The organism is Nocardia sp. alder85J, assembly GCF_020176955.2.
In the GTDB taxonomy this organism is placed as follows: Bacteria; Actinomycetota; Actinomycetes; order Mycobacteriales; family Mycobacteriaceae; genus Nocardia.
Map to the genome: position 1 here is coordinate 112,906 of NZ_JAIUCZ020000013.1, position 56,067 is coordinate 168,972.

At 62.6% G+C, this 56,067-nt stretch carries 63 protein-coding genes, 1 tRNA gene and 3 pseudogenes (1 of these 67 only partly in view); 36 read left to right on the top strand and 31 right to left on the bottom strand.

Annotated features, from left to right (window positions below):
• Both LBW94_RS37200 and LBW94_RS44570 read left to right on the top strand, forming a co-directional pair.
• Positions 1-39, top strand: partial view of a (2,3-dihydroxybenzoyl)adenylate synthase gene (locus tag LBW94_RS37200; RefSeq protein WP_225060403.1) — the 3' portion only. Its footprint begins 1,593 nt before the window's first position; 39 of the gene's 1,632 nt are visible here — the last part of the coding sequence; its start codon lies beyond the left edge, outside the window; it ends in the stop codon at positions 37-39.
• 222 nt (positions 40-261) lie between these two features.
• Positions 262-453 (top strand): annotated as a pseudogene (locus LBW94_RS44570) (hypothetical protein); the annotation flags it as partial.
• Positions 454-490: 37 nt separating this feature from the next.
• Here LBW94_RS44570 and LBW94_RS37205 read toward each other — a convergent pair.
• From LBW94_RS37205 to LBW94_RS37215, 3 genes are read right to left on the bottom strand one after another with little or no spacing between them, the layout of a single operon-like run.
• Positions 491-817, bottom strand: coding sequence for a DUF1048 domain-containing protein (locus LBW94_RS37205; protein WP_225060402.1), 327 nt, complete (start codon positions 815-817; stop codon positions 491-493).
• A 1-nt stretch (position 818) separates the two neighbouring features.
• A complete protein-coding gene (locus LBW94_RS37210) occupies positions 819-1,175 on the bottom strand; it encodes a DUF1048 domain-containing protein (protein WP_225060401.1) in 357 nt (118 codons plus the stop codon).
• On the bottom strand, positions 1,172-1,516 hold the full coding sequence (locus tag LBW94_RS37215; RefSeq protein WP_255634826.1) for a PadR family transcriptional regulator: 345 nt from the start codon (positions 1,514-1,516) through the stop codon (positions 1,172-1,174). Before LBW94_RS37215 ends, LBW94_RS37210 begins: the two co-directional genes overlap by 4 nt.
• A gap of 252 nt (positions 1,517-1,768) precedes the next feature.
• Here LBW94_RS37215 and LBW94_RS37220 point away from each other — a divergent pair, with 252 nt between their 5' ends.
• Positions 1,769-3,325 (top strand): amino acid permease, encoded by a 1,557-nt coding sequence (locus tag LBW94_RS37220; protein WP_225060400.1) that lies wholly within the window; start codon positions 1,769-1,771, stop codon positions 3,323-3,325.
• Between the two features lie 5 nt (positions 3,326-3,330).
• Here LBW94_RS37220 and LBW94_RS37225 read toward each other — a convergent pair whose 3' ends face one another.
• Both LBW94_RS37225 and LBW94_RS37230 read right to left on the bottom strand, forming a co-directional pair.
• Complete coding sequence (locus LBW94_RS37225) at positions 3,331-3,705, bottom strand: DUF742 domain-containing protein (protein WP_225060399.1); 375 nt, start codon at positions 3,703-3,705, stop codon at positions 3,331-3,333.
• Positions 3,702-4,118 carry a roadblock/LC7 domain-containing protein gene (locus LBW94_RS37230; RefSeq protein ID WP_225060398.1) on the bottom strand — a complete coding sequence of 139 codons (417 nt, stop codon included), beginning with the start codon at positions 4,116-4,118 and terminating at the stop codon, positions 3,702-3,704. The genes LBW94_RS37225 and LBW94_RS37230 overlap by 4 nt, the downstream gene beginning before the upstream one ends.
• A 498-nt stretch (positions 4,119-4,616) precedes the next feature.
• Here LBW94_RS37230 and LBW94_RS37235 point away from each other — a divergent pair, with 498 nt between their 5' ends.
• From LBW94_RS37235 to LBW94_RS37255, 5 genes and pseudogenes are all read left to right on the top strand, one after another.
• Positions 4,617-5,075, top strand: a complete 459-nt coding sequence (locus LBW94_RS37235) for a hypothetical protein (RefSeq protein WP_266273118.1) — start codon at positions 4,617-4,619, stop codon at positions 5,073-5,075.
• A gap of 159 nt (positions 5,076-5,234) precedes the next feature.
• Positions 5,235-6,479, top strand: a complete 1,245-nt coding sequence (locus LBW94_RS37240) for an IS110 family transposase (protein WP_225062799.1) — start codon at positions 5,235-5,237, stop codon at positions 6,477-6,479.
• Between the two features lie 98 nt (positions 6,480-6,577).
• Positions 6,578-7,624, top strand: a pseudogene (locus LBW94_RS37245) (transposase); the annotation flags it as partial.
• A 16-nt stretch (positions 7,625-7,640) separates the two neighbouring features.
• Complete coding sequence (locus LBW94_RS37250) at positions 7,641-8,174, top strand: transposase (RefSeq protein WP_225062666.1); 534 nt, start codon at positions 7,641-7,643, stop codon at positions 8,172-8,174.
• On the top strand, positions 8,116-8,505 hold the full coding sequence (locus LBW94_RS37255) for a hypothetical protein (RefSeq protein WP_225062665.1): 390 nt from the start codon (positions 8,116-8,118) through the stop codon (positions 8,503-8,505). The genes LBW94_RS37250 and LBW94_RS37255 overlap by 59 nt, the downstream gene beginning before the upstream one ends.
• A 558-nt stretch (positions 8,506-9,063) precedes the next feature.
• Here the strand turns inward: LBW94_RS37255 and LBW94_RS37260 are convergent.
• From LBW94_RS37260 to LBW94_RS37270, 3 genes and pseudogenes are all read right to left on the bottom strand, one after another.
• Positions 9,064-9,288: a hypothetical protein gene (locus tag LBW94_RS37260; protein ID WP_225062664.1), complete on the bottom strand. Its 225-nt coding sequence runs from the start codon at positions 9,286-9,288 to the stop codon at positions 9,064-9,066.
• A 163-nt stretch (positions 9,289-9,451) separates the two neighbouring features.
• Entirely contained in the window at positions 9,452-9,790 is a 339-nt protein-coding gene (locus LBW94_RS37265) for a hypothetical protein (protein ID WP_225062663.1), read from the bottom strand.
• Between the two features lie 870 nt (positions 9,791-10,660).
• Positions 10,661-11,200 (bottom strand): annotated as a pseudogene (locus LBW94_RS37270) (Tn3 family transposase); the annotation flags it as partial.
• On the opposite strand from LBW94_RS37270, the gene LBW94_RS37275 reads away from it, so the two are divergent.
• The 5 genes from LBW94_RS37275 to LBW94_RS37295 all read left to right on the top strand — a co-directional run bounded on the left by LBW94_RS37275 (position 11,201) and on the right by LBW94_RS37295 (position 14,566).
• Positions 11,201-11,734 carry a PadR family transcriptional regulator gene (locus LBW94_RS37275; protein ID WP_225062661.1) on the top strand — a complete coding sequence of 178 codons (534 nt, stop codon included), beginning with the start codon at positions 11,201-11,203 and terminating at the stop codon, positions 11,732-11,734.
• A 1-nt stretch (position 11,735) separates the two neighbouring features.
• Positions 11,736-12,602, top strand: coding sequence for an SDR family oxidoreductase (locus tag LBW94_RS37280; RefSeq protein ID WP_225062660.1), 867 nt, complete (start codon positions 11,736-11,738; stop codon positions 12,600-12,602).
• A gap of 21 nt (positions 12,603-12,623) precedes the next feature.
• Positions 12,624-13,028, top strand: coding sequence for an SgcJ/EcaC family oxidoreductase (locus LBW94_RS37285; RefSeq protein WP_225062659.1), 405 nt, complete (start codon positions 12,624-12,626; stop codon positions 13,026-13,028).
• 104 nt (positions 13,029-13,132) lie between these two features.
• Positions 13,133-13,516 (top strand): SgcJ/EcaC family oxidoreductase, encoded by a 384-nt coding sequence (locus tag LBW94_RS37290; RefSeq protein WP_225062658.1) that lies wholly within the window; start codon positions 13,133-13,135, stop codon positions 13,514-13,516.
• A 168-nt stretch (positions 13,517-13,684) separates the two neighbouring features.
• Positions 13,685-14,566 carry an SDR family oxidoreductase gene (locus tag LBW94_RS37295; protein WP_225062657.1) on the top strand — a complete coding sequence of 294 codons (882 nt, stop codon included), beginning with the start codon at positions 13,685-13,687 and terminating at the stop codon, positions 14,564-14,566.
• A 779-nt stretch (positions 14,567-15,345) separates the two neighbouring features.
• Here LBW94_RS37295 and LBW94_RS37300 read toward each other — a convergent pair.
• The 3 genes from LBW94_RS37300 to LBW94_RS37310 form a co-directional block, all read right to left on the bottom strand.
• Positions 15,346-16,881 (bottom strand): hypothetical protein, encoded by a 1,536-nt coding sequence (locus tag LBW94_RS37300; RefSeq protein WP_225062656.1) that lies wholly within the window; start codon positions 16,879-16,881, stop codon positions 15,346-15,348.
• 261 nt (positions 16,882-17,142) lie between these two features.
• On the bottom strand, positions 17,143-18,159 hold the full coding sequence (locus tag LBW94_RS37305) for a tyrosine-type recombinase/integrase (RefSeq protein ID WP_225062655.1): 1,017 nt from the start codon (positions 18,157-18,159) through the stop codon (positions 17,143-17,145).
• Positions 18,156-18,521, bottom strand: coding sequence for an AbrB/MazE/SpoVT family DNA-binding domain-containing protein (locus LBW94_RS37310; RefSeq protein WP_225062654.1), 366 nt, complete (start codon positions 18,519-18,521; stop codon positions 18,156-18,158). The genes LBW94_RS37305 and LBW94_RS37310 overlap by 4 nt, the downstream gene beginning before the upstream one ends.
• Positions 18,522-18,884: 363 nt before the next feature.
• Between LBW94_RS37310 and LBW94_RS37315 the strand changes: the two genes are divergently transcribed.
• The gene (locus LBW94_RS37315; protein WP_225062653.1) at positions 18,885-19,139 is read left to right on the top strand and encodes a hypothetical protein; all 255 of its coding nucleotides are present in this window, start codon (positions 18,885-18,887) and stop codon (positions 19,137-19,139) included.
• A 57-nt stretch (positions 19,140-19,196) separates the two neighbouring features.
• Here LBW94_RS37315 and LBW94_RS37320 read toward each other — a convergent pair whose 3' ends face one another.
• Entirely contained in the window at positions 19,197-19,937 is a 741-nt protein-coding gene (locus LBW94_RS37320) for a HEPN domain-containing protein (RefSeq protein WP_225062652.1), read from the bottom strand.
• Between the two features lie 506 nt (positions 19,938-20,443).
• Between LBW94_RS37320 and LBW94_RS37325 the strand changes: the two genes are divergently transcribed.
• Positions 20,444-21,628 carry an ISAs1 family transposase gene (locus LBW94_RS37325; protein ID WP_266271868.1) on the top strand — a complete coding sequence of 395 codons (1,185 nt, stop codon included), beginning with the start codon at positions 20,444-20,446 and terminating at the stop codon, positions 21,626-21,628.
• Here the strand turns inward: LBW94_RS37325 and LBW94_RS37330 are convergent.
• The 7 genes from LBW94_RS37330 to LBW94_RS37360 all read right to left on the bottom strand — a co-directional run bounded on the left by LBW94_RS37330 (position 21,592) and on the right by LBW94_RS37360 (position 27,492).
• Positions 21,592-22,077, bottom strand: a complete 486-nt coding sequence (locus LBW94_RS37330) for a hypothetical protein (protein WP_225058602.1) — start codon at positions 22,075-22,077, stop codon at positions 21,592-21,594. The genes LBW94_RS37325 and LBW94_RS37330 overlap by 37 nt on opposite strands.
• Positions 22,078-22,251: 174 nt before the next feature.
• Positions 22,252-24,063 carry a hypothetical protein gene (locus LBW94_RS37335; protein WP_225058601.1) on the bottom strand — a complete coding sequence of 604 codons (1,812 nt, stop codon included), beginning with the start codon at positions 24,061-24,063 and terminating at the stop codon, positions 22,252-22,254.
• Positions 24,064-24,442: 379 nt separating this feature from the next.
• Positions 24,443-24,739 (bottom strand): hypothetical protein, encoded by a 297-nt coding sequence (locus LBW94_RS37340; RefSeq protein ID WP_225058600.1) that lies wholly within the window; start codon positions 24,737-24,739, stop codon positions 24,443-24,445.
• Positions 24,740-24,807: 68 nt separating this feature from the next.
• Positions 24,808-25,155, bottom strand: coding sequence for a hypothetical protein (locus LBW94_RS37345; RefSeq protein WP_225058599.1), 348 nt, complete (start codon positions 25,153-25,155; stop codon positions 24,808-24,810).
• Between the two features lie 560 nt (positions 25,156-25,715).
• Positions 25,716-25,880 (bottom strand): hypothetical protein, encoded by a 165-nt coding sequence (locus tag LBW94_RS37350; protein WP_225058598.1) that lies wholly within the window; start codon positions 25,878-25,880, stop codon positions 25,716-25,718.
• Positions 25,881-25,997: 117 nt separating this feature from the next.
• A complete protein-coding gene (locus LBW94_RS37355; RefSeq protein WP_225058597.1) occupies positions 25,998-26,981 on the bottom strand; it encodes an antirestriction protein ArdA in 984 nt (327 codons plus the stop codon).
• Between the two features lie 109 nt (positions 26,982-27,090).
• On the bottom strand, positions 27,091-27,492 hold the full coding sequence (locus LBW94_RS37360) for a hypothetical protein (protein ID WP_225058596.1): 402 nt from the start codon (positions 27,490-27,492) through the stop codon (positions 27,091-27,093).
• 415 nt (positions 27,493-27,907) lie between these two features.
• On the opposite strand from LBW94_RS37360, the gene LBW94_RS37365 reads away from it, so the two are divergent.
• A complete protein-coding gene (locus LBW94_RS37365; protein WP_225058595.1) occupies positions 27,908-28,138 on the top strand; it encodes a DUF2188 domain-containing protein in 231 nt (76 codons plus the stop codon).
• Positions 28,139-28,163: 25 nt separating this feature from the next.
• On the opposite strand, the gene LBW94_RS37370 is transcribed toward LBW94_RS37365, so the two are convergent.
• Entirely contained in the window at positions 28,164-29,084 is a 921-nt protein-coding gene (locus LBW94_RS37370; RefSeq protein ID WP_225058594.1) for a phosphotransferase family protein, read from the bottom strand.
• A gap of 2 nt (positions 29,085-29,086) precedes the next feature.
• Entirely contained in the window at positions 29,087-30,460 is a 1,374-nt protein-coding gene (locus LBW94_RS37375; protein WP_225058593.1) for a helix-turn-helix domain-containing protein, read from the bottom strand.
• A 645-nt stretch (positions 30,461-31,105) separates the two neighbouring features.
• Here LBW94_RS37375 and LBW94_RS37380 point away from each other — a divergent pair.
• The 4 genes from LBW94_RS37380 to LBW94_RS37395 all read left to right on the top strand — a co-directional run bounded on the left by LBW94_RS37380 (position 31,106) and on the right by LBW94_RS37395 (position 32,502).
• The gene (locus LBW94_RS37380; RefSeq protein ID WP_225058592.1) at positions 31,106-31,315 is read left to right on the top strand and encodes a hypothetical protein; all 210 of its coding nucleotides are present in this window, start codon (positions 31,106-31,108) and stop codon (positions 31,313-31,315) included.
• A gap of 86 nt (positions 31,316-31,401) precedes the next feature.
• Complete coding sequence (locus LBW94_RS37385; RefSeq protein ID WP_225058591.1) at positions 31,402-31,980, top strand: hypothetical protein; 579 nt, start codon at positions 31,402-31,404, stop codon at positions 31,978-31,980.
• Positions 31,977-32,177 (top strand): hypothetical protein, encoded by a 201-nt coding sequence (locus LBW94_RS37390; protein ID WP_225058590.1) that lies wholly within the window; start codon positions 31,977-31,979, stop codon positions 32,175-32,177. The genes LBW94_RS37385 and LBW94_RS37390 overlap by 4 nt, the downstream gene beginning before the upstream one ends.
• A gap of 1 nt (position 32,178) precedes the next feature.
• Positions 32,179-32,502, top strand: a complete 324-nt coding sequence (locus tag LBW94_RS37395; RefSeq protein ID WP_225058589.1) for a hypothetical protein — start codon at positions 32,179-32,181, stop codon at positions 32,500-32,502.
• A gap of 33 nt (positions 32,503-32,535) precedes the next feature.
• On the opposite strand, the gene LBW94_RS37400 is transcribed toward LBW94_RS37395, so the two are convergent.
• The 9 genes from LBW94_RS37400 to LBW94_RS37440 all read right to left on the bottom strand — a co-directional run bounded on the left by LBW94_RS37400 (position 32,536) and on the right by LBW94_RS37440 (position 43,221).
• The gene (locus tag LBW94_RS37400; protein WP_225058588.1) at positions 32,536-33,480 is read right to left on the bottom strand and encodes a DNA-3-methyladenine glycosylase family protein; all 945 of its coding nucleotides are present in this window, start codon (positions 33,478-33,480) and stop codon (positions 32,536-32,538) included.
• Positions 33,477-34,499, bottom strand: coding sequence for a helix-turn-helix transcriptional regulator (locus LBW94_RS37405; protein WP_266273053.1), 1,023 nt, complete (start codon positions 34,497-34,499; stop codon positions 33,477-33,479). Before LBW94_RS37405 ends, LBW94_RS37400 begins: the two co-directional genes overlap by 4 nt.
• Before the next feature lie 26 nt (positions 34,500-34,525).
• Positions 34,526-35,248 (bottom strand): SDR family NAD(P)-dependent oxidoreductase, encoded by a 723-nt coding sequence (locus LBW94_RS37410; RefSeq protein ID WP_225058586.1) that lies wholly within the window; start codon positions 35,246-35,248, stop codon positions 34,526-34,528.
• The gene (locus tag LBW94_RS37415; RefSeq protein ID WP_225058585.1) at positions 35,245-35,646 is read right to left on the bottom strand and encodes a hypothetical protein; all 402 of its coding nucleotides are present in this window, start codon (positions 35,644-35,646) and stop codon (positions 35,245-35,247) included. The genes LBW94_RS37410 and LBW94_RS37415 overlap by 4 nt, the downstream gene beginning before the upstream one ends.
• Positions 35,647-35,655: 9 nt before the next feature.
• Positions 35,656-36,663: an amino acid--tRNA ligase-related protein gene (locus LBW94_RS37420; protein ID WP_225058584.1), complete on the bottom strand. Its 1,008-nt coding sequence runs from the start codon at positions 36,661-36,663 to the stop codon at positions 35,656-35,658.
• Positions 36,664-36,698: 35 nt separating this feature from the next.
• A complete protein-coding gene (locus tag LBW94_RS37425; protein WP_225058583.1) occupies positions 36,699-37,634 on the bottom strand; it encodes a S66 peptidase family protein in 936 nt (311 codons plus the stop codon).
• A gap of 62 nt (positions 37,635-37,696) precedes the next feature.
• Positions 37,697-39,067 (bottom strand): B12-binding domain-containing radical SAM protein, encoded by a 1,371-nt coding sequence (locus LBW94_RS37430; protein ID WP_225058582.1) that lies wholly within the window; start codon positions 39,065-39,067, stop codon positions 37,697-37,699.
• Positions 39,064-40,110 carry a radical SAM protein gene (locus tag LBW94_RS37435; protein WP_225058581.1) on the bottom strand — a complete coding sequence of 349 codons (1,047 nt, stop codon included), beginning with the start codon at positions 40,108-40,110 and terminating at the stop codon, positions 39,064-39,066. The genes LBW94_RS37430 and LBW94_RS37435 overlap by 4 nt, the downstream gene beginning before the upstream one ends.
• A 129-nt stretch (positions 40,111-40,239) precedes the next feature.
• On the bottom strand, positions 40,240-43,221 hold the full coding sequence (locus LBW94_RS37440; RefSeq protein WP_225058580.1) for an ATP-binding protein: 2,982 nt from the start codon (positions 43,219-43,221) through the stop codon (positions 40,240-40,242).
• Between the two features lie 169 nt (positions 43,222-43,390).
• Between LBW94_RS37440 and LBW94_RS37445 the strand changes: the two genes are divergently transcribed.
• The 16 genes from LBW94_RS37445 to LBW94_RS44580 all read left to right on the top strand — a co-directional run bounded on the left by LBW94_RS37445 (position 43,391) and on the right by LBW94_RS44580 (position 55,966).
• Entirely contained in the window at positions 43,391-43,987 is a 597-nt protein-coding gene (locus LBW94_RS37445) for a hypothetical protein (RefSeq protein ID WP_225058579.1), read from the top strand.
• A gap of 395 nt (positions 43,988-44,382) precedes the next feature.
• Entirely contained in the window at positions 44,383-44,661 is a 279-nt protein-coding gene (locus LBW94_RS37450) for a hypothetical protein (RefSeq protein WP_225058578.1), read from the top strand.
• An 88-nt stretch (positions 44,662-44,749) separates the two neighbouring features.
• Positions 44,750-45,010, top strand: coding sequence for a hypothetical protein (locus LBW94_RS37455; protein WP_225058577.1), 261 nt, complete (start codon positions 44,750-44,752; stop codon positions 45,008-45,010).
• Between the two features lie 156 nt (positions 45,011-45,166).
• Positions 45,167-45,958 (top strand): hypothetical protein, encoded by a 792-nt coding sequence (locus LBW94_RS37460; RefSeq protein WP_266273059.1) that lies wholly within the window; start codon positions 45,167-45,169, stop codon positions 45,956-45,958.
• Complete coding sequence (locus tag LBW94_RS37465; protein WP_225058575.1) at positions 45,955-47,067, top strand: hypothetical protein; 1,113 nt, start codon at positions 45,955-45,957, stop codon at positions 47,065-47,067. The genes LBW94_RS37460 and LBW94_RS37465 overlap by 4 nt, the downstream gene beginning before the upstream one ends.
• Complete coding sequence (locus LBW94_RS37470; RefSeq protein ID WP_225058574.1) at positions 47,064-47,804, top strand: hypothetical protein; 741 nt, start codon at positions 47,064-47,066, stop codon at positions 47,802-47,804. Before LBW94_RS37465 ends, LBW94_RS37470 begins: the two co-directional genes overlap by 4 nt.
• A gap of 41 nt (positions 47,805-47,845) precedes the next feature.
• The gene (locus tag LBW94_RS37475; protein ID WP_225058573.1) at positions 47,846-48,100 is read left to right on the top strand and encodes a hypothetical protein; all 255 of its coding nucleotides are present in this window, start codon (positions 47,846-47,848) and stop codon (positions 48,098-48,100) included.
• 272 nt (positions 48,101-48,372) lie between these two features.
• Positions 48,373-48,963 carry an MT-A70 family methyltransferase gene (locus tag LBW94_RS37480; RefSeq protein ID WP_225058572.1) on the top strand — a complete coding sequence of 197 codons (591 nt, stop codon included), beginning with the start codon at positions 48,373-48,375 and terminating at the stop codon, positions 48,961-48,963.
• Positions 48,960-49,160 (top strand): hypothetical protein, encoded by a 201-nt coding sequence (locus tag LBW94_RS37485; protein ID WP_225058571.1) that lies wholly within the window; start codon positions 48,960-48,962, stop codon positions 49,158-49,160. Before LBW94_RS37480 ends, LBW94_RS37485 begins: the two co-directional genes overlap by 4 nt.
• A 166-nt stretch (positions 49,161-49,326) precedes the next feature.
• Complete coding sequence (locus LBW94_RS37490; protein WP_225058570.1) at positions 49,327-49,530, top strand: hypothetical protein; 204 nt, start codon at positions 49,327-49,329, stop codon at positions 49,528-49,530.
• Complete coding sequence (locus tag LBW94_RS37495; RefSeq protein ID WP_225058569.1) at positions 49,527-51,713, top strand: type IV secretory system conjugative DNA transfer family protein; 2,187 nt, start codon at positions 49,527-49,529, stop codon at positions 51,711-51,713. The genes LBW94_RS37490 and LBW94_RS37495 overlap by 4 nt, the downstream gene beginning before the upstream one ends.
• A gap of 184 nt (positions 51,714-51,897) precedes the next feature.
• The gene (locus tag LBW94_RS37500) at positions 51,898-52,773 is read left to right on the top strand and encodes a replication-relaxation family protein (protein ID WP_225058568.1); all 876 of its coding nucleotides are present in this window, start codon (positions 51,898-51,900) and stop codon (positions 52,771-52,773) included.
• Between the two features lie 20 nt (positions 52,774-52,793).
• On the top strand, positions 52,794-53,261 hold the full coding sequence (locus LBW94_RS37505) for a hypothetical protein (RefSeq protein WP_225058567.1): 468 nt from the start codon (positions 52,794-52,796) through the stop codon (positions 53,259-53,261).
• A gap of 127 nt (positions 53,262-53,388) precedes the next feature.
• Positions 53,389-53,628 (top strand): hypothetical protein, encoded by a 240-nt coding sequence (locus LBW94_RS37510; protein ID WP_225058566.1) that lies wholly within the window; start codon positions 53,389-53,391, stop codon positions 53,626-53,628.
• On the top strand, positions 53,625-54,080 hold the full coding sequence (locus tag LBW94_RS44575; protein WP_225058565.1) for a recombinase family protein: 456 nt from the start codon (positions 53,625-53,627) through the stop codon (positions 54,078-54,080). The genes LBW94_RS37510 and LBW94_RS44575 overlap by 4 nt, the downstream gene beginning before the upstream one ends.
• A 167-nt stretch (positions 54,081-54,247) precedes the next feature.
• The gene (locus LBW94_RS44580) at positions 54,248-55,966 is read left to right on the top strand and encodes a recombinase family protein (protein WP_416277037.1); all 1,719 of its coding nucleotides are present in this window, start codon (positions 54,248-54,250) and stop codon (positions 55,964-55,966) included.
• On the opposite strand, the gene LBW94_RS37525 is transcribed toward LBW94_RS44580, so the two are convergent.
• A tRNA-Lys gene (locus tag LBW94_RS37525) sits at positions 55,929-56,004 on the bottom strand. The genes LBW94_RS44580 and LBW94_RS37525 overlap by 38 nt on opposite strands.
• Positions 56,005-56,067 lie beyond the last annotated feature (63 nt).

Consider the following 56,067-nt stretch of genomic DNA (forward strand, 5'->3'; position numbering starts at 1 on the left):
AAGAAGGCACTGCGCGCCACCTTCACCGACGCCGAGTAGCACGGTCTTCGGGGTCGTTCGGGCTGTGCCGCGCCGGTCCGGCCCGCTGGATTTGCCTTTGGTGCACACCGGATTCGGTGATGCGGGCCGTGTCGCCGAGGTACGGGGGTTCGAGTGGCGCTGGAGCCGGGGACTGTCCTCGCCGGGTACACGATTCGCCGTGTGCTCGGTGCCGAGCGGTATGGGGGCGGTCTATCTGGCCGCCATCCTCATACCGTCTCGGTGACCGCCGTACATTTCGACGACAACGGTGACCGGCCGGCCACGGCCGACAGCAGTGGCACGATCCGGTGGTGGACCGCACCGGCCGGACGGCCCGACGGCGATCCGCTGCTCGGCCACACCGGCCCCGTCTTCTCGATGGCGTTGAGCCCGAACGCTTTTCTCCTGGCCACCGCGAGCGCGGACCACACCGTCCGGCTGTGGCACGGGTACGCCCGACCGGCAGAGGTCAGCGGTCGGCGCTACCGGTCCCTGTCCTCAGGGACGCCTGATAGACGTCCGCGTAGGTGCGCGAGCCCGCGAGCAGGTCGTCACAGAATGCGGCGACGTCGGTGCCGAGCAGCTCCACCACCGTCTTGCCCTCTGCGACACCCTCTTCGAAGAAGTCGACGATCCCCGACAACAGCCGCCCGTCGGGCAGGTCGATCGGCCCGACCTTGAAGTAGTACTTCTGAATCTCCTTGTAGACGATCTGGTAGTCCGGCGGCAGCGCCTTGACCCGAGCCATGAACGCCCGCCACTGCTTCTTGCCCTCGATGATGTCGTGGATACCCATGTCAGCCTCCGAGCCTGCTCAATTTCCGAGCCACATTCCTGTTCAACTGCGCCCGCCACCGATCGCGATAATCCCTGGCCCCCGCACCACCGGCCAGCGCCGTACAGAACCCCGCGATGTCGTCACCGAGCACCTCCTGGACGCTGTGCCCGTCCATCGCCGCCGTTTCCAGCAGCCCCAGAGCGCCGTCGAGGATCGGCATCAACTCCCGGCCCGTGAAACCCGAGTAGGGGAGCAGATGAGCCGTCACCTGTTCCCACGCCACCCGATACTCGGCAGGCAGTGCCCCGGCCCGGACCTCGAGCCCTTTCCATTCCCTGGTCAGATCGCCACCGGTGACCGTCTCCCAGAATTTCATCTCCCGCCCTCCTTGAGCGTATCGATCCGCGAGGAGAGGTACTCCCATCTCGCCCAGAACCGCTCGAGCTCCTGACGTCCGGAGTTGTTGAGCGCGTAGAACTTCCGCGGTGGCCCCAGCCCCGACGGCCGCTTCGCCACCTCGACGAACCCGTTCTTCTCCAGCCGCAGCAGGATGGCGTAGACCGTTCCCTCGACGACTCCGGCGAACCCGAGCTCGTTCAACTGCCGCGTGATGGCGTACCCGTAGGTCTCCTCACTGCCGATGATCTGGAGCACACAGCCCTCGAGCGTGCCCTTCAGCATCTCCGTCAGGTCGTCCACCCCGTCGCCTCCGATCATCCAAGTACTCTGTGTTGCAGAGTACTGCTATACGATAACACAGAGTAGGGATCGGGCACCCGAGCCGGCCTCGGCAACGCGATGCGGTGTACGTGGCCGGGCGTCTTCTCACTGCGGTTTTCCGAGCCGAAACACGCTCTTACGCGAACCTAACCGCTGAGGTCACCCGCCGAAACACGCCGGCTCGATGCTCGATCCGACGCGGACCGGGGGACTCCCCGGACCGCTGGAATTGCGAGAGCGGAGTCCAGGGTGAGTCTCGAGGCCGAAGCGAAAATTTCGGAGGAAGACTCCGACGAAGCGGTGCTGGCCGCGCTCGGATACAAGCAGGAATTGACCCGGTCCTGGTCAGGATTCTCCAATTTCGCGATCTCGTTCTCGATGATCTCGATCCTGTCGGGGTGTTTCACCAGCTTCGGGCTGGGCTGGAACAACGGCGGACCCGCGGCTATCGCGTGGGGCTGGCCGTTGGTCTCCCTGCTGATCCTGGTGATCGGGTTCTGTATGTCGGAGCTGGTATCGGCGTTTCCGACCTCCGGTGGAATCTACTGGTGGGCCAGTAAACTCGGCGGCCCGCGGGCCGGGTACTACACCGGCTGGCTGAACATGATCGGCCTGCTCGCGGTCACCGCGTCGGTCGCCTACGGCTGCGCGTCGTTCTTCGACACCGTGGTGGGCACCTTCAGCCAGAGCTGGGCCAGCGGCTACAGCCTGACTCGCGTCTTCATCGAATTCATCGTGATCCTGGCACTGGCCGCGACCGTGAACATCTTCTCCTCGCACCTGCTGGCCATCCTCAACAACATCTCGGTGTGGTGGCACGTGATCGGCGCCGCGGCGGTCGTGGTGATCCTGTTCGCCCTGCCCGACCACCACGCGAGCCTCGGCGCGGTGTTCACCCACACCGTGAACAACACCGGATTCTTCGGCGGCTCCACCAGCGGCGCCGGCTTCCTGCTGTTCGTGCTGCCGATCTCGGTGATTCTGACCCAGTACACGATCACCGGCTACGACGCCTCCGCACACCTGTCCGAGGAGACCAAGTCGGCCTCCCACGCGGCGGCCAAGGGCATCTGGCGGTCCATCCTGTACTCGGGCATCGGCGGCTGGATCCTGCTGCTGGCCTTCCTGTTCGCGGTGCAGGACGAGAGCGGGCTGACCAAGGCCAACGGCGCCATCCCGGCTCTGCTGGGGCAGGCCTTGAGCCCCCACTGGACCGGCGCGGTGTTGATCATTTCCACTGCGGGCCAGTTCTTCTGCGTCTTCGCCTGCATGACCTCGACCTCGCGCATGATGTACGCGTTCAGCCGGGACCGGGCCATTCCCGCCGCCGGCACCCTGTCCACACTGAGCGCCAAACACGTGCCGGTGGCGACGGTCCTCACCACCGCGGTGATCAGCGTCGTCCTGACGCTGCCCGCGCTGGTCAAGGTGGACGTCAACGGCTCGCCGACTCCGGTCGCCTTCTACGCCGTCGTGTCCATCGGCGTGGTCGGCCTCTACCTGTCCTTCGCGATCCCGATCTTCCTGCGCTGGAAAGCCGGCGACTCGTTCCCCGCCGGCAAGTGGACCCTGGGCTCGAAATACAAGTGGATGGCGCCGGTGGCAGTGATCGAAATCCTCGTCACCGCGGTGATCGCCATGTTCCCGACCGCGGAAGCCGGCGCACCCTGGTCCCCGGACTTCGCCTGGAAATTCGTGAACTACACCCCACTCGTCGTACTCGGCGCCCTGATCCTGCTGTGGGCCGCCTGGCATCTGTCGGTCAAGAAGTGGTTCACCGGGCCGAAGAACACCATCGACGCCTGACCGAGCTACAACCTTCGGATTCCGTTCAACACGGCACGCAGAACCGTCAGATCGCGAGTGTCCGCCTCGGCGCGGACAGGCGCGCGGAAACGCAGGTGCCCATCACCGATCAGATCACCCACGAGAATCTTGGTCACCGTCAACGGCAACCGCAGCACCGCCGATACCTCGGCCACCGACTGCGGCACTCGGCACAGCCGCAGAATCGCCGGATATTCCGGCTCCGGCCGCCGTAACGGCGTCGACGGCGACCCTCTCACCACCACGGTCAGCATGTCCAGCTCCTGTCCCGCCCGGTGCGTGCGGCCACCGGTGACCGTATACGGGCGGACCAGCGGGCCGGCCTCGTCGTCGAACCACGGCTGACCGAAACGTGTCATGACACGCGGGGCTCCGCGTGTCCGGCCCGCGTTCCGGTGCCCAGATGCGGCCCCACCCGAGCCCCCGTCAGATTCATCTCGTACGCCACCATGCCGACATTCGCGGTCGCAGCGGCCGACAGCGCGATACAGGCGTTCTTCCCCGCCGAGGTCACGAACAGCACCGCCCGGTCCAACTCGATCACCGCCTGCCGGACCCCGCCCCCGTCGAACCTGTTGCCCGCACTACGCGCCAGCCCGTACAACGTGGACGACATCGCCGCGAAATGCTCGGCATCCTCCCGGCTCAGCGACGTACACCGGCCCAGTACCAGTCCATCAGCGGAATGCACCACCGCGAACCGCACGCCCGCCAACCGGGCGACGAGATCGTCGAGCAGCCAGTTCAGATCACCTGAGTTGGAAGAGGTCACTTTTCGACTCACCTGTTCTCCGGGCCGAACGACCGCCGTCGAGTCCCGTCCTCGCTTGGAATACGCGGCCAGTGTAACTCGGTTACTTCACGTGTCGGGCCGACTGCGCAAGGGATCTGCGGGCCTTGACGAAACAGCTTCCCGGCAGATGACGAACGCGACCGCATCCGAGAGGAGGCTGTGCCCCCAGCTTTTCGGCCACTTCCCGCTGGATCTTGTGCGGGCCATCGCGCCGCCGCAGGTTCACAGCTACTTCATGCGGACCGAATATCGTTGTTTACCAAAGAAATTCGTCGTATTGATCGATCCCACTCCGCCGCCACAACCACGATGGCATCACGTCACAGTGGCCGACCGGCCGCGTCGTTCCCCTGCGTGTCAGGCTGAGTTGAGTCCATTGGTTCACAACAAATCGGCCTGACGCGGGCGGAGATAGGCATCGACTTCTTCATGACCACCAGAATGAGGACCTCCACGTCCGGGGGCCACAATGGGCGGATGGATTTCCCGGGGCCACGAGCCGACGAGCCCAAGCGGCGCCGCGCGTTCAGCGCGGCCGACAAGCTCGCTCATCTTCAGGCCTATGAGGCCGCGGTCGAGCACGGCGGCGGCGGCGGGTATCTGCGCCGTGAGGGCCTGTACTCGTCATTGATCAGCGAATGGCGCAAGCAACGCGACGCCGGGGTGCTGGCGGGCAAGAAACCGGGCGAGAAGATCGGCAAACTCACCGCTGAGCAAGCCGAGATCGCGCGGCTCACCCGGGAGAACGAGCGGCTGAACAAGCGGTTGGCGACCACCGAGACCGCGCTCGATATTATGGGAAAGGACCGAGGGCGGCTTCGCGGCCCTGCGTGGACGCTGAAATCGTCTGCGGTTCTTACGTTCCGGCGTGGTTGCGTGGCGGATGCTGTAGGGGTGCGTGTCACGGCCGACCCCGGTCGCTTTGCGGTGCTGTGAGCCCGTTGGGAAAGGTGGTGGTGGAGACAGGGCGGTTCTCGCCCTTCGCGGGATCCGTGGATTGTTGCCCCGAGCACGTGTAGGAAATTCCTGTAGTTTTCCGTCTCCCCGTGATGCGCACCCTGACAACGGATTTCGTTCGAACCGGAGGTGGTCACGGTGGAGGTCGTGCATGCGCGGTGCGCGGGGATCGACATCTCGAAGAAGGACGCGAAGGTGTGCGTGCGGGTCCAGGGCGCGGGCCGGTGGGCGACGAAGACGACGGTGACGACCTGGGGCTCGATGAGCAGCCAGATCCTCGCGCTGCGAGAGCATCTGATCGCCGAGCAGGTGACCTGTGTGGTGATGGAGTCGACAGGCGACTACTGGAAGCCGTTCTACTATCTGCTCGAAGACGGGCTGAACGTGATGCTGGTCAACCCGGGCGAAGCCCGCAACCGGCCCGGCCGCAAGACCGACGTCAGTGACTCGGCCTGGCTGGCCGACCTCGGCGCGCACGGACTGCTGCGGGCCTCGCTGGTGCCACCACCGCCGATCCGGCAGTTGCGTGATCTGACCCGTGCCCGCACCGTCCTGCTGCGCGACCGTGCCCGGCAGGTGCAGCGGATCGAGAAGATCCTCGAGGATGCAGGGATCAAGCTGTCGGCGGTGGTGTCCGACATCATGGGAGTGTCGGGCCGGGCGATGCTCGACGCGCTGATCGCCGGAAGCGACGATCCCGCCACGATCGCCGGTCTCGCGCGGGGCCGGATGCGGTCGAAGGTTCCGGCCTTGGCCGAGGCACTGACCGGCCGGTTCACCGCCCATCACGGATATCTGATCCGGATGTATCTGAACCTCGTCGATGCCGCGACGGCGGCGATCACCGATCTCGACGCCCGGATCACCGGGGCGCTGGGCCCGGTGTTGACCGCGGCCCGGACGCTGCTCGAGTCCATCCCCGGGTTCTCGACCACGGTGGCGGAGGTGTTTCTGGCCGAGACCGGCGGCGACATGAGCGTGTTCGCCACCGGTGGGCATCTGGCGTCGTGGACCGGGGTGTGCCCGGGAGCCAACGAGTCCGCCGGCCGGATCAAGTCCACCAAGACCCGGCCCGGCAACCGGTATCTCAAGGCCGCGCTGGGCATCGCCGCGATCTCGGTATCCCGGTCCAAGAACACCTATTTCGCGGCCAAGTATCGGCGCGTCAGCACCCGGCGCGGACCGATGAAGGCCATCGTCGCCGTCGAACGCGCCATGGTCGTCGCCGCTCACAGCATGCTCACCCACGGCGATTTCTATCGCGATCCTGGCCCGAACTACTTCACCGCCCGCAAGCCCGGACCGGCGAAAGCCCGCGCGGTCGCCCAGCTCGAAGCCCTCGGCTACACGGTGTCGCTGCAACCACGTGCGGACACCGCCTGAACCACCCGGACAAAGCCGCTGGTCACCAGCTGTGGTCACCTTCGATTTCGTAGGAAAGCGCACGCTCTCTTGGAAAGTCTTTCCGAGAGAGCGGATTCCGACGACAAGCGCAAGAAGCGTTGACCACCGCGTACATGAAGTTGACCGACGCCAAGGTGGGCACCCGGGCAGCGGCGTCGTTGACCGGGCTGGTGCGTTCGACCGCGATCCGCCGCGACAAGGCCGCCACCGCACCCACGCCCCCGGTGCCGATGGGGCAGGCGCCGGAGCCGGTGAACAAGCTCACTGCGTGTGAGCGTCGCCGAATCCTGGACACTCTCAACAGTTCCCGGTTCGTCGACTCGGCGCCCTTGCAGATATATGCCCAGCTGCTCGACGAGGGCACCTACCTGTGTCCGGTGTCCACGATGTATCGGGTGCTGCGCGAAAACCGGCAGGTCAGCGAACGACGGCGCGTGGCGCGGCACCCGGCGAAGGTGTGTCCCGAGCTCGTCGCGACCGCACCTCGGCAGGTGTATTCGTGGGACATCACCAAGCTCGCCGGCCCGATCAAGGGCCAATACTTCGACGCCTGCGTGATGATCGACATCTACTCTCGCTATATCGCCGGCGTCCACGTGCACACCCACGAATCTGGACTCCTGGCAACGGAATTGATGCTCGAGATCCTCGGTGTCCACGGCATCCCGCAGGTCGTGCACGCGGACCGGGGCACCTCGATGACCTCCAAAACCGTGGCCACGTTACTGGCCGACCTCGAGGTCACCCGCTCGCATTCACGACCACGAGTGTCCAATGACAACCCGTTTTCCGAAGCGCTGTTCAAAACCCTGAAATACGGGCCGGAATTCCCTGAACGCTTCAGATCACTCACCGAGGCAAGACAATTCATGGACTCCTTCACCGGGTGGTACAACCACGAACATCGTCACACCGGCATCGGCTTGCACACACCCGCCGACGTCCACTACGGGCTCGCCACCGGCAAAGCCGAGGACCGGCGCGGCGTCCTCGACGCCGCCCGCGCACGGCACCCCCACCGGTTCGGCACTACGACGCCACCGAAGATCCTCGCGCTACCCGACACCGTCTGGATCAACCGACCCGCCGACGACACCCAGCAGACCGATACCACAGCCGCATAGCACACCCACTGGTCTCATTCAACTTGAAAAATTCCGCCGAGCCGACCTCCGAGCAAAGGACTCCGGAACGGCCGGTCGTGTGGAGAATTCCCAGATCGGGGTGTTCCTCGCCTACGCCGGGCGTTCGGGCCGGGCCTTGATCGACAGGGAGCTCTATCTGCCCGAGTCGTGGATCGGTGATCCTGATCGCTGCACCGAAGCTGGCATTCCTGAAAGTTGTTGCCGCTCAGGTCTTCTGACGAAGCCCAGGCTCGCAGAGATGATGATCGCCCGCACCCTGGACGCTGGAGTGGCCGCCGGGTGGGTGGCCGCGGATGCCGCCTACGGCCGCGACGGCCGGTTCCGGGCATTCTGCGAGACCCGCCGCTTGTCCGATGTTCTCGAGGTGCCCGTCCGGCACACCGTGGCCGATCTCGACGGCCGCCGCCGCGTCGACACCCTCGTTGCCCGGGCACCCGCACACGCATGGCACCGAGTCTCGGCAGGACCGGGTGAACGCGGCGAACGCGCATACCGACTGGGCGTGGGCCACCCTCCCCACCGTCGGTGACGTCCCCGCCGGATACAGCAGAACCCTGCTCGCCCGCCGATCCCTCGACAACCCCGCCGATATCGCTTACTACCTGTGCTTTCACCCCGCCACGATCGCGCGGGACCAGGTCGTCGCCGTCGCCGGCGCCAGCTGGGCGGTCGAGGAATGCTTCCAGGCCGCCAAAGACCAATGCGGCCTCGACCACTACCAAGTCCGGAAATGGTATCCCTGGTACCGGCACATCACCTTGGCCATGCTCGCCCACGCCTTCCTCGCCGTCACCGACCCAAAAGCCCACGCGGGCTGGGCCGGATCACAGTCGCCGACATCCGCCGTCTCCTGGCGATAGTGCTCCACCCCACCCGCACCCGCACCCACGCACTCGCCGCCTGCCACTGGCGCCGACGCCACCGAGCCCACGCCCGCAACCTCCGCCGCCAACCAGAACGATTATGAGACAACGAAATACAACTGTCGTGCTGGCTAGCCGCGACCCCGCCGCAGCCCCGGCAACGTCCTCGACAGCTTGGAGCGGCCGTCACGTCGCGAGCGATCTGCTCCACGGTGATGGCCGAAGGGAACAGACAGAAGCCCCACGCGGGCCCGCCGCGCCGGCCGATGGCCGCGGGCCGGGCCAAACATGTCGAGAAATGCCCGCTACCGGTACTTCGAGTGTTCGGAATTCCGTTTTCTGAACGCCGTGATGAGGTTCGTCCCGGCGGCGCGGTTATGCAGAACGGCCCCGCGCGGTGCGCGCGGGTGCGTCGGTCAGGTGCAGCGCGTACAAGAGATCGTGGTCGGGGGGCGGCTGGTGGGCGGCCACTTGGATGCCGGCGATCCAGGTGTCGGCGAAGCGGTGGCAGACGGGCAGCCGGATTCCTGCCCGCGCCGTCGCTGACTCCGGCGCCTACCCGTTGACGTTGGTTGGATAATCCGGTCGCTGGATCTTCGAGCCGACAGCGAAGTCGCGGATCGGCCGGGCGTGCTGGTTGCGCCACCGGATGTAGTCACCGATCGCCGCGTCCTGCGCAGTGCGGGTGCGGTGGTCGGTGCCGTTGAGGGCGACGTACCGTAGCGCGGCGAACTCGCACTCGATACGGTTCGACCACGACGAATACGTCGGTAGGAACACCAAACTCGCCCTCGTCGCCTATGCACCGTTCGCGCACTTCGCGACGCTTGTGGACCGAGTAGTTGTCCAGGATCGAGTAGAGGCGTTCACCTGGTCGGCGTGCCCGCAACGATTGCAGGAACGCCAGGAACTCGATCGCCCGCTTGCGATCTGTGACCCGGTGCTACAGCTGACCGGTCCGCAGGTCCAGGCACCGAACATATGCCGAATCCTGCCGTACCGATTGTAGTTGGCGCGCAACCGTTTCGGCCGACCGGCCTGCTGCCGGCCGCGGCCTGGCGCGAGGCATCGGATTCAGCGGCCCGAACTCGTCGACACAGACCACGCGCCCGCGAGCCGGCGGGTGGTCGTAGCGATCCAGGACCCGGGTCATCTTCTCCACGAACTTCAGGTCGTTGCCGGCCTTCCAGGTCTTCGTGGCCTGCCACGACACCCCGCCGGCGGCCAGAATCCGGCGTAGCGTCTCCCGGCTGATATCCGCGATCCCGTTGCCCCGCAACACTTCTACCAGTTTCGACAGGCTCCACGCCGAGAACGGCCAGCCCAGGTCCAGGGGACAGCACCGAGCGATCCGACAGATCCGGTCACGCGTCGCTCGACGGTCTTCGCCGGCCTGCCCCCGCTCCATTTTGGGCCCACAGCGTCCATGCCTTCTCGTTGAAGTCGTAGATCACTTGCCGCACATATGATTCCGACACCTGTATCAGCCTCGCGATCAACGGCACCGGCTGCTTGCTACGCCGCGCAGCCTGCGCGAGCTTGCGGCCTGTCAGTATAAAATTGACGGAGATGCTTGACACTCAGATCCCTTGAGCCGTAATGAGATTCGGGTGAGTGAGCCTGTCATCGACCGCGAGGTGCGTCGGCGGGTGCGGGGTTCGGCGCCCTTGGACTTCATCCGGGCGCAGCGGCCCGCCAGGTCGAGGTCCTGGATGTTGAGCTGAAGCAGTTCCTCTGTGCGAGCGCAGGTTTCATACAGCATCCGCCACAGGGTCTTTTCCCCGAGACGGATGTCGCGGCGGGAGATGAGCCGGTCGATCGCGGTCCGCGAGCGCACCGGTGTCTCGGAGTCCGGCGGAGTCGATCGCGCGGCCGAAGTCGGGACCTGCGGGGCATCCCAGTCTTGCTCGCGACACCAGAACAGCCATTTCGCGACCGCGGCGCGCGTTCCCGGTGTTGACCGCCGCTCGGCCTCACAGGGATTCGAGGGCTGTGCCGATCTCGATGTCGGAGACCGAGCCCGGGGCCCGGCTGGGCCGGGCAGTTCGTCGGGACCGCGGCCGTCGACCTGGTCGACGGTCTTGACGACCGCGATGCCGTAGGCGCGCGGCGGTATGGATCCAGGTCACGGTCGCCGCCATTGCCCACCTCCTCGCCGATAGTCCGGATCCGACAGGTAGCGGGCGGCGTAGACGGTGCGCCGCAGGGACCCGTACTCCTCGAGGGCGGTGGCGAGGGTGTTCCGCCGCCCGGCGGCGGACAGCTTGCCGACCAGCAGCGAGGCGGTGGCGTGCCCAAACTTCAGCGAACCCGCCATCCGCAGTAGATCGTCGCAATGCTCGGCGATCAGCTCGAGGTTGGCCCGCCGCGTCATCAGCGGTCCGGCATGCGGGAACCGGGCCTCGGTCTCGCGGCGGGGTCCGGGCCGGTAGAGGGTGATCCGGCCCAGGTCCCGGATCCGGGGCGAGGGTTGCATACCGAGCAGGTCGAACAGCCCGAAGTTGACCAAGGTCACGCCGTGGGTATCTGTCGCGTGTTCGGTGATCGGCAGATCCGTTGCGTTGCCGAGAATTTCATCCAGCACGTAGTGCGCTTCCCGTTTCGTCGCGACGATGATCTTCGTGCCGTAGGTGGCGTGCATCTTGACATACGAGACTACTAACGCGAGAGTAGTCTCATGAGTGTCAGTAGATTGTTCGTCCTGAGCACGCTTGCGGAGCGTGGGCCGATGCACGGGCATCAGATGCGCTTACAGGTCGCCGAGGACCGAGCGGAGAGCTGGACCGATATCAAGCCCGGAGCGATGTATGGGGTTTTGACTCGCCTGGTACGTGAGGGCCTGGTCGAGGAGATGCGTACCGAACGGCAGGGCAACTACCCCGAGCGCACGATCTACCGGATCACCCCCGAGGGCCGGCGCGCACTGGAGACCCTGCACGATCAGATGCTCCGGACCGTGGTGGTGGCCACCGATCCGTTCGACCTCGCGTTGGCGCACAGCGGCACGGTGCCCGAGGACATCCTCCAGGAAATCACCCGTGCGCGGCTGCTCGAACTCAATGCTTCGCTGGCCACTGCCGAAAGCCGGTTGGCCGGTGCGCGGCCTTGGTTGAGCACGGCCGAGAAATTGGTGGCCGAGCATCAGATCGCGCGGCTGCGCACCGAAATCGCCTGGCACGAGCAATTGCGCGACAACGTCGCGAAGATCGCACACGAAGGAGCCTGACATGTCGGTATTGGTTACCGGTGCCACCGGGACTGTCGGCCGATTGGTCGTCGCGCGGCTGGCCCGGTCCGGGCTCGCGGTCAAGGCCGTGGCCCGCCGTCCCGGCCGTGTCGAATTCCCCAGCGGTGTCACCCCGGTTGCGGCCGATCTCGACGACCGGGGTGCGGTGCGTGCCGCGCTCGCCGAGGTGGATCGGGTGTTCCTGCTGACGACCGGTCCGCAGGGGCCGCGGCAGGACCGCATCGTTGCCGAGGCAGCCGCACTGGCCGGCGTCGATTATGTGGTCAAGCTGTCGGTCCTGGGCATCAGTGAAGGCGCGGACGATCCGATCACCCGGTGGCATCGGAAAGGTGAGGAGGCCGTGGAGGAGTCGGGACTCGCGCACTCGTTCCTGCGCGCCGGGGGCTTCATGAGCAACACCCTCGCCTGGGCATCGGCGATCGCCGGATACGGCACGGTGGAAACACCTTTCGCCGATCTGCCGTTCGCGGCGATCGCACCGGAGGACATCGCGGACGTCGCCGCGGCCCTGCTGACCGGACGGCCGAGCGGTGGCACGAACTATGCGCTGGCCGGGCCGGAAACGATCACCCCGCGCGAGCAGGCCGCCGTGCTGGCCGGCCTGCTCGACACCGCTGTTCGCGTGGTCGACCTCGACCCAGGCCGGGCTCAGGAACGGATGGTCGGCTACGGCATGCCACCGGAAACCGCTGCCGCCGTCCTCGCAACCCTCGCAGGTCCCGCGCACGGGTACGGCCGGACCCCGACGACAGACGTGGAATCGGTGACCGGGAAGCCTGCCACCACGTTCCGCGAATGGGCGGCAGCGCACATCGCCGAATTCCACGACCCTGCCCCGGCCTGGTAGCCGAGATCAAGGAGTAATCCGATGACCACCCTCGTGCCGTCCGACGACGAAACCCGGATCCGCGCCCTGTATCAGCGCATGCTCGACAGCTGGCAGGATGCCGCCGCCTACGCCGAATGCTTCGCTCCCGACGCCGAGTACATCATCGCCGATGGCATGCTCGAACGCGGCCGGCAGGAAATTATCGACGGCCACAAGTTCATCTTCTCCACATGGGCTCGCAACAGTCGGCTCGAAGGACGGATCGACCGAATCCGGTTCCTGACACCAGCCGTCGCGATTCTCACCGCGTATGGCCGGATCGCCTACCTCGACCACCGCTTGAGCGATGAGAATGAGCCCACCATCTACACCCTGACCGCGCAGAAAGCCGACGACGACTGGATCTTCGTCGCCTACCAGAACACTCCGATCGGTGGCCGTTGATGCGCCGCACCTTGCTCGCATTCGCGGTCCTCGTCCCGCTCGGTCTGACCGGATGCGCCGATCACGCGACATCCGCCCCGAGCGATCCGGGCACACACGCGGCCGTGACAGTCGGAGACGAGTCGGCGATCAGGACCCTGTACCGGAGTCTGCTCGACAGTTGGCCCGATCCCGACGCCTACGCCGCCCACTTCGCAGCGGACGTCGATTACATCATCGCCGACGGCACCATCGAACACGGGCGCGGCGACATCATCGACTGTCATCACACGATTTTCGGTACCTGGGCGCGCAACAGCACGCTGGCCGGCGACATCGACAACATTCGTTTCCTGACACCGGACGTGGCGATCATCACCGCCCACGGTCACATCGTGCTACCCGACAATCCCCGTCCGCCCCGCAATACCGTCTACACCCTCACCACCCACAAAACGGACCGGACCTGGTCCATCGTCGCCTACCAGAACACCCCCGTCGACGGCTGACCGGCCATCGAACGGCTCCATCGGTGAACCGCGACGTCATCGTGCGATATCCCACGCCCGGCGCCGGCGTCGCCCCGGAGTACGGGCATTGCCATACAAAGGAGAGTTCGATATGAAGTTACAGCGGACGATCGCCGGCATCCACGGCGTTGTGCCCGGAGACGGCCGATGACCATTCTCGTACTGGGTGCCACCGGGACCGTCGGCACCCATGTCGTCCGGAAGTTGTTGTCGCGCAACGAGACCGTACGTGTCCTCAGTCGTCGCGAAACGGCACGGCAGTCCTTCCCGAATACGGTGGAATTCGCCATGGGTGACCTGCTGGACCCAGCCACGGCGGCAAAGGCATTCGACGGCGTACATGCGGTATTCCTGCTGAATGCGGTGAGCCCGACCGAATCCCACGAAGCACTCGCTGCACTCAACCACGCCCGCGACGCGGGCGTGAGCCGAATCGTGTATCTGTCGGTCCACAAGGTCGACAACGCACCGACCATCCCACACTGGGGTGCCAAGATCGGCGTCGAGGCAGCGCTGGCAAGCTCGCGAATTCCGTTCACGGTCCTCCGGGCGAACCATTTCTTCCAGAACGACCTCTGGGCCGAGCAAGCGATGCGTACCCACGGTATCTACAACCAGCCGATCGGCGGTATCGGACTGTCCCGCGTCGATGCGCACGATATCGCCGAGGCAGCGGCGATCACCCTCACCACTCCCGGACATGAGGGCAAGTTCTACGACCTCGTCGGTCCCGAAGTCCTCACCGGCGACTCGACCGCCGCGATCTGGAGCCGGGCATTCGGTCGGCCGGTCCGCTACGCAGGCGATGACCTCATCGCATGGCAGCGCGCCAACGCCGGCCACCTCCCACCATGGATGGTTTTCGACCTGGTCAAGATGCACGAATACTTCCAACACGACGGTCTCGTCGCCTCCCCCGAAGCCATCGCCACACTCACCCGGCTACTCGGCCGCCCGCCCCGCTCACTGGCACAGTTCGCCGCCGAAACCACACACGCACGGCAAGCCCGACCCCACTCTGCGGGTTGAATCCCCCGGTACGCCGGAGACTTTGGACCACCGGGGGATTCGGTTCGTCTTCGACTACCCGCCACCGGAGATTCATCGCCGGCGGCGACCTGTTCACTCGTGGTGGATGGGCGGGCATCGGGGCCGGCGATCAGTAATCTTTGTGCCCGATAGCATCTCCGACCTACCAGGGTGCGCGCCGCCACTGAACCGTCGATGTCCGTCCGGGACCAGGGGCCGCCTGTAGCGTCCGACGCCTGGTACGCCGCCGCCCATCCGCCATGGGAGGAGCGAATCATCAGGCAAGGCTGCGGCGAAAGTCATTGATATCGCGTGAAGTACCACAGGCGGCGATCAGCTGTGCCGACGACAGGCTGATCGGCTCGTCGTGTGGGGGCACTGTGACGGCGATATCCTGGCCGTGTGCGCGAGGACGGTCGCGCGCATCGCAGCAGCCACCGCGTTCGCGTTGGGAAACCAGATGTACGAATCAGCCGGGGGCGGGCATGATCAATAACGTCGTGCAGATATTGCGGGATGCGCTCCACGCCACCAGAAGCGCGATGGAAAACGGCGTCAACGCTATCGAGCGAGAATACCGTGACAAATCCGGGGCGCTTCGCGACGCGTCCGAAAATTTCGTATCGGACGACCTGCGCGGTGCAGCGGATATCCGCAACCCCAGTTTTTCTCAGCCCGACCACGAGGCGACCGGCCCTATACCCCGGATTCCGTATCCGTCGGAAGTCACACCCGAACGAGCTGGCCTCGGGAGCCAAGTAGACGAGTTGACTGCTCTTTCACCGACATTGAGTGCCGACGTACGTGAGATCCTGAATGATGGCTGGACGATCCGTTACGACAACATCGGTGGTGGCGCCTATTCGAATCGCCAGAACAGAGAAATCATCTTCGATGAAGGCATGCGGGACGGTGATCCGGGCCCGGTGGTCAGAGCATTGGCTCACGAGGTAGGCCACGCTCGTCGGGCAGCGTATCAGCCGAGGCCGGTGCGATACGAGGGCCAGTCGCGTGAAATGTGGGTGCGGGAGAGCGTTTTCGAGCACTTGCGAGACGAGGGCGAAGCAGCGCTCGTGGAAGCACAGGTCACGCGCGAGATCGCCGAGGCAGGTGGTCCGCGGCTTCGGGTTTCCGGCAGATACGGAGCCCGGTACGAGGACATCTACGAACGGCACATGCGAGGGGAACTGACCCGAGACGACGCCCGCTACCAATGTGCGAAGTGGTATGCGGATGAATCGAGAAGCGGTAAGGGACAGAACTACCGATCCTACTACGAGGAGATCTACAACAGAGATTTCACAGAAATGGGCTTGGGTGCCTTGGAACGCAAGTACCGAAACGGTTCCGAAGATACATCCTGATTCAGGACCTCGCGACCTGCGCCCGGTCGCAATAAGGGCGGACAGTGACCGAGCTGCGGCTGACATTTCGGTGGATTGTTCGTGTCCACCGGATAGCCACGGATTCGGTATCTCCATATCGACGAGTGCCGCGGTGCTGTGCAGCATGGCGATGTGGTCGAGGAGTACTGCACGGCGGTCGCGTCCATCGGTCGGGATCAGGCCGCCGTCCGCGGTGGCGCGGCGCATCGCGCGTCGTAGCCGGGCTTGTGCTCGGCGGATCTTGCGGGTGCTCGGATGGTCGGTGGCACGGAGCACTCGTGCGTCGTCGACGGCCAGCGCGACCGCGATCAGGCTGCGCTGGGCCGCGTCGTCGGAGGCGGTGCGTACCGGGTCGGGGTCGGCGAGCCGGAGCCGGACCAGTAGCCGTTGCGGGGCCAGGCGCCAGTTGATGCGCGGGGTGTCACCGGTGCGCAGGCGGCGCTCCAGGGCCATGCTGCGTTCCCAGCCCCACGCAGCGACCAGGGGTGCGGTGAGCCGGATGAGCAAGGTGCCCAGATTGTCGGCCTCGGTCGCCGACAGGATCCCACTCAGCGAGGTCAGCACCCACATCGCGATCCCGTCGGCGCCAGCAGGGCCGGTGACGCGTTGTGCCGTGCGCGCACGTATGGCGCTGGTGACGGTCATCGTCTCCAAGAATCCGAAGAACATCACGCGCAGCACAGGTGCCAGGTGCAGCGTGTCCTGCATGAAGATCCACATGCCCTGCGCGCTGACCGCGGTGGCGATCGCCGCGGCCAGCAGCGTGCCCGCTTTCTCGCCAGAGCACCATTTCCGGCGTGCCGCAGTGCGGATGAGCCGGTAGACGGCCAGCGCGATGGCGAGCGTGACGAACGCCGCCATGCCGAGGTGGATCGGGTGCCGGTTCGCCACGGCCAGCATGTGCTGAATGTCGTTTCCGGTCGCGGTCATCGCACGCTCCCAGTCCGGTGCGCCTTGCGACGGATGGTCGCCGCATGTACTTCCGCGACGATAATCGTTGCTGCCCAATTGATTTCGCGAAGAGTTCGTGAACTCGACCGCATCGGAATGGCTTGCCCTCGATTCCGGCGGATCGGTAGGAATGCGCTTACCCACCCAGTGGCCGGTGGGGGGATGTCGGGAGAGTGGTGCATCGAAAAGCGGCCGGGCGGTTCATACATGACGAATGTCCTTCGCAAGTAGTCGGATTCATCACTCGGTGGCGGCGAGCGGGTGTGCCTCGCCGGTGATGGTCGCCAAGGCAAGGGCGACCTCCTCGAGACCGGCACGCGTGTAGATGACGGTGCTGCCATCGGATTTGCTTTCGGCGTGGCCGGCATAGGCGCGGGCGACGGCGAATCCGAGATTGCGCTCCACCCATGTTGCCGTGGTGTGCCGCAGCCAGTGGGTGGTGATCTGTTGTTTCTCCACCCAGGGCAGTTCCAGTCCGATGCGGGTCCACAGACCGTCGTAGCGGCGGCGCGTGATCGGTTTGCCGCTGCGGTATCGCAGCAGCTGCTCACCCTGGACGGCGTTGCGGGTGTGCGCGTGGTGGACGAGGTGCGTCATCAGCGTCGGCGAGATCGGTTGCCACCGAGAGGTTTTGCCTTTCTCGCGCAGGAAGATCAGGCATTGGTCCGGGTCGAGGTCTTCCGGTCGCAACGCCAGTGCGCCGCCGCGGCGGCAGGCGGTCTCGATGTGCAGTCGCAGCAGCAGGGTGTCGAGGTCCGGGTCGTTGCCGGTGGTCGCGGCAACGCGGGTGATCTCCGCGATCTGTTCCAGCGGCAGGCCGCGACGTGTAGAGGCGACCCGCCGTGGCTTGGGCACCCGTCTGGCGGGGTTGTCGCCGGGCCGGATCAGTCCGTCGTTCTCGGCGTGTTTGTACACGAACCGCAGGGCGCTGACCATGGACTCGGCGGCCCCTCGGCCGTCGCGGGCGTTGCGATCCTGCTTGGCGTCCCGGCGTGCGGCGTCCCGGATCTCGGTGACATCGGCGACGGACGGTTCGTCGATGCGGCGGGCACCCCACTCACGTTCGAGGCGTCTCCAATGCGTGTTGTACGTCTTCAGCGTGGCCGCCGACACCACCCGGTCCCGCACTACAGGGATGTACTCGGCGAACGTCGGTGCCGCCGGGCGGACATCCAGCAGATCCGCGGGAGTTATGCCCATGCGCGCCAACAACATTCGGGCGGCATCCAGCTCGGCATCGGTCACCGGTGCGGTCACGACCGCTCACCCCTGTCGATCTCCGCGGCGATACCGGCGACGAGTGCGTGCAAGGGCGTCTGGCAGAGGACGATCAACCGATTCGAATCGGGATAGGCGGCCAGCAACACCCGATGACCGATCTGCAATCCCGCAGATCGGCGGATCGCAGCGGGAATCTGGAGCTGCCCGTTACGCGAGATCGCATATCCGCCAGGCGTTTCGACGGCGAGTATCCCCGGCCGGACCACCCGGATATCGATCGGTGTGCCCGATGCCCAGCCCAGCGAGCCGAGCACGGCCCGTTCGGCGATACGGCCATTGTGATTGACCAGCACCGAGCCGAACACAACCCGGACCTGGCTCAGGGACGTGGCCGGCATCACGGCCAACCGGCCTCCACGCAGCCGCCGCTGCGGCATCACCGAGGCCGATGTTTCGGCGTCAGCAGCCGATGAGAGAGCGGAATATGCGGGAGACCCGCCAGTGGGAGGAGTACCCGGACCGTGTTCTAAGGCACTAGAACACGAAACACGGTTTGTCTGATTGCGAGCAGAGAAAGGGTGCGGTTTGTGAGGTCGTACTGCAATCTTAAAAGCGCAGGACAGGGGCTTTCAGCCCTGTTAGCGGAGGCGCGGACCGAAGCTGAACAAGGCGTAGAGCGGCCAGTCTCACAACCACCAGCCCATGCACGGCGGCTGTCGGATGAGGAGAAGGCAGCGCTGGCCAATGACTACCGGCGCGGGATGACGGTCTACGAGTTGGCCGAGAAGTTCTCGATTCAGCGGCAGACGGTGAGCAAGCACCTTCATGCCTCGGGTGTAACGATGCGGCAGCAGGGGTTGAGTGAGGCGCAGGTTGAACGAGCAGTGGAGCTATACGTTGAGGAACGGCTGACGCTGAAGCAGGTCGGAGCCAAGCTCGGGGCGGATGCCGGGACGGTGCGGTTGGCACTGTTGCGGCGAGGGGTGAGGATGCGGGCGGCGGTGGCAAAGCAATGACGAGCGGCGCTGCGGCGAAGGCAGATAGAATTTTGTCGCAGCACGCTTTTCCTCAAGTCAGCGATCCTCCTTCGATAGGAATTCAACTGCGGCACGCGGCTGATCGGCCGCGTACCCCACACCTAGCTCGCTCAAGTACGATCGCCAGTGTTGACGCCACTCTGCGCGGCCTTTGTCGCCCGCAAGTGATGCGTCGACCGCAGTACTCCCGATAAAAGGCCAGGGCGCATCCTTTTTAGCGGCAAGACATAAACGGGCCAGAATTGCCCGGCGGACTATGTCTCGCATACGGTCAACGGCGTAGTCTACGGCGGTGACGAATGAGTTCTTCGCCGATTCGGGGACAGTCGAGATGCCGTTGATGAGCTTCCGAAGTTCCTTCTCCGGAATCTGGCCGCCGTGTACGAGTTTTGATCGAATATCGTACAGCCTGCTAACATCTCGAAATAGTGCCTCACCCGAATCGGCCTCTGTGGCGAGTAGTGCGGCCACGCGAGTCCGCAGCCGAAGGGATAGACCTTCCGTTTCTTTCTCGCCGCCAAGCAACGCAGCCTCTAGTGCTGTAGCCAAATCGACGAGATGCTCAAACGGGCCACTTTCACGGTATGATCCATTGAATTTATTCATTGCGACGTCATACGATGTCGCAGCCATGCCTTCGCGCCTGACTTCTGCGCTGTCAATTAGGTCGCCCAGTGCAGTAAATGCCGGTTCCTCATCTCCCTTGATGCGTACAGTTCGCCTCACTCGAAGACGTAGTACATTAGGATCGCGGAGAACATTCAGCGTCGGATGCATGAGTGACACGAGCGTGGCGGGTCCACTGACTATATAGTTTGATTGCACTGTGCTGGCAGTCAGCAATCGGGTGATTAAAAGAAAGCGTTCCAACTTCCCGGACAAGGTATTTGCGACGTGCCAAGGGTCGTGTCCGTTTGACCGGTCTCGAACGATCAAAATTGCGTGCGGAGGATCGACTGGACTGGGGTCGCTTCTACCACCCCATGCACGCCCAACCCCGATAATCTCCTGGGAGATTTGTTTCTGCAAGCCATATGAGTTTTCGGGCTGCGGAACGAGCCTGATGTCTCCAACGGTTACAGGTAGGCCGGTAGCAGTCGTTAGATGGCTAACGTGCCGGACGGTAACGACCTCGTAGTCCGGGCAGGGCCTCGGCGTAGTCGGGTACCGATCCGCTGATCTGGGGAAACTGGTTGCGTGACACACGGTTTGAGATGCTGGGCGGACACGAGTGACTCGAGGAAGATGAAGGTTCCTACGCCTGACATCACTCTCGGAGACCCGTGCCCGCCGTACAAGTATGCCCTGCCGCGCCCACCACGATCGAGCTGGACAACGTTCCGCTCGAACAGGATCCGGCCAACGCTGCCGGCAGTTTGCTCGATGTCCTCCGACAGGTCCCCGATCCCCGCGACGCCCGCGGCCGCCGCTACGACCTGACCTCGGTCCTGCTGCTCGCTCTGGCCGCTACCGCCGCCGGCGCTCGCTCGTTCACCGCGATCGGCGAGTGGGCTGCCGACGCGTCCACCGCGGTGTCGGCCCGGCTCGGGTTCACCCGTCGCGCGCCGAGCGAGTCCGCGATCCGGCGGTTGCTGCAGCGCCTGGACACCGACCAGCTCGACCAGCTGATCGGCGCGTGGATGTGGTTGCGGGTCAGCGTGATCGGCGGCGCGAAAGTCATCTCCTTCGACGGGAAAGCCCTGCGTGGTGCCCGTGACGCCGCCGGGCATCTGACCTATCTGTTGTCGGGGATCTGCCAGGCCACCGGCGTGGTCGTGGCGCAGGTCGCGGTAGCGGACAAGACCAGCGAGGTGCCGATGCTGCGGAAGCTGTTGTCCGCGTTGAACATCGCCGGATGCGTCATCACCGCTGATGCCGCCCATACCTGCCGTGAGACGGCGCATTCGATCGTCGAAGCGGGCGCCCACTACATCCTCTGCGTGAAGGGAAATCAGCCCAACCTGCGTAAACAGTTGAAGCAGCTGCCGTGGGACGACGTGCCGGTGCTCGACAAGTCGACCGGCAAGCCCGCGCACGGCCGCCGGGAGACCCGCACGGTGAAAGCGACCGGGATCGCGTCGGGGATCGGATTCCCCGGTGCGGCACAGGTTCTGCGGATCCACCGCACTCGCACCGTGATGTCGAAGCATCGAAAGATGCGGCGCCAGACCCGGGAGACGGTGTTCGTGGTGACGAGCCTGACCGTCGGTGACGCCGCTCATCACGTGATCGCCGACTATTTGCGGCGGCACTGGTCGATCGAGAACCGAGTGCATCACGTCAGGGACGTGACGTTCGACGAGGACCGGCACCAGGCCCGCACCGGTGCCGCCGGGCATGTCATGGCGATCCTGCGGAACACGACGATGTCGCTGCTGCGGCTGGCCGGACACCGCCACGTCGCGCCGGCGTTGCGGTACTACGGCCGGGACTACAACAGGCCGGTGGAATTACTGCTGGCCTGCTGAAACCCGACTACGCCGAGGCCCTGGTAGTCCGGGGAGTCCAAAAAGGATACGAGCTCCTCGATAGTCTTGCTCACCGAACCGCTGCTTGCATCGAATTTCCCATCCTGCGCGCAGCGCGCGATACACGCCTCCAAAAAGCTAAATATATATGTAGAAGAGAACTCGGCATGCTGCCGTTTCAGTGGCTCCTCAAATCGATTTGGATATGCGTTGTCAAGCGCCGCCTCTAACGCACCGTACTCTGCGAGAGGACGAATGTCGTCGCCGAAATAATTGTTCCCTACGGCCGCGAATGGGTCATAGGCTGGACGTGGAATAACATACTCACCCCTCAATGCTTCGAATGCCGCAGCAATGAAAGACCGAGCAATGGCGGAGAGGGACACATGTCCGTTGTCGGGCTCGTCGACCTTCGATCTAGTCTCGCCATCCTGTGGCGTATCCGTCATTCGTAATCCTCCTTTAAAGTGTATCCATAGTGCACGATACGAATTATGCAATTATCTTGCATCCAGCCTCCTATTGTGGCTTTCTATATGTATTCAGTCAACGGGGCGCAGATTCTATGGGCACGCCCGAACCCCCAGAGCATACTCAGTCCTCGCATAGAACCGCGACGAAGATCAGCAGCTCTGATCATTGGTAGGCACACTGCTCCAGTTATCGTGCCCGGATGGGGGATCATCGAGAACAATCGATATTTGACGCGGCAGGGACTTTCCAAATTTCTTCCTCGTTATCGAGGGACGCCTCCATCGGCGGCACGTTGCACCTATCGCAAAGCAGGAAATTGCAAACACGATCACGCAGATCCAGAATATGGCATGGCTCCGGCCACCGAAGATGTCGTCGATCCATGATATGGCGGATGCCGGCCGTCTTCCGAGATTCGCGACCTTGTCATGAAATTCCTCAATTCGCGGCGGAAGCAGCACTAGTACGATCGCAAGCCCTACGAGCGATACTGCCAAGGATCGACGGCTTTGCATTCGCGAGTACCCCGAGTTAATGAGCCCCTCGAGCGTTTTGATTCGATCCAGTAATCTGCTGTATAGGGCGTGAGCGCCCAATTTATCCAAAAGTGCGTTAACAATTACGGCGTCATCCGGGCCGGTAAGAAGATTACGTCTATACTCCTGTAGACCGACTGCGATCTGATTCTGCGCCTTGAAGATTCGGCGATCCCGGACGATCGCATCGGCAGTAATAGCATCGATCTGTTCTAACTGCCGAGCCTGCAAGAGGGCGGACTCCAGCGGAACCAATGTGACCATATCGTCGATGTAGTCGATTGCGGTCCCGTGCCAGTCAACATACATGGCATTGCTCACGGATATCCACAGCTCTTTATCCGCAATTTTGAGGTGATTCTTTAATAGCAACTCTTCGGTCGCACTCTCAAGTTTGCGGGGCCTGTAGAGCCTCAGCATTAGACCTGCGAACTCGATCCGGTGGACCAGCTTTGCTTCATCCGGACTGCAACATTGAGGCGCACCCAGAGATAGCGTTGTATAGCACGTCCATTCGTCGTCGGCCTCCCGCTTCGAAGCCGATATAAGTGCATGGAAGTAAACGTGAAAGACCGTCTCAACCGACAATCCATCATCCGGCTCGGCACCAGGGTCGAGAGGTATCGTAAGCCATCGCTGGCCCTCGAACCGCTCCGAAAAGTGCCGATCCATTTTCGACTCCGGAATACTTTTTTCCTGACTCTTGACGTAGCGTCTAAAAATGGACTCGGAAATCTTGATAAACTCAAGCTGACGGTCTCCACTGGCGATACATCTGCGGATCTGCCTGGCTGTCATCGTTTCCGGAGTACCCATGCTGAAGGTCAATATGCAGATTCCAGAACGATGAGCCATCAAGGAAATCTCGATCGCATCGTCTTCTGCCTTTTCCGGGTCCTTGTAGAATATTCTATTCATAGCCAGGCGCACATAGGGGTCGCTCTTGAAGTATCGAGGGAAATGGACCTTTTGCTCAACCCTCACTCGCGTTGCCCCACCCACGTGATAACCCATCAGACCTTCACGCATATCATTAGATGTTTCGGCTATTGAGTCCGCTACGGCATTGAGCGCATCATCCCGACCTCCGGTTTCGGTAGTCGCTTTGCCGAGAAAGTATCTGACGAGGAAACGCAGGTACGCTGGGACCATTCGCCTTAACACAAAACGTGGATCGAGGCGGAGTATACGCCACACATTCGGTGACTCGGATAAGAATTCACGCATAAACTCTTCTGTGTGTTCAGCGTGCCGTAGATGTCGTTCAGTATCCGCCAGCCCGTTGCTGACCTTCAGCTCATCATTTGATGGCCGTGCGGCGATCGTCGCCATGTTCTCTTTTAAGAGTCTGTCGGCAAGTCGAAAGATATTTAGTCCAGGACCGAGGTCGAATACGTAGGAGTAGTGGACACCTTTGCCTGCCATCGATAGTGGATGATCTGATGCCTGAGCATTGACGCTCCTTCGCCGCGCGCCAAGATGTTTCACCCTAGACCAACCGCTAAATGCCATGTGCGGCAGCCTATCGCAGGTGAGCCCAGCGTCGCTACGAGATGGCTATTTCCAGTGGACGCGACGCTATGCCGATCAAGACGACCAGCGCGAGTAGGCGCAGTAGTCATGGATCGTGCTGCGAAAAATTACTTCCATCGGGACGTCTATCCTGCCCCTGGCATGCAAAATGTCACCATATCTGCCCCTTTGAGGATATCGATAGATATAAATTGAAACCCGCCCCGCTCTGCACTTTCGGGTAAGTAGGACGGTTTTAGACTATCTGATTGCCGCAGCTACTCGTTGGGCACTATAGAGTGGCAATCTTGGCGGCAATCTCGCGCGCCAGTTTCTCGGAACCCGGCGGTTTAATTTCAAGCTCGCCAGCGAGCGCAAGAATGCCTAGAAGAGGATCGTCGTCCGGCAGACTACGAACGTAGTCCGTAGTCATGAGGCCAGCCAGATCATACGCGGCATCAAAAGTATCGTCGGATAACACTTGGAAGTACGGCAGTTGGGACTTGATATGCCAAGTGAGCCCACTACGTGCTTTCTCGGAGTCATACAATCCCCATAGAGATTCAAAGCTAAGGTCTTCTTGATTCATATACTTCTTAACATAATACACTCAAATTTGGTAGATAGGCAGTTTTAAGTCATGCCCAGGACTTGACGTCATACGTCGTATTCGTTGCCTTCGACGTCACGGACGTAGGAGTAATCGACCGTTCCGTCGGGGTTGATGCGATACTGCGCGTGGCCGTGGCTGCTTCCATCCACCTGGCCGGCGTTGAAATAGGTGTTCGTCACGCTCGGATCGCTCCGCTGCGGCTGGTCACGGAAGGCGGTGCTGTTGTATGTTCCACCACCCGAGTTCCGTCGACCGCCGGAACGGTTGCTGTTCCGCGACTGGCTACCGCGTTTTCTTTCGTCTATCGCTCGCGCAGTGCTTGGATACAGCTTGCGGCACTTGCCACAGAGCCATTTGTCGCCGTCGCAGCGGGGGTTCATGCACAAAGACATGATTCTCCTTGGGGTATGGGCATAGGATTATGCCGACGAGTTCGATGTGAATTGTGCGCTCATCTATTGCTTCAGCATCGGGCCGAAACGGGTGAGACGATACGAAGGAATTTCATTCCTCCGCTCACACCGACGGCGGATTATGAAGTAAAGTCGGCCGCATTGCAAGCGTAAGCGTTTGCAAAATAGTTTAGTTAATGATTATTTAATGATCTCGATGCCACCCGAGTCGATAACATCCGTCATATCGAGTTGTCTGCTCGAAACCAGGACGGATACGGGGCCTTCCTTATCCGTGGCAGATTTCCAGCGCCGTTGTCAGCTGGAGTAATCATAGCGTCGCAGTTGCAGTTCGCTAGACCGCACGATATGCCAAGGACCTGGTAGGTCGTTCCCTTGATTCGGACCAGACCTCGGTAGCCGAGGACGCGCTCGTGGATGTCGCCGGAGATCTCTTCCACATCCGCATTGTCGAACTCAAGACGCTTCGTCCTGTCAGCGTTCATAGGTGTAAACTTTTCGGTATCCATATTTAGTTGTCTCCTTGCCGAGGAGGCTGCTCACGCAGCCTCATCCACCTTGTAGTACTTGTTCACCACCTTTAGGGCAATGGCTTCGGCGACCGCCTGGACGTCGCCTCTGTCCATATTGGGTGCCTGGTCGACGAGGTCTAGGATTTCGTCGCTAACTTTTTTTATGATCCGGTGCTGTTCGAACGTATACATGCGGTATTGTCTCCGTTAATTTCTTTCTTCTACCTCTGTTATAACTCTCTTCGGAGAGACCATCAATAGGTTCTCGGAAGAATGAGATGTAGTTATTACGTCAGGGGTGCGAGCGTTTCACGCTCGTTCGTTGAATATCCACACCCCGCCACCCTCCGCAGGAAAGACAACCATGTCCATCTCCCGTTGCCATTCCGCACCGATCGCTTCGTAGTCGATGCTGGCGTAGTGCCGGATCTCAGCAGGTAGCGCGCGGTCGAGTAGTTCGTCGTAGTCGGTCGGCTGGAACTGTTCGCGCACATAATCGGCCACCGAGCCGTAGTGGCCTTCGTAGGCAGCACTGAAGTGGTCGAACAGGCGTGGGTCTTCCTCATGCACTGCCGCCCACGTGGCGTAGGCCGGGCCGTGTTCCTTGATACCGCGCGCAACCTTTGAAAGCAGTTCGATGCTAGGGACGTCCTCCAGGCCGAGGGCGCCGGTCACGATATCGAATGCGCCGAAGTCCTGGTGGTCCCAGATGTAGAGCGGGACACCGACATGCCCTTCGTCATCCCCGAGGACCGCGTACATTTCAGCACCGATTGTCGCCGGATCACGGGCCATGTCCAGCCAAGTCCCCTCCGTCAGTTCGGCCCGCAGCGGCAGGCCCTTGGTGACGTAGATACGGGGGTTGAGTCGCGGCGCATGTTCGTGGTTCGGATCGACGTCGAGCTGTCTCCCCACCAGCCGCAGCGCAAGCGCCTCGACCGCACCCTGTAGGTCGCTGGTAGTCAGGTCATCGTAGGCACCGGCTATTTCGACAATCTGGTCAGTCACGTAGTCGGTCCGCACCGCCAAGTCGCGCTGCTGGTCTTCGCTGTTCACATCGAACTCGTGCGTCAGTTGCACGAGCCCCTGAGCAAGGGTGGCCGCAGCGGCGCAGGCCTCCTCGCCGGGATGCTCGACAATGTCATACACCGCCCGAAGCAATGCCTCGCTCATCACCCAGGTCAGTTGTCGCTCGTTGTTGCTGTCGACTTCAGCCGATGGGGTCACATCGGTGTGTTCGCCACGATGCTCCTGACCAGAATTATGTTGTGGTGCAGGGTATTTCTCGCTCATATCACCTCCTTTCGAGTTAGGTTTTGAGTGTTGGCCGGTCGGACAGCGGAGAGGGTTGCCCCCTCGATCCGCTATCCGCCGGCCTGTTACACCGGGCGCCGAGCGATGCTCAGCTGTCCGTCTGCTCACCTTCGGCCTGTTGTCCACCGCGTCGTCCCCGGGGACGGCGTCCGCCTTGCGGCGGTTCGCCGTCCGGTGTTTCCGCTGTGTCGGCGGATACGTCGGCCCCGGATTCCTCCTCCTGAACGGGGGGAGGTGTGGGGGTGGCGGTGAACAGGTTGTCGATGGCTGCCTGCCGTGCTTTCGCCTCTTCTTCGATGGCGGCTCTTGCGGCGTTGGCCCTGGCCATCAGGTCAGGATCGTTCTTGGCAGCCTCGATCCAGGCGTCCACGGCCGCGAAGCATTCAGCCTTGAGGCTGCGCTTTCGCAGGTCGGCAATCCAGGTGAGCTGGGTATGCCGCGCCGTATCTATCCGGATCGCCAATGTGACTTCCCGGTTCGGTTCGGACATGGTGTCCCTCCTCGGTGCGAGCGGCCGGTAAACGCTTGCTGCGCTTACGGGTACGGCCGCAGGACACCGACGAGGGCTCCACGGGTCGGGCGCTGGCGAGCACGAAAGCCAACGACCCGATCCCAGGAGCCAATGGCTCGGGCGGAGCCGTCCTCAGTTAACGACGGGCGGATGAAGCGACTCAATCGTCCGATCGGGCGGCGGGTCGGGCTGAGCGACAGACGGCCGGACAGGACAAAACAGCGGCAGAGCATCCGCAAGGGATCGCGTTTCGGGCCACGCCACTCGCGTTGTGAAACAGACAACCAGCGCACTGGACGACCGCACGATGTGATCGGCTCGGCATGGATGTCGGTGGCCCGGCGTAGCCTTGCTTGTCGGCGCAATACGAGCGCATGACCTGGGAGGAGTTGATATGGCAAAGGGTGATATCGAGACGTACTACGAGGGTGGCGTCTGGAAGAACCGGCCCGAGGGAAACAACCGCGCGTCGAACACGGCAGGGACGAAAGCCGAGGCGCAAGCCAAGGGCCGTGAGATGGCCATCGAGCGCGGTGTCGAACACCTGATCAAGGGCAAGGACGGCGAGATCCAGTCGAAGAACACCTACCCGCGCAGTCGCGATCCGTTTCCGCCGAAGGGCTGACCGAGGCTCGGGCTTGGTGCGGCGATCACGCTATCGCTTGCCATTCGACAGCACGGTCCTCGTCTCGAAGCGACCGCACTCGCACCTCCAGTTGTGCGGCGGCGGTCGGTTTGTGCGGAGCTAACCGAATGTACGAGGCGATGGAGTGCAGTTCGCCGATGTCGCGGAGCAGCTGCCAGCCCGGCCAGCTGAGCAGATCGTAGCCATAGGCATCGAGGAACTGTCGCCGTTCGGATTCCGGTCGGTGGAAGTGGTCGGGGAGCCCGCTGATTAGGTCCAATGCTCGTGGCCCGATGCAACATTGGTCCCAGTCGATCAGCACGTAGCCGTGCTCGTCCCGCACCGCGTTCTCGGTGTGGGCGTCCGCGTGCACCAGACCGACGCCGAGTGGGAACTCGGTCGCGTGGTAGGCGTCGACCAACTCCGTCGCACGCTTCCTGATCCAATGGCGGTTGTCCGCTGACAGCGCCGGCTGTTCGCGCATGTCCTCCAGATCGAGGGCTTCGCGTAGCCGATGCAGCGGTCGGTACTCCGGCACGGTGAACGACGGCCGCGATGTCTGGTGGAGGCGATGCAGCAAGATGGCGACGTCGGTCAGCGTTGCCGGAATCTCGGTCAGGCAGTACGGCCAGAAGGTAGTAACGGCACCGGCCGCAATCACCGGCTGGTCGCCAGTTAGTGGTTGCAGACCGATTGGTTCTGCCGAGTGAGTACCGAGCCATCGTGTGACCGCCACAGCCGTATCGGCCCGCTGTCGTCGCAGTTCGGTGTCCGGCGCCAGCCGGACGATGATGCCACCACTCCGCTCGTTCGGAAGCAAGTAGACAGCATTCGACCGATTGTGGAGTTGCCGCGCTCCCTGGCCGTTCACCCCGAAGCGTCGGCACGCAGCCTCCAGAGCGTCCGGGCCAGGCAGTGCACTGTCGGACCTGCCCGGCTGCGCCATCGCTATACCGCCAACGGCACGGCTGCCCTGATGTCAGCCCGCAGGTCAGCGACTTCCGAACGTGCGGCGAACGGTTGAGCCGCCTTGGACAGATCGCGGAGCCGGGCGTAGCAGCGAGCCGATGAGACGTTGCCGATGGCCGAAATCGCCTGGTAGCCGGTCACAACTGCGGTGTCGACGTCGCCGGTTCGGAACTGGGCCGAAGCCAGAGGCGGCAGGTTCACCGCTCGGCTGCGGGCGTGGGCGTTCTCGTACCCACTAACTGCCTGGCCCAGCTTTGCGACGGCGACCGGCGCGAAGTCCGGCTGCGATTTGGACAGCAGGTGCATGGCGTAGCCCTGTTGCGCCGTGATCTCTGCGTCGGACACCACACCCCGATAGCAGCGCGCCCACGACGGCACTGGCGCGGAATTAGCGTCGTCGTAGCGGTCTTCGGACTGCCCGAGCGCCCGCTTCGTCGGTTCGACTTCGCCCTGGGTGGCACGGCACCATCCGAGCACGGCGAAAACGTAGGCGTCGGTGCTCACTGCCGCTGGATGCTTGCGATTGCCCGCCGTGGCCTGGGCAAGCTGCGTGACCTTGAGCGCCTCATCCGGCCTGTCGAGATGCAGCGACTGGTGCGCCATATCCAACAAGACGCTGACGGTCAGGTCAGTACTGCGTGGGTGGTCTTCGCCTTGGTGAGCGGCATCGAGCGCGTAGGTCCACAGTTTGCGCGCTGCGTCGTGATCCTCGACGTCATACGCCAACCAACCCGCCATGCTGGCTAGTTCCGCCGTGGCGATCAGAAGGCGCGGGCGCAGATCGTCTGGGCAGGAAGCCTTTTGGAGTGCCCGTACTTGGTGCAGTTGGGTGAGCGCGGCGCTCCGGCACAAGCCACCGCCGTGCGCCAGATCCCAACGACGGAACCCGTCGGTGATGTTCTCGATGGCATCGATGTCACTCGCACCGATATGCGTCCGCGATGAGGGCACGGCCTGGCCGGGCAGCTGGTTACCCAGCCGCGCGAGTTCTGGATGCAGGTTCGAGCCGAGTGTGGCTGCTGTTAGGAGTACTAGAAAATCTCGTCGGTCCACCCAACTCACCTCCTTATCAGCCAGGTTACCGGCCGACCCGGCCGCGAAGCCGAGCAAGTGAGCCGGAATACCCAGCCTGGTGGCAACTCGTGCCACTACTTTGACGTGTCCGATGCCGCGCTCATTGCGCTCCACCGCAGATATCCGCGATTGGCTTATCTCCAGCAGCTCGCCCAGCTCGGTCTGGCTGAGGTCGGCTTGCTGACGAACGGCCAGGAAGACCGCGCCAAAGTCGTAGCTGCCCAGTGCGGTTCGTAACTGCGGCGTCTCGAAGAACCCGGTCGGGATGCGCGCTGCCACCTCGGCGAGGCTGGCGCACGGCGAACAACCCGCATCGGGTGACGCGCCCAATCCTCCGCAGGTGCACCACTCCGGTCTCCGACTGTTCATGGCTGCTCTCGATTCGTTGACTTGTGCCGATCCGCCACCCCACACCGACCCGCGTAGCCGCGAAATACCCGGCTATTTCGCGTTGTCCGGCCGTTTCGTGACGTACCGCGTTTTGCCAGGTAAACCCATGAAATAGCGGCCTGTCAAGCCCCATTGGGGCTACGCCTGGCGGGCCTTGGGCCGCCGCCGCCCCCGATAAACGCTTGACCCGCACCCGGCACCGGGACGACGCCTTTACTCGAAGGCGCGCCGGTACGCCGGAGAGGCAGGCGGCTGGTGGCGAGAGCCCTCGGTGCCGGGTGCATCTTCTGATGCCCCATCACGATTCGAGGTTCCGTAATGCACTCCCTCGCCATCCACCAGCTCGCCACCATGACCCAGTCCGAAGCCCACGCAGCGCCGGATACGCCGTTCACCGTCGACCAGGCCCACTTGGTGATGCAGTTCCACGTTGCCTGCCGGTCCAAAAGGTGCCCGAGGAAGGCTGCGGCGCTCCTCACTCTGGTCGACGCCGGCCGCCTCACCCCCTCTACGAGCAAACCCAGCTGATCTCCCATGAGGCCCCCACGCCCACCCCGCCGCGTCCGGCATATCCACATCGAATCGGGCGCGTTGAGCCTGGACTACCAAGCCAGTGCCGAGCAGGCGCAGAACGTGGCGGACGAGTTGGCGGGGGCGTTCGGCGCACTGGAGTTGGTGGTGACGGTGGACGACGAGGTGCGGCCTGATCTGCCGACTCTTCCGTGCAGCGGGCTGTGGGACTGAAGCCATTCCGTCCTCGCCCTACCGACATCCACATCGGTTCTTTCCCAATGCTTTCCCATGCCTACATCTGAGAGGACACATTGCCCATGCCCGACGACCGCCCCGTCTACACCGTCTATGGATTCACCCCGGAGACGCCGTTTGCGTTCACGGTGCCGCCGGTGGAAGCGATGCCCGATCAGCCGCTGCCAGACTGCGGACCATTTCTGCGGGTATGCGCTGGCGTGGAGGAACCAAGCACCGTGATGCTGCGCTCGGCACGGGAACTGGTCGGCGTCTGGCGGCACGTCCACGACGAGCGGCCGAAGGACACGGCCAAGGTGAACGAACAGCTCAACCTGTACATGTGGTTCATCGACCGTGAAGCGGGCGGGCACATCAAAAATGTTGTGTACCAGGAAGATACGCCGCTGAGCCCATCAACATACGGCCAGTGGGTCGCGTGGTTGGTGTGGAAGTATCTGCTGTACGCGCTGCGGCAGAACGATCCCGCACACGGTGAGCGCGATGCGGCTGAACTCAGCTGGTGCATTGAGTCGTTCAACGAGTTGGTGGGTGCGGCACAGGCCGGGCGATTGCGGCTGCCGAAGGAACAAGGGCCGGAGGGGGACGGGACGGAGTTTCCGCCGAGGCGGGTGTGGCCAGAGGGCGGGGCTGTATCATGACCGCGCCGGACCCGTTGCGCCACAGAACATTTGTCTACGCCCAGAGCATTCTGGCCGAGGTCTTGTGTCATGCCAACCTGCTGGAGCTGACCTCGGAACGCGCCGAAGAACTGCGGTTCATCCACCAGTGTCACCGGCCGGATGAGTGCACCGTGCACCTGGAAGCGGCCTACTTACTGCTCATCGAGGCTGACTGACGTGGCGGCGCTCGTCTGGGTGCTGTGGCCTGCGTCGGTGATCTTCACGGCGACGCTGTGCTTCCGGCTCGGTGCCTATTGGAACTCGGACGATCACACCGGGCGGCACCGTGCAGGCGCGATGCAGGACGAGGAGCCTTGGGACGAGCAGTACGCGCAGGACAAAGACCACGAGCTTGGCGGTAGGAGCGGCTTGCCGCCGGCCATCGCCCCGGCTCGCCGTTGGTGGAGCGATGACGACGACACGGAGGTATTACCGCAGGTGCAGGATATCCGGCCGCCGATGCGGGCAACGCCGATTCGGAAGCCACCATGGATGCGATAGGGACGAGATCGTGCCCGGCAGCGGCATCTTCCGTTATGCGTCACCGACCAGCTTCACCACCGCCTGCTGCCTGTACGTCTCCTCGATCACGTACAAGCCGGCGAGCCCTTCGTGTCCAGGAAACAGCTCGGTCATCTTGGCCTGGACGACGGGCACCTCGGCATCGTCCACATCAAGGAAGCGTTGTGCCAGGATTTTGCGGTTCCAGACATCCAGACCGAGGGCGGACGGGTCGCGCACCGCTGATCCGGCGATGATCGCCGCCGTGTACGGCCCGACCCCCTTGATCGTCTGGAACTCCGTCATCAGCTCGGCCTTCGAGGCGTGATCGACTTCGTCAGGGTCGTGCATAGCGAAGAACTCGGCGAAGCGGCCAATGTACTTGGCACGGTAGCCAAGCCGGTCACGCTCCCGAAAGACGGATTCATCAACGCCGACGATCTCGGACGGGGTGAAGAACGCTTTGAGCGTGACGCCGTCGAACTCGGCGACCCGGCCATAGTGATCAAGCAGGTTGGTCATCATCTGGGTGGTGCGTGCGACGGTGGCGTTTTGGAGCAGCAGCGAGATGATGGCGATTTCGAACAAGTTCTCCGGGCAGCTCTGCCGCATACCGGCCAACTCGGCCAGCGGTTCGGCCATCTGCGGCACCTGCTGGGCCTGGGCGACGAACGCGGAAATGTCTTCGTTCAGGCCGTACGAGTGAATGAGCCTGTGCACCAAACGGTTTCGGTCGGCGTCCTCCCAGCTGCCCTCGCTGAACACCTCGGCTTGCAGGGTGTCGGAGTCAGCCATGCGCATGACCACGCCGCAGACGTGTTCACCCACCCGGAAGGTCCGCCAGCTGACATCGACACTGTGGCGTTCGAGGTCGGTGGCGAAATGTGAAGGCTTCCACAGGGAATAGCGAAAATTGAACGGCTGCGTGACGGGCAGCCGGAGGGTGTCGACGTGGGAAAGCTGGTGGATATCGTTCAATGGGTGTCTCCGATGGATGCGCGCCCGCGAGTGGAGCGGAGTCGGGAATCGTCGTTGCGGTAATCCGAAGCGCTCAGTGGCGGATCGCTGTCTTCATTGAAAACTGCCTGGTCGTAGGCGTCAAGGGCTCGCGTCAGGTGCGCGGTGACCGCCTGGCGCAGTGCTAGTGGCTTCTCGACCAGCACGTCCGCGCCATAACTGGTGACCAGCGGGATCAGCCATTCCCAGCGGTCGACGTACAGCTGGATCACCAGGCCGCCGTCCGGCGTACTGATGACCTTCGAGTTGGATTTCAGTGTGAGCCTTGACAGTTCGTCACGAGCATTGGGGGCACCGCGCAGCTGGACGAGCACATCGCCCTTGCCGTACGCCTCCATCTCTGCTGCCCACCACTGCTGCAGGTTGAACGGCTCCGGATACGAAAAGCGCAGATCGGTCGGGCTCAGCTGGTCGGCCAGGTTCAGCCGGTAGCGGGTGGGCTCCTCGTCGATCGGCGCAGCCACCAGGAACCACTCGCCGGATTTCCAGACGATGCCGTAGGGCTTGACGATGCTGGTAGCAGGCGTGCTGCTGCCTTTGACCCGCGTCGCCAGCTTGACCGCAGTGCCGGTGAGCAGTGCTTGTCGGACTGTGGGTAGATGGCCCGAGCCCTCGTCCTTCCAGTACCAGTCGGCGGTGTCGAAGTAGATGCGCTGGCTCAGGCGCCGCAGGGCTTCGCGCGAGTAGGCGTTGGTGAGACCGTCGATGCCGCTGGCGGATTCCGCGCTGCGCGGCTGATCGAGCAGGCTCACGACGTAGAGCTTGAGGGCTTCGTCCGCTTCGAGCGTCAGATGTCCGAGTGGCTGGTCCGACGCCAGCCGGTACCCGCCCTCCGGGCCGGGTACGGATTCGATCGGAATACCGGAGGCGCAGAGTTCTTCGATGTCGCGGTAGATGGTGCGTGGGGCGACCTCGAAGCGCTGGGCCAGTGAGCTGGCTGATACCCATTCGCGGGAGCGCAGCAGGTGAACGATGCTCACCTGGCGAGCATGGCGTTTAGCTGTGGTCATTCACCACGCACCGCGAGCCGCACCACCTGACCACTGGCATAGCGCCAGTGTGGCGCGGTCGCGATGTCGATGGCAACCGATGCCACCTCGTGTGTCGAAAGCGGGCGGCCCCACGGCAACCCCTGGTAGTAGGCAACGAGATCGGTCACGCCTTTTACGGCAAGGATGGATTCGGCCAGCGGCGAGTCCACCAGCGACGGTGCGACCAGGTTGACCCGAACCCCCTGCTCCGCTTCTTCGGCAGCGAGCGTGGCGACCAGGGCCTCCAGTCCGGCCTTGGCGGCACTGTAGGCCCCGTTGCCTGGCCGCAGCTGCGAGGTGGTGCTGGAACCCAGGACCACCACCCCGGCTTGGCCCGCTCGCGCCGATTCGTGCGTCGCGTGCCAGAGGCGAACGACCGCAGTGACATTGGAAGCAAAGACGGCATCGAACTCGCTGGCATTCGTCTCGGCGATACGGCGCTTGGACGACGGTGCCCCGATGCAGCAGAGCACCGCCGACACCGGCCGCGGGTCGGCGTGGAGCATTGAACGCAGCTCCCGCCCGCCCGCCTCGCTGCTGCCGTCGAACGGCACCCAGGTAACGCCGTCGACCGGATCGGGCCGGTGCCGGCGGAAGGTCGCGATCACCGACCACCCCGCCGCCGCCAGCTGGGTGGCTACGGTGTGCCCGATCGCGCCGCTGGCGCCCGCCACCACGGCCAGACGATCGTGTGTCACTGGGCAGCGAGCGTCGGGGCGTCGGGGTGGTCGACGTCGAACATCTCGAGGAAGCGCATCTGTTCGTCGGGAATGGCGAAGGTGCGGCCGATGGCCCGGACTCGGCGTTCGCCCGGTTCATCGCCAACGCGCAGGCGCACGATCGTGTTCGGGAAGGCGATGAGCATGTCGGTGTCGCGTACCAGGTGGGCGTAATACTTCTCCGGCAGTAGCGCCTCGGCCAGCTGCATGGCGACGTTCAACGCCGCGTCCTGGTCGACTGGGAACTCGATGATGTGGATCGGTGTGGCCTCGTCCAGCAGGTGGGGATACTCCCGTGCCCCTATGGCGGGCAGATCGGCCGGTAGCTTTTCGCCGAGCAGGCTCTCGCGGATGACGACCGCGCGGAATGAGTCCATGGTGATCTCCTAGTGAAAGGGGAACAGTTGCAGATCGTGGATGGTCCGGCCGGTAAAGACGGCCAGCACACGGTCGATGCCCAGGCCGAAGGTGATCACGTCGCAAGGCGCGGTGTCGATGTCGGCATAAAAGTCCGCCGGATCGTCTGCGACGGCGGTGCCGAATAGCTTGGACCGCAGCTTGGCGTTCGTATCGACCATCGGCCGGTAGTCTGCGGCCGAGCGCAGCTTCAGCCCGCCATCAGCGCATTCGATGCCGCTGACGATCAGCGAAAAGCGCTGAGCCTTGCCGGTTTCCGGATTGACTTGGCTGTTGTGCTTGAGCACGGCAGGGAAATCGGTCAGCACTGTGGGCGCGGTGAGCCGCAGTTCGATGGCGTGCTTCATGAATGCTTCCGCCACCTCCCAGTCGGTACCGTCCGCAGGCAGTTGGTGAACGACGAGCCATTTGCGGGCGGTGGGCAGCAATTCGACGTCCGGCAGTTCGGTTGGCAGCCCGAGCTGCTCGGCGACCGCCCGGTCGAACGGCTGGATGGTGACGTGGCTCAGATCGACGTGTTCGCCCGCTTGGGTGCCGAACGCCGATTGCATCGCGCTCTGCACCAGCCCGATCGCGATGCCGATCCCTTGGTCCAGATGTAGATCACGGGCCGCGGTTTGCAGCATGACGAACTCGGTGGCGTGCATGGCGTCCGGAGTCTCGGCCCGCATCACCGGACCGAGGTCGAACACCCGGTCAAACACCACCATCAGGCGACGGAGGAACTCCTCAGCCGAGTGCCGCAAAAAGTAGCCCTCACCGCCGACCGGGTCCTGCGTCTCGAACTGGGTAATCGGCGCGCTTTCCGGTTCGCGCGTCAGCACAGGCACCGACGTCTCCTGATACCCCTTGGAGCGCAAGTAATCCCGCACAGCCTGGATGAACGACAGGCGGCGGGCGGCCAGGTCCCGCTCCTGCTTGTGGTGATGGAGGAACCGGCCGTACTGCTGGCGGTCGGCGCTGGTGAGAACTGTCATGGGTGTATCCCCCGATTGTGCTGCGTGACGATTGGCTAGCTCACCCACGGCCCGATGATCTGGAGCGGTGCCGAATTATTGGTGTCGAGTTGCACTCGCGCGCCGATGGGCAGGGTGTATTTGGTGCTGGTGTGGCCGAACGGCAAGCCGGTCAGAATCGGGAAACTGTAGCCGTCGCACAGATCATGCAGCATCGCCTCGACGTTCCAGCCGCGCGAATCCTCACAGTTGACCAGCTCGCCGACCACCATGCCCGAAATCTTGTCCAACACACCCTGGTCCCGAAAATGCGTCAGCGTGGCGTCGAGCAGCTCGATCGGCTTGCTGACGTCTTCCCAGGCGAACACCGCACCGTCCCACTCCGGCTCGTGGGGCGTGCCGAGCAGGTTACGCACTGCGGACAGGCACCCGGCCACGAGATGCCCCTCAGCCTTGCCCGACCGCAGCACCGTGAGCGACGCACCCTCCAGAAGACCGGCCGTCACGTCGCCGCCGGCTATCTGCACGAAGTGGCGAGCAGTCAGCTCGTTCAGTGCCTCGCTGCCCCAATCCCAGACGACCGAGGGACCGTGGAACGTGATGAGTCCGGTCCGCGCAGTGATCGCGTTAAGCAGCACGGTCGGATCACTGACGCCGACAATGACTTTCGGATGCTGGGCCAGCAAGCCGGTATCCAGGCCACCGAGCAGCCGGTTGGAGTTCTTGCCGCCGCCAGCGAAGATGATGCCCTTGATCGTCGGGTCGGTAACGAAGCCGTGGAAGTCGGACAGGATCTGCTGCTCAGGTGCGACCCGGTAGCCGAATTCCTGCGTCGTCGTCTCGGCCACCACCACCTCGTAGCCCTGGGCCTTGAGCGCGGTCAGGCCCCGTTCGAACCACGCGGGATCGGTGAACGGTTCCGGCGCCGACGAGGCAACGATGCCAACGCGGTCGCCGGGCTTCAGTGCAGCGGGAAGGATGGCCTGGGCCATAGGGTGTACCTCCAACGTCGTGAGATAGGTAGGGAGCCGGTTGTTCAGCCGGTGGGGTCTGGTCAACATTGCCCGACCGCTTCGGGCTTGAGGCGCATTTGGGTGGCGGCCCGCGCACGCGCCACGGTCGCTGCCGATGTCCACGGTGTTTGCGAGTCGTAGTAGTCGAAGTGCGACCAGTCCTCCAACGTGGAGGGCGGCTCGAACCCGGCCCGCACCGCGTCCTCGTACAGCGGCGTGCCGGGATACGGTGCGAACAAGTGGACGCGCGTTTCCGGCGTCGGATCCAGCTGGCGCAGTTGCTCGATGAGCGCGTAGGTGTCGTCCACCTCGTCATCCGTTTCGCCAGGAAAGCCGACGATGAACGTATACGACCCGAGCAGGCCATGTGCCGCGATATCCGCTGTGACATCAAGGATGTGGTCCGGGGTGACTTCCTTCCGCACGACGTCGCGCAGTACCCGCTCGTTGCCTGACTCGATGCCCATCAGCAGGCGTGAGCCACCGCTCCGCTGTACCAACTCCAGTAGCGGGATACCGGCTCGGCGGGACTTCAGGATGTCGTTCGGGTTGATCGACGCCGCCCAGCGGATATCCAGCTCGCCCTCGATGACGCCTTCGCAGAAGGCTGCGGCCCGGCGCAGGTTGACGAACCAGTCGGCGTCGTAGAACTTGATGCCGTTCAGGCCGTACCGTCGCCGCAGGTCGTCGATATCCGCCACGAGGCCATCGGCGGCCATGGCACTGTATTTGCGCTGATAGGTCAGCTCATAGCAGAACTGACATTTGTAGACACACCCCTGGGAGCTGATGTAGTTCAGCGTGCGCGGGGCGACGGTCGGGTCATCGCGGACGTACTGCTCGATATCCAGCAGATGCCAGGGGTAGTGACCCATGAGTCCAGTACGTGGCGGATTGACCGGGCCGCGAATCAGGTCGCCAGCCCGACGGGCGATCAGGCCGGGGACGGCCTCCCATCCCGCGTAGTCGTTCAAGGCGGTAACGAAGGCCGGAAAGGAATTCTGACCGGGACCAACGAGCACCGCGTCGACCAGCTCGTGCCGCGCCGTCTGTTCCGGCAGCACGTTGACGTGCGGGCCACCGAATACCACTGGCGGGCAATTGGATCGCTCCTTCGCCCGCCGCACCAGTTCCAGCGCGTGTCCAATCTGCCCGCCGCCGGTCATGATGCTCACCCCGATACACACGGCCCGGTCGAGGTGTTCATCGAGGAAGCGTTCCCAGTCGGCGTCGCTCCGCTGGTTGCCGTCGAACAGCACAACATCGGCCAGGTCATCATCGAGCAACGGCTTGGCCAGCGTCAGCAGCGAGAACGGCATCCAGAAGTAGACGTAGTCCTTCTCGTGATCGACCTTGGGATACAGCAGGATCACCAACGGCCGCTTGCCGGGTAGTCCGAGAAAATTCGTCATGCCCCCACCTCCAGCTTCAGCCGCACCGGCGTCCGGAACGTTGCCTGCGTGTACGGCGCGATGGCCCCGATGACACAGGCCCGCAGCCGCTCCTCGTCGCCGATGATCTTGCTCAGGTCGATCGTATTGTCCTGACGCAGTAAGCAGTACTGCAATCTGAGATCCGCCGTCAGGCGCAGGGCCATGAGGGCGTCGTGGCACGGGTAAAACGGACAGTCCCCACACACAGAGCCGTACCAGGCGCCAGCCTTGCTGTCCTTCAGCATCAGGCGCAGACCGGACGGCATAGTGATCACGGTCATCGGGTGGCCGAGCCCGCCCTGGGTGATGACTTCCTGCTTCACGGCCACTGCGGCGAATCGTTCGGCGAAGACCTCCAGGGGCGTGTAGAGGTCGCGCAGCGTTTTGCCTCGCCGGATCGCCAACCGCCGAGCGAAGCTTTCCGCACCGTCGTCCAGATCCTTGATGACGTCGAGCAGCTTGAGGGTGCGGATACCGTTGTGGGCGCAGAAGTCAGCCAGCGCGGGTACTTCCTCGTCATTGATGCCACCCATCACCACGGTATTCACCTTGACCGGGACGCCGGTCTGGACACAGCGCTGAAGCGCGCCGATGACTTCGGGCAGGTCGTCCACTCCGCAAAGTTCACTGTGCAAGTGCGGGTCGAGGGTGTCGACGCTCATGTTGAACTGCGTCACGCCCAGGGCGGCAAGATGTTCCGCCCGCTCACCGATGCGCGGGTGGCGCGAGATGATCTCGATCTCGGAAAAGCCGGCCTCGTGCCGCAGGCGTCGCACGGCGAGTTCGAGCGGCTCGTACAGGGCGGGATCACCGCCGGTGAGCTTGATGCTCTCGATCCCGGCAGCGCGGACCTGGGTGGCGACGGCGATCAGATCATCGACGGACAGTTCGCTGCCCGCGGCGGTGGCGACGGCTTCGCCCGAGGGGCGGCAGAAGAAGCAGGCACGGCCGCACCGCGCGTTCAGTGTGACCCGGAACTGCGGCAGCCGAGGTGCCTCGGCGCGGCTATTGCTGACATCCATAGGTGTCATGGTCTGCCCGAAAAGCAGCCAGGGTCAACGGATTACCACGAGATTTGGTGTCATAGATAGACGACTGGGAGCGGCGAGATGCTGACATTGGTGACACACGGTCTCTGCCGACCATACCCTTCACTGCATCAGCAAAATCCCTGGATCGCTGTGGAGCAGGTAATCTACCCACTCACCGAAGTTATCAACGTCGATCTGCGGCCCGAGCCTCCGCTTTTGTAGTTCGAAGATCTGTTGCTTTAACGCAGGATCTTCTTCTAGGTCAAGGGCATGTCGGGCATACAACAGAGTCGCTTTAGCCTGATGTACTGTGCGAGCATCTTTGTATTTCTGCTCGGCTTCATCGAGGATACTGCTAACACCGGCGAGTGATTCTTCCGTAAAGCCTGATCGCAGCCCGTCTGCAATCGCGCGGACGAGCCGTAGGCGATTCGACGTGTGTGGCTCATCCAGTTCTGTATCCAGGTTCTTGAAAAACGAGTAACTGGGCACGCCTTCGAAATACTTGTCGTCGGTGCCGACTTTCAACGTCCACCGTTCGTGTACCGCGACAGATTCGACGTAGGTCTCCAATGCTTCGCGGCGCTTACCGGTGTATAGCAGCATGGCGGCACCATTGTAGAAGGATTCCCGCGAGGTCCGCAGCTCGTCGTTATCGTCCATCATTCTGTGGAACCAGCCGCGAGAGATGAGGTAATCGGCATCAGCCAAGGATACCTGTGCCTCATCTCTAGCCGTTTGCGCCTGCTCAATGAGATCCATCCATCGTTGCATCAACGGGACGTCTCCACACTTGCTAGCGCATCCGATGCCGATGCGGGCGATAGTGAGGGCTTGAGGAATTGGCATCTGATTCGCTTTGAACGTTTCCTGACAGAGGCGTTCTGCTTCGTCTGAGCGACCTACCCAGTCCAATGCCTTTGCATAGGTGTACCGGATTCTGTAGCGGCCTTCAGCGTCACAATGCGGCGATTCATAGAATTTTTCAGAATTGACTCTTATCCACATCACAAAGGTATCGAGCTGATACGAGGCGTGAGCATAGCGGAACATCGTTTGTACACGGTGCAACACGTCACGGAAGGACTTGGCGTCGATATCCAGCTTGCAGGTCTTATTAGCTAGCTCGCGCGAGACAGTGCCATAGTTGTAGAATCCATCCTCCCATTCCTCGTACTCGCGATGACCTTCGCGTGTGCTTAGAAGGCGCTCGCGCAAGAAATCCTGATTGTTCTCAAAGAGGTGCTTCACCACGCTCTTAAATATGTGATACTTGCCGAGTTGAATTAGCCCTTGGCGCACATCAGAAACAACAGCGGTGGAATCGTCTGCGTCAAATGCAAGCAGTTCGTCCGGTCTGAGTGTTAGAACAACGCGCTCTAACGGGGATATCCACAGTAGCCGCTCCGGACGCATCACAGCATCTTCCACAAAGTCTGGACGCCGATCCAGGTATGCCGCGATCGCGGCCTGATAGACCGCCAGTCGATAGCCCTTTGCTAGTTCGACCTGGCGAAACAGGCGCTGGGTAACGCCATGCATATGTATTTCGTCGTGGCGATGCTCAAGCAGGAATCGGGCCTGAAGCACGCGCAGCATGGGCGTCAGGGCCGATTTTAGGAAAGTACCTTGCCCTTGGGCCTTACCCAGTTTGACGAGACTTTCGGTTGCAATCGAGGTCGGCGTCACAGACTCAGCAAGGTACGCGAGGACCATTAAGCACAGCGCGACCATAGGCTTTTCGCGCAAGGTGCGTTCGAAATATATCCCGTACAGCTTGTGAACGGAACGAGTGTGGGTGCCAGCATCTTCAAGGAGCTGGGCGTTGTCATCCAGCACGGAACTCGCCATGTCCTCAAGCGACATGGTTTCTTCGTCAAACATACCGAGACAGTCAATGATGATTCGCGGCCGTCGCTCGACTGCTTCGGCAAATTCCTTGGCGGCATCATCGTCGGCAGTCGGCCGGAACCACCTCACAAGAGGAAGCGTAACGTTCAGACCCGGCGGATTTACCTTTATGAGTTCAGGCTCATAGTCGGAGGGGATGAGGTGCTCGTGTTCTGCAGTGACAAAGAGACGGAGCCTCCGAAGTGAAGCTGTCTCTGCCACATCGCTAATGGTGCCCCAGTCTGGCACATTGTCGATGAATAGAAGAGTCCGCTGCGGAAGCGTGCGGAGGTATGCGACGAATTCCTGCTGCACTACCCGAAAGCTTTCGTCGCCAGACAACTGGAGATAGGCGAGCATGCTATTCGGTAGCGTATTTGATGTGGATGCGTCGATGGCGATGATCCGCGTATCGCCCTCAATGTGTTTCAGCGATTCACGGGCGATGGTTGATTTGCCATTACCGCTGTCGCCTGCCAGGAGCAACACCTGACCACGGCCCCTAAGCCAGGTGAGGACATTGCCGATATCGTCGGCCCGCTCGAAGATGGGCGGGCCGCTGGTGCGGGTTTCGCCGATTACAGAGAGCCAGTTGGGCAACTCCGCTGATCTGTCGAATCCCTGTCTCTCTTCCGAGGGGCCAGAATAGGCCAGTCCAACTTCGGACAATCGCTTTGCGTGAATTTTGGCAGCGAGTTTAAGTATTTCAGCTCTGGCGACGTCATCTCCGAGCAACCTCGCGATATACCTGAGGTACTCCTCGCGGGCGGGTTTGTTGATAGAAGGGCGCGCATCCGCAGCATTACGTTTCACACTAGCGTGTCGACGACTATAGCCTAGTATGTCTGCTGCTTTTGTCCATCTATACTCAAGCCCAGAGTGGGCGCTCTCTCCATCCAGCCATATCATATAACCAACGGCTTGCACAATATTCGTTTCAGTACTTTTCGGCTTCTTCTCACCGAACAGCGGAATCGTTGTTTTGTGCGTCTCATCCTTGCAGTACTCATCGACCGCCACGAGTAGCTGATAAAGGCGGTGAGGTTGATTGAGGTCCAGCTCATCGGTGGCAATGTAATCTTGCAGGTATTGGCGCAGATTCTTCAGAGGCTTGAGCTGTTCGACCTGGCACGCGCCGCACTTCGCGTTGACGAACAGCTTCCCGAGGTCGCCAACCGCCTTCCCCAGACGAGAGTGTTCGTCACCCGTCACTCTCGCCTCCGATCTGTGCGGAACGTCCATCGCCGTATTGATCGTAGCCGTGACAGACAACGGGCGAGCGCCAGTCAGTTGAGTGCCGAAACCGCTTGCACCGCTTGCAATTTGCTACAAAATGTGATACAAATAGTGTGGGCGCGCATCAGAGAAGGGAAACCTCCTGATGTGCAAGAACATTCACGACAAGGACGATCACAACTGGGACATCGTCGGCGCTCTCACCGAGAAAGTATTCGCAGCTCGCGACGACTTCTTCGAGTTTGTTTCCACCTTCGACGGGTGGGCGGCCGAAGCCGGGTACGTGAGCTGTCTCGAAGAAGACGAAGCGACGAACGATCGCCCACTCTATGACTCCCTCTGGGACTATTTCGGTGACTGGACTGCCAAGGTCGCTGAGGACATGCAAGCGGCTCCGTGGCTCGATCCCCGAGCCCACGACGCCATGCGGGAGCAGTTCCTTCGCCTCACGCCAACCATCTACCTGTTGGTCTGCGAGACGTACGACCTGGACCCGTCGAAACTGGATCTGATCAAACACGATCCAGTCACCGGCGAGGAGACGCGGATCGAACGGAGGGTCAAGTCCAAGCTGCCGGATCAGGAGCTTGGTGGACTCGACGTGATCTCTCAGCTCGATATGTCGACTGCTGAAGGTCTCCAGAGGGCGGCCGTCATGCACCTCCTGACCGGGGCTGTAGAGGCATGGCCGAAGCCAATCTTCGGTCCGGCCGTCCCCGACGGGGAGACGAAGTACCTCTGAGTCTGGTCAGTGATCAGGCGTCACGTGAGGCTATGGCTCGCGCCTAACTCGCGTCATCCATCTGTACTACCAACCACGCAACCATATCCACCTGCGCGCCCAACGCTGCCCGCTCCACACCAGGAGCGGGCTTTTCACGTCCTGGGTCCTGGTGGACCGAACTGCGGGCGAAGCAGTTTGTCAGATGGGTTGAGCGCGTGGCGCTATTCGTGATCAGCGGGTTGTCATACGGGGCGGTCCCAGATGTCAGATGCCAGGTCTCCTATCTGACATTTGCGCAGGTCAGATGGCATTTTTGCCGTCTACATTTTCTCTTGTAACCCAGCGAGACCCACCCGGATCGCAGCGTCGCGTCCGATGGGCAGCTCGCCCCGAAGAGATCGAGGAGCAACCCCATGACCCCCGTCGACTGGTCGAACCCCGACAGCTACACCCGGATCGCATTTGCCGATGAAGCGATGCCGCGCGTTCCCCTGGGCGATGACCAGGATGCCGCCACCGCACTCGTCAACGAGGCGCTCGCGTTGAAACGCGAGTTCTCGAGCAAGCTGCGTGTCATCGCGAATACGCACGGCGATGCGGCTCCGACGAGCGCCGAGCGCACCTTCGAGTTGGACGAGGCCATCCGCCAGGCGGCGGAGAAGTGGTTCAACCGCTTCTTGCCGGAGCCGTAGATCGGTGCCGCTCGGACCGTCTCCGGGACACCGAGCGGCTCACCAGTGCCATTCGCCAAAAAGACAGAAACACAAGGAGCTTCACGACATGACTACTGCCAACAACAGCCGCCAGATCAGGCTGATCATCGACTGCCTGGTCGAGGTCCCGGAAACGGACTACCCCGAGGTGGCGAACGAGGTGATCCAGTACATCCACAGCCATATGGCGGAGTTCAGCGATGCGCTGAACGAGTTTCTGGAGCAACGGGAAGACGCAGCGCCGACCACGGTCGACCGTGCGCGAGTGCTGGACAGCGTCCTTGGCTACGAGACGCGGCGCTGGGTGCAGCGGCACTGCGAGACGTAGCCCTCGGCGGGCGTGGTGCCAGGTGGCAGCCCGGCATCACGCCCTACCACCAGAGATCCCTCCATCCCACATTCAATTCAGAAAGAGAAATACCAAGTGACATATATCAACGTACCGGCGGCCAGCCCGCCTGTACCCCCTACCAAGACACCCAACTTGTTCGATCGGGCGCGCACAGCAGCCGCCCTGCTTGCCGTACCGATCGCGATGACGCTCGCCTCCGGCTGCGCGCAGACGGCCGGGCTGGTGAATCTGGCTGACGCCAAGCAGATTGCCGCATCTTGCCCCGAGGGCCACCAGCTCGCGGGCCGGGCCGCGATCGACGTCAGTACCCATATGCGCGCTATCGCCGCCGATGCCGGACGGCTTGATCCGGTGCGGCGGCTGGTGCGCCGCGTGGTGATCTGCGGCGGCTCTCTGCGGGTCGACGCCTTCTCCGGATCGTCGGCGGCGACTGCGAACGTGTACGACGGCGATCTGCACCTGCCCGGCGCGACCGAGAACGCTCGGCTGCGCCGCGAGCCAGCCGAAACCGATGAGGTGATGGCCCAGATCCGGAAGAACCTGCCGGATGCGGCGGCCAAGCTGCCGCTGACCGGCAGTGACGTGCTTGCCCAGCTCGGCATGGACGCCGAGTACACGGAAGGACTCGACCCGGATGGTTCACGGTACGTACTGGATTCGGTCATCGTCACGGACGGCGTGCAGTCTGCGGGCGTCTCGCTTATCGACCCGACGCTCACCGTCGAGCGCGCGATCGCCTTGGCCAAGCAGGTCCACGTGCCGAAGTTGCCGGGCGCAAGCGTGCAGTTCACCAGTATCGGCAAGACCGCCGATCCGGCGCCGCCTACCGCGTACGTCGACGCGGTGAAGGCGTTCTTCACCAGGGCGTGTGCCAACACTGGGGCTGCCCGTTGCTCAGTGGTCACCGACGCGGCGGGGCGGTGAGCACCATGGAAATTCCGATCGTTTCCCGTCACAGCGCTCACCGAGCCAATGCCACTGCGGCGCTGGAAGCGAAGGCGAGGCAGGACCGCATTGTGCCGGTGCGGGAAGCCCACTCGGTCGCCCGCCCCGCCACCGTGCCTACGACGTATGTCGAGCAGGAATATGACGAACTGGCCATCGAGCAGCTCCGTGAGCATGCCGCCGTGGGCGAGGAGGAAGCAACCAAACCCGCCGTGGGTGCTGCCGGAGCCGCACTGGTCCGGCAGGTCCGGCAAGACCGCATTACCATCAATGCGCCGTTGGTCGTAGCCTCACGAGACCGCTACCAGCACGTACTGGAACGGCTGGGGCCATTTTCCAAGCGTAAGAACGGATCGCGCTGGGGCTACCTCCTGTGCCTGGTGCTGCTCCTGCTTGGCGACGTCGCCGGCCTCGGCGGCGCAGCTATTGCCTACGGCGAGGTCCCGGCCCTCGCGATCATGCAAGCCATCAGCGCGAGCGTGGCCACCGTGGTCGCCGGGATGATCGGGGCCGAGTTCAAGTATCTCAAGATGGCCCGCGAGCGACGGCCCGAGGACGGGACGCTGCCCGAGGAACTTGAGCCCTACCGGGCGCTGCTGCTCGGGCCGCTTGCCAGCCGCTCATATGTGGTTGTCGCAAGCCTTATTTCGCTGCTCGTCGCCGTGTTCATCGCGCTCGGGATCTTCGCGCTACGCGGCAGTGTCGAGGGACATATCTCTGGCATGGTGTTCGGCGCGTTGGCCATTGGCATCGCGTGTGGTAGTTGGGTCAACAGCTTCCGATATGCCGATGCGGTCGCCGACAAGATCGAGTCCGCTCGTCAGGATTACCAACGGGAGTTGCGCACGCAGCAGGCGGCAGTGCATCTGTGGCTGACGAGTCGGGCCGAACGTGCCACGGAGCGGGCGCGACTCATTCGTGAGCGACACCGACTGCACGGCGAAGCCGCTGCCGCCAAGATCAAGGCGCTCAAGTTCGAGGCGTTGCGCCAGAGCCCGGACGTGGTCGGGCACGGCATTGGCACCGGTGATATCGGGCGTAAGCCCCGGTCCAACGGCAAGACCGATTCGAAGGGGAGGGCATCGTGACTCTTCTCCGCGCCCGCCTGCAGCGTGCTCAGGTGATCGGGTCGGGCAATGACGCTCGCTCGGCCACCGGGCGTGGCTCCGCTATCGTGCCGTTCACCCTGCCCCATCCCGGCGACTGCTCGGACGCGAGGACCCTGACCATCGCGATCTTCGACGATTCCGGCAGCGTGGCCGGTCTCGGCGGCAACGACCCGATTTCCCTGCGCTACCAAGAAGCCGGTATTGCGTTCCGGCACTTGGCGAACGCCTGCGCCTGCGGCCACGAATTCGGCGCGGTCCTGCACTTCGACCACCCGTCAGGATGCGACGTCCCGCCGGTCCGGCTTGATGGCCGAAGGGGACTGCGGCAGATCGAGCGCGGACTACGGGAGCCACCGGGCGAGTTCGGCACCAGCGACCTCGGCCCATCCCTTGCTGCGGCGAAGGTTATGGCCGAACGGTTCAACGGCGACCACGTGACGCTCATGGTGTTCAGCGACTTCATGCTCACCGATGCCGATCCCGCCTCGGTCTACGCGACGATGGAGACCTTTCCGGGCCTGGTCTGCAACATGGTGCTGGCCGCGACCGTGCCGCAAGAGCTGGTGGACATTCCGAATGGTCGCCTGCGGGAGATCCCTGCCGATGCCGAGTCCGGCGCAGTCGCACAGGTGATACTCCAGGGCTTGACCGAGCACCGGCTCGGAGCCGACACACGCTCATTCCCTTCAGGCCGCACCTATTCCGAACAGCGATAGCGGCCCACTTAATCATCCATTGCAAGAAAGAGAGTCTTATCTTGAACGTGCCCAACGACCCGAACGCCTCGGGCATCCCCGACTACGTCACCAGTACCGCACCGTCGGGCGATCACCCGCTGACCAGCGAGCACCTCGTTGTCAGCGCCGTATCGCTCATCACCCAGGCGCTTACGGACATTACTGACGTGCTCGAAGTCCACGCCGATATGGCACCGACCACCGCTCTACGAGTGATCGATCTCGCTGGCACGGTGGCGACCGAGACCAGCGACTGGTTGCATCGGTGGCAATAGCCCTCTCGGGAAATACGGTCCAACCGACTCTGCCGTTGCTAATTACACATCTCGTAAAGAGCGACCCGAAAAGTGTCACGTTCGGTGGATGCCGTACCTATATCCGGCATCCAATCAATAGTCGCGCTGAGCGACCGGTCGCCCGATCGGACGATTGAGCGACCAACCCCAACTGTCATTAACTACAGATATCTGCACGGGGAAATCCGATTCGGGCGCACATGCCCATATGGAACCCGTGCGCACAATTTCGAAGCAAAGGAAGTACAACATTGACCACACAGTTCAACAATTCGGAACGCTCCCAGCTTTATCGGTGCATCCTCGCCGATCCACCATGGGACATTCACCAAACAGGTGCCCGAGGTGCCGCTACCCACTACCCGCTGATGAGCTTGGACCGCATCAAGGCGATGCCGGTTTCGGACCTTGCCGAGGCTGATGCTCACCTGTGGCTATGGGTGACGAACGCGACCCTGCGGCACGGCTACGACGTCATGGAAGCCTGGGGCTTCACGCCGCGCTCGCCCCTCACCTGGATCAAGCCTCGATTGCAGCTGGGCCAGTACCTGCGCAACGCCACTGAGCACGTCATCTTCGGGACACGAGGCCGCGCGCCGGTCAACTTCCGCGCGCAGCCGACCTGGATGTTCGCCCCGCTGCAAGACCACAGCCACAAACCCGAAGAACAGTACGCGGTGATCGAACGAGTATCGAGCGGACCGTATCTGGAGTTGTTCGCCCGGCGGCGACAGCCGGGTTGGGATGTATGGGGCAACGAAATCGACTCGGACATCCGCATCCCCGGCTATCCCGTGCCCTCCGACGAGAAGCTGACAGAGACAGGAGGGCTGGTGCAGTGAGCGATAAAGACCCTTTCAAAGATCCGTTCCGCTGGTTTCTCAATGCCAGCCTGTTCGTACTATTCGGCCTCGTCGCATTGAGCCTGGCGGTCAACGTGCTGAGACAAATCTGGCCGTGGCTGTTTGTCATCGGCATCATCGTCGGCGGCGTTATTGTCGCGCTCAAAATATGGAAGGAACGGAGGGAGCCATGGTGATCGTTAACGATTTCTTAAGCAGAACTGATTTATCGTTGTGGAATAGACAAATTGCATTGCAACCCGCGCCCGATTCCGCCATAGATGGAAAGGGCATCACTGTCACATCCGAGGCGCGGACGGATCGAACAGCCCCTATGTTTTGCGCCGAAGAAAGGAGGCAGTGATGGGCAATATCAAACGTCGATATCGAAAGAATTCCGAACGCCGGATCTACGTTCGTGGCGAACGCCACGACCCGCCCGACACCTACCTCCTAGCCCGCGCGCTACTCGACCTGGCCGCCGAAATGGCTGCCGCACAAACCGAGCCGCCACAAAGCGGTCCAAACATCACACACGACACGTCACCACCGGAGCGCCAGCCATGAACGAGCCATTGGTCTTCTCGCAGCTGTATCTCCCGCGCCCGCTCGACGTCAACGACATCGTGCGGCCTTTTGGACGCCTGGCTGCCGACCCTGGCACACCGCTTATCGTGCTCGAATGCCGCGCCGATTCCGACGGCACACGCCACCTGCTCGGCGTCGAGGCGAAGCACGTCGTCTGGGTGCACCGCACGCTGTCGGACCTGCTACCTGGTCTCAGGATGCTGCCGCTAACACCGGAACGGGCCAGGACGGACGTGACTACCGCAGTGACTCTGTCCTATCGGCCTGCCCCACTGGGCCTGCTTGAAGCGATGGCCGAAAGCACCACTGCTGCCCTACTCTCCGCGCTCAACGCCAAACTGGTGCCGGGCGAGCAGCTCATGGTGCAACTACTCCTCGGACCGACATCCGCCGGCCGCACGGTTCGCGGCCCCGTCCCCGATCCGGGAATGCCACTATGGCGAGCCCTTACCCACGGCCGGGAGCCTGCACCGTCTGGCGTCGCCAAACACATCGAGCAGCGCATGGCCCACAACGGTTTTCGCGCCGCGCTGCGGCTCGGGATCACCGCCACCTCACGTGAGCGCACCAAACGCCTGGGCACCGGCCTGATGGGCGCACTGGCCAGCGCTAAACCGGCCGACGTCGCCCTTGTGGCTGACCGTGCCCGTCCAGCCGAGGTCAACTACCCACGCGCCCCAAAACGCTGGCCACTGCGGCTCACAGCCACCGAACTGCCGTGCCTGATGGGGTGGCCGCTCGGCGAGGCCGAGCTACCCGGCGTCGCGCCGGTTCACCCGAAGCTGCTACTGCCGAGCCGCATACCAACCGAGCAGAGCCGCGTCATCGGGCATACGGCGCTCCCCGGCACCGGCATCCCCATTGGCATTACTCCCCAAGATCAGCTTCTCCACGAGGTGATACTCGGGCCGACAGGTTCGGGCAAGTCAACGGTCCTTCAAGCCCAAATCCGCGCCGACGCAGCCGCCGGTCGCGCCTTGCTCGTCATCGACCCCAAACGCCAGCTCATCGATGACATTGTCGCCCGGTGCATTCCGGCGGATCAGATAGACCGGGTTGTGATCATCGACCCGTCTGATCCTGAAGCCCCTGGCTTCAATCCACTCGACGTTGGCGACCGCGATCCCGACGTGGTAGTCGACGGCTTGCTCGCCGTGTTCAAAGCGGTCTTTTCCGATGGCTGGGGACCACGCACCGAAGATATCTTCCTGGCCACCCTGTTGACGCTGGCCCGTGCGGGCAGGCGCCGGAAGGAACCGTATACCCTGCTCGATCTACCAAGGCTTCTGACCGATGAGGGATTTCGGCGGTCCGTGATCGGCGCGGTCGCAGGTGATGACGTGCTCGACGGCTTCTGGGCCGAATACAACGAGAAATCTCCCGGCGCGCAGGCCGCCATGATCGCGGCCCCGATGAACAAACTCCGCCGCTACCTCCTGCGCCCCGCAGTCGTCCGCATGCTCGGACAACCGCACCCGCCATTCAGACTACGAGACATCTTCCGCGACAAAAAGATTGTGCTGTTCGCTTTGAATGACGGCCTGATCGGTCCCATCACCGCTGCCCTGATTGGCTCGCTGGCGGTCAACGAGGCGTGGATGGCCACCATGGAGCGCGCCAACGAGTCCGCGCCCATGAGCGAACCGGCGGCCGTGGTGGTCGACGAGTGTCAGAACTTCGTGCACTTCCCGACATCGTTCGGTGACGCGCTGAGCCAGAGCCGGTCGTACGGCGTCGCGTGGATCTTGGCGCATCAGTCACGGAAGCAGATGCCGCCGGAGCTACAGGAGTCGATCGACTCGAATGCTCGTTCGAAGGTGATCTTTAGGCTGGAGAGCGCCAAGGACGCGGCCGACATCGCGCGCCTGGCACCCGAGCTGGATGCTGATGACCTTCAGAAACTGCCCAAACACCACGCCTACGTCCGTGTGGTCACTGGAGGCGAGTCCAGCGGCTGGACCGCGATCAAGACACTCCCGCCTCCACCCGAAACCGGACTCGAACAGCAGATCCGCGAACAGAGCCAAACCCGGTACGGCAGCCCAGCCCTGACGGATCGTCAGGCAGACGGGACGTCTGGCGGTCCGCTGATTGACACTCCCGCCGTGCCGGTAGGTCGCAGACCGCGCGTGAGGCGAAGCCGAGGGGAGGAAGAGAGATGAAGGGGCAGAAGAGAAGCCGACAGCAGTGTCCGACCGACCATCCGTCCATGTTGCAAACAGAATCCTGTTTCCCCAAGACATTCGGCCTCGTTCCGGCCTATCAGGACGGAACTGACCGCTGGTTCAGCGGTCTCAGGTGGCCTGCCCGGCAGATCGTCGGCGTGGCTTCGCGTGGGGGTCGGCCATGAAGCAACTCGACCTGCTTCGCGAGCGGCTCAGCGACCGCGACATCGCCATCCTGCGCGACGTCGAACTCTTCCGGCTACTGACCACGCGGCAGCTTCGCCGCCTGCATTTCACCACCGGCCACCAGACGATTGACGCCGCCACCCGTGCCTGTACTCGCGTGCTCAAGCGCCTGCGCGATCACGACCTGATCGTCCCCCTGCGTCGCCGGATCGGCGGTGTGCGCCAAGGCTCAGCGGGCCTTACCTGGCAGCTGGACACCATGGGTGAACGGTTGCTCCGCTATCTCTCACAGCAAGGCCATCGACGGCGCTACCGCGAGCCATCGAAGCAGTTCATCGACCACACGCTTGCGGTCGCCGGCCTCGGGGTCGATCTCCGCGAAGCCGAGGAGCGCGGCCGTATCGAGCTTGTTGAGCTGGCGGTGGAAGGCACCGCGTATCGGTCGTTCGTCGGGGCACACGGAGCCAAGGAAACGCTCAAACCCGACCTGCACGCGATCACCGCCACCGAGGACTTCGAAAGCCACTGGCTGATCGAGGCCGATCGCGGCAGCGAGCACAGCCCCCATCTGCTGCGAAAACTCAACGCCTACTACCGCTATCTAAAGACGGGCCGCTACCAGGCCGAACACGGCCTGTTCCCCTCGGTGCTGTGGGTCGTTCCCGACGACGCTCGACGTAGCGAACTGGCCACCCTGATCGGCTCGGAACCGCTGCCGCAGGACCTGTTCCAGATATGCACCTTCGACGGCTTCATCGACTTCGTGATCGCCAAAACACTCGGCGTCGAGTCGCTGCCACTTCCAGGCGTCCTGGATTCAACGATGACAGGCCCCCCGCAACAGGCGATCAATACGAACTGCCCGGCATAACAAGAAAGGAGGAAACAGCAATGGAGAATCTCTCTGACATCATAAACTTTGGAATCGCTCGGGCCATTAGCGAGAAACGATCGATCGACTACATCACGGCCCGGTTGATCGCGGTTGCGGTCCAAGAACAAATCGGCATGCACTCGGCGCTATCTGCCTTCGTATATGACGGCGTCATTACTGACGCCCTGGAATCCGAATTACTCAGGCTCGACGTACGCCCATATGCCGAGGCGGACCGACTGCAACGCTGGGCTTGCTGGCTGGCCACCTATGCCGCCAACGCTCGGCGGTCAACGGCGGACGGCGACGCATTATGCGCCTTTCTCTCACTACAGACCGGGCGCGAGCCTGATACCCAGCCGCAACGCCGGTTCGCGGGCATGTACATTCGAAGCTTTACCGACGTGGTAGCGGTAAGAACAATTGACCTCGAAAGCTACGAGGTAGTGCCGCTGTTTGGCAGATATCACGTCTTCGCTCGCTGAGCTGCGGGAGATGTAAATTCCGCGTCGGAAACCCTATCCACAAAAGCCCGAAGGGGAGTTATGGTCGTGACAAGGCCGAAAATACCGGCTCAACAAAAGAAACTAGAGGAAAGGGAGGAAAAAAGATATGGCTACGTTGAACGAAACTGATGACAGGAAAGGCCATAACGCCATACCGCAAGCAGTGATGTACGTGCGCGTGGCGCGTGAGCCCGAGAGACAACCCGGCGTAGCAGTGGAGCGTCAGCGTGCCACCTGCGAAGAGTGGATCGACCAGCACCGGTCATCTCTCGACATCGCCGAGGGCTACCGGGCGACCCCCTTGGATTTTAGTAATGGAGAGCCCGGCAGCGGAGATCCCGCATGAAGGCAGGCACACCCACACCAGCTGTGCTGTTCATCTCCTTCGCGAGGGTACCAGCGCATGCGGATCTCGTTACCCTGCAACGTGAGCATGGAAAACGCCGAGCCGACGAGTTAGGTCTACGACTCGTACACGAAATCGTGGAAATGGGTGCATCGGCAGTTGCGTCCAAGAACCGTTTCGCCATACAGGCGCTCTGCAACTATCTCGATGACCACCCGAACGTGCGGCATGTGGTTTTTCCGCACATTGGACGAGTGGCACGGACTCGCCGGGACTACAAAGTGATTCAAGAGCAGCTAAAGAAAAGGAGCGTCGTCATTGTGACAGCCGACGGATTGCTGTCCGGAGACGACGATCCTCAGAGAAAATTGTTTGACCACGTGCTCCTCTCGCTTGCTGAGCAGGATACGCCAAACCATCGGCGAAGTCGGAGCAGCAGGAGGACGTTGTGAGTCACCATTACCCGGAAACTATTGGGCAGCAGACAAGCGCATTCGTCGATGCGGCTGACAGCTGGGTTTTGCCTGATATTGTTCCCGAAGTCGAGCTGATCGAAGACATCGAGTTTGTAGATGAAGATCAGGCACCGCCAGGCACGCGGACACTGTTCTACCTTCGAGTGTCGACTCCCGGTCAGGTAAATAAAGACTTCGATCCAGAAGGAATCTCCCTTCCCGCGCAACGGTCGGCTTGCGCCAATAAAGCCCAGCAACTTGGGTTGAACGTCATTGGTGAATACGTAGAACCGGGCCGGTCGGCAACGGAGATCACCAAGCGCATCGAATTCCAGAAAATGCTTGATCGCATCCGGCGGGAACGCGACGTCGACTACGTCGTCGTATATGAGCTGGCCCGGTTTGCGCGCAATAGGCTTGACGATGCCATCGTCATGGCTGACTTGAAAAAGCGTGGGATTACGCTGATCAGCGCCACCGAGGCAATCGACGACACGCCGGTTGGTCAGTTGATGCATGGCATCCTCGCTGCGTTCAACGAATACCGCTCACGCAAGGACGGCGCGGACGTGGCTTTCAAGATGGGCGAGAAGGCGCGCAAGGGCGGGACGCTGGGGCAGGCGCCGATCGGGTATCTGAACGTGCTCTTGCAGACTGAGGACGGGCGCAAGATCCGGACCGTCGAAATCGATCCCGAGCGCGGGTCGCTGGTCGAGCAAGCCTGGAAGCTGTATGCCACGGGCGACTACAGCCTTTTGGACATCGAGCACATCATGCGGGATCGAGGTTTACGCACCCGGCGGACCCCGAAGCGCGCCCCAAAGATCGTGACAGCCAAGGAGTGGGCACGCTTCTTCCGCAACAACTACTACATCGGCATCGTCACCTACAAAGGCGAGGAAGAGATTCCAGGCCGACACACAGCGCTGGTGGACGACGAGACGTTCGGCAGGGTGCAACGGGTGCTCGATGAGCACGGCGTAGCTGGTGAACGCCGCCGGGTACTCCACCACTACCTCAAGGGATCGCTGTTCTGTGGCCAGTGTCGTTTGGACAAGCGAGTCCGGCGCATGATCATGCAGCGCGCGACTGGGCGGCACGGTGGGGAGTACTTGTACTTCTTCTGCATCGGCAACCAGAAGAACGGAGGCTGTCACTCGCCGTATTACAACGTCGATCGAGTCGAAGACACCGTGGTCGAGCACTACAAGACGATCGCCTTCTCGCCGGAGTTCATCTCGGCCATGAAGACCAGTCTGGAAACGATGCTGGCCGAGAGCGAAGCAACACAGCGCCTGTACCGCAAGCAGCTGCAAAACCAGCTCAAGGAGCTGGACACCAAGGAAACCAACCTGATCGGCCTGGCCGAAGACGGCGAACTGCCGCGAACCAAGATCCGAACCCGGCTGACGGAGATCACGCGCGAACGGGAACGGCTGGAAACAGAACTGGGCAAGGTACAGCTGGACCTGTCCGAAGGGGCAGCGTTCCTTGAGACCTGCTTGGAGCTGCTGCGCGATCCCTACCGGCTGTACCAGGGGGCAAGCGACAAGGTACGACGGAGACTGAACCAGGCGATCTTCAAGCGGCTGTATGTGTTTGAGGAGAAGGTGACGGGACACGAGTTCCAGCCCGTAGTCGCCGAGCTACACGCGATCGAGGTGGGACATGCGGCGCTCCGGCGGGGAGACGACGAGGCGACAGCAGGGGCGGTCGCAGAGGGGGTGCTGCGGCAACATCTGCCAGAAACGACGTTCGCCACCCGTGCGGGTGGCGAACGTGTGAAGCTGGTCACGGCCCTGGCCTGCGCCGTTCATTCGGGTCGTGTTTCTAGTAATGGTCTAATGGTGCGCCATCAGGGACTCGAACCCCGAACCCGCTGATTAAGAGTCAGCTGCTCTGCCAATTGAGCTAATGGCGCTTGGTTGTTTGCTCCGTTTCCGGTGCGGAAGAAACGATAACAGGCTCGTGGGCTCAACGTGAA

Bases quoted from the DNA above. Each gene is read 5' to 3' on its own strand.
- LBW94_RS37205 (WP_225060402.1), bottom strand. From the start codon at position 817: ATGGGTATCCACGACATCATCGAGGGCAAGAAGCAGTGGCGGGCGTTC.
- LBW94_RS37210 (WP_225060401.1), bottom strand. From the start codon at position 1,175: ATGAAATTCTGGGAGACGGTCACCGGTGGCGATCTGACCAGGGAATGG.
- LBW94_RS37215 (WP_255634826.1), bottom strand. From the start codon at position 1,516: ATGATCGGAGGCGACGGGGTGGACGACCTGACGGAGATGCTGAAGGGC.
- LBW94_RS37225 (WP_225060399.1), bottom strand. From the start codon at position 3,705: ATGACACGTTTCGGTCAGCCGTGGTTCGACGACGAGGCCGGCCCGCTG.
- LBW94_RS37235 (WP_266273118.1), top strand. From the start codon at position 4,617: ATGGATTTCCCGGGGCCACGAGCCGACGAGCCCAAGCGGCGCCGCGCG.
- LBW94_RS37280 (WP_225062660.1), top strand. From the start codon at position 11,736: ATGTCGGTATTGGTTACCGGTGCCACCGGGACTGTCGGCCGATTGGTC.
- LBW94_RS37285 (WP_225062659.1), top strand. From the start codon at position 12,624: ATGACCACCCTCGTGCCGTCCGACGACGAAACCCGGATCCGCGCCCTG.
- LBW94_RS37295 (WP_225062657.1), top strand. From the start codon at position 13,685: ATGACCATTCTCGTACTGGGTGCCACCGGGACCGTCGGCACCCATGTC.
- LBW94_RS37300 (WP_225062656.1), bottom strand. From the start codon at position 16,881: ATGACCGCGACCGGAAACGACATTCAGCACATGCTGGCCGTGGCGAAC.
- LBW94_RS37310 (WP_225062654.1), bottom strand. From the start codon at position 18,521: ATGCCGGCCACGTCCCTGAGCCAGGTCCGGGTTGTGTTCGGCTCGGTG.
- LBW94_RS37315 (WP_225062653.1), top strand. From the start codon at position 18,885: ATGACGGTCTACGAGTTGGCCGAGAAGTTCTCGATTCAGCGGCAGACG.
- LBW94_RS37320 (WP_225062652.1), bottom strand. From the start codon at position 19,937: ATGCATCCGACGCTGAATGTTCTCCGCGATCCTAATGTACTACGTCTT.
- LBW94_RS37330 (WP_225058602.1), bottom strand. From the start codon at position 22,077: ATGACGGATACGCCACAGGATGGCGAGACTAGATCGAAGGTCGACGAG.
- LBW94_RS37335 (WP_225058601.1), bottom strand. From the start codon at position 24,063: ATGGCAGGCAAAGGTGTCCACTACTCCTACGTATTCGACCTCGGTCCT.
- LBW94_RS37340 (WP_225058600.1), bottom strand. From the start codon at position 24,739: ATGAATCAAGAAGACCTTAGCTTTGAATCTCTATGGGGATTGTATGAC.
- LBW94_RS37345 (WP_225058599.1), bottom strand. From the start codon at position 25,155: ATGTCTTTGTGCATGAACCCCCGCTGCGACGGCGACAAATGGCTCTGT.
- LBW94_RS37350 (WP_225058598.1), bottom strand. From the start codon at position 25,880: ATGTATACGTTCGAACAGCACCGGATCATAAAAAAAGTTAGCGACGAA.
- LBW94_RS37355 (WP_225058597.1), bottom strand. From the start codon at position 26,981: ATGAGCGAGAAATACCCTGCACCACAACATAATTCTGGTCAGGAGCAT.
- LBW94_RS37360 (WP_225058596.1), bottom strand. From the start codon at position 27,492: ATGTCCGAACCGAACCGGGAAGTCACATTGGCGATCCGGATAGATACG.
- LBW94_RS37365 (WP_225058595.1), top strand. From the start codon at position 27,908: ATGGCAAAGGGTGATATCGAGACGTACTACGAGGGTGGCGTCTGGAAG.
- LBW94_RS37370 (WP_225058594.1), bottom strand. From the start codon at position 29,084: ATGGCGCAGCCGGGCAGGTCCGACAGTGCACTGCCTGGCCCGGACGCT.
- LBW94_RS37380 (WP_225058592.1), top strand. From the start codon at position 31,106: ATGAGGCCCCCACGCCCACCCCGCCGCGTCCGGCATATCCACATCGAA.
- LBW94_RS37385 (WP_225058591.1), top strand. From the start codon at position 31,402: ATGCCCGACGACCGCCCCGTCTACACCGTCTATGGATTCACCCCGGAG.
- LBW94_RS37390 (WP_225058590.1), top strand. From the start codon at position 31,977: ATGACCGCGCCGGACCCGTTGCGCCACAGAACATTTGTCTACGCCCAG.
- LBW94_RS37415 (WP_225058585.1), bottom strand. From the start codon at position 35,646: ATGGACTCATTCCGCGCGGTCGTCATCCGCGAGAGCCTGCTCGGCGAA.
- LBW94_RS37420 (WP_225058584.1), bottom strand. From the start codon at position 36,663: ATGACAGTTCTCACCAGCGCCGACCGCCAGCAGTACGGCCGGTTCCTC.
- LBW94_RS37425 (WP_225058583.1), bottom strand. From the start codon at position 37,634: ATGGCCCAGGCCATCCTTCCCGCTGCACTGAAGCCCGGCGACCGCGTT.
- LBW94_RS37430 (WP_225058582.1), bottom strand. From the start codon at position 39,067: ATGACGAATTTTCTCGGACTACCCGGCAAGCGGCCGTTGGTGATCCTG.
- LBW94_RS37435 (WP_225058581.1), bottom strand. From the start codon at position 40,110: ATGGATGTCAGCAATAGCCGCGCCGAGGCACCTCGGCTGCCGCAGTTC.
- LBW94_RS37445 (WP_225058579.1), top strand. From the start codon at position 43,391: ATGTGCAAGAACATTCACGACAAGGACGATCACAACTGGGACATCGTC.
- LBW94_RS37450 (WP_225058578.1), top strand. From the start codon at position 44,383: ATGACCCCCGTCGACTGGTCGAACCCCGACAGCTACACCCGGATCGCA.
- LBW94_RS37455 (WP_225058577.1), top strand. From the start codon at position 44,750: ATGACTACTGCCAACAACAGCCGCCAGATCAGGCTGATCATCGACTGC.
- LBW94_RS37490 (WP_225058570.1), top strand. From the start codon at position 49,327: ATGGGCAATATCAAACGTCGATATCGAAAGAATTCCGAACGCCGGATC.
- LBW94_RS37495 (WP_225058569.1), top strand. From the start codon at position 49,527: ATGAACGAGCCATTGGTCTTCTCGCAGCTGTATCTCCCGCGCCCGCTC.
- LBW94_RS37500 (WP_225058568.1), top strand. From the start codon at position 51,898: ATGAAGCAACTCGACCTGCTTCGCGAGCGGCTCAGCGACCGCGACATC.
- LBW94_RS37505 (WP_225058567.1), top strand. From the start codon at position 52,794: ATGGAGAATCTCTCTGACATCATAAACTTTGGAATCGCTCGGGCCATT.
- LBW94_RS37510 (WP_225058566.1), top strand. From the start codon at position 53,389: ATGGCTACGTTGAACGAAACTGATGACAGGAAAGGCCATAACGCCATA.
- LBW94_RS44575 (WP_225058565.1), top strand. From the start codon at position 53,625: ATGAAGGCAGGCACACCCACACCAGCTGTGCTGTTCATCTCCTTCGCG.